The sequence below is a fragment of the Hominisplanchenecus sp. genome, from assembly GCF_046967715.1.
In the GTDB taxonomy this organism is placed as follows: Bacteria; Bacillota; Clostridia; order Lachnospirales; family Lachnospiraceae; genus Hominisplanchenecus; species Hominisplanchenecus faecis.
In genome coordinates this window covers 1-52,711 of record NZ_JBKVNQ010000011.1, presented here as the reverse complement: position 1 = coordinate 52,711, position 52,711 = coordinate 1, and the positions used below count along the sequence as shown (strand labels likewise).

Annotated in this window: 47 protein-coding genes, 1 tRNA gene and 1 pseudogene; 16 read left to right on the top strand and 33 right to left on the bottom strand. The window is 43.5% G+C overall.

Going from position 1 to position 52,711, the window contains the following annotated elements; translation table 11 throughout:
- The 18 genes from lysS to ACLTL4_RS02785 form a co-directional block, all read right to left on the bottom strand.
- A partial coding sequence (lysS, locus tag ACLTL4_RS02870; protein WP_412320207.1) for a lysine--tRNA ligase occupies positions 1-1,525 on the bottom strand: 1,525 nt, incomplete at its 3' end.
- Between the two features lie 12 nt (positions 1,526-1,537).
- The gene (gene greA, locus ACLTL4_RS02865; RefSeq protein ID WP_022118758.1) at positions 1,538-2,020 is read right to left on the bottom strand and encodes a transcription elongation factor GreA; all 483 of its coding nucleotides are present in this window, start codon (positions 2,018-2,020) and stop codon (positions 1,538-1,540) included.
- Positions 2,021-2,517: 497 nt separating this feature from the next.
- Positions 2,518-3,477, bottom strand: coding sequence for a tRNA dihydrouridine synthase DusB (gene dusB / locus ACLTL4_RS02860; RefSeq protein WP_412291177.1), 960 nt, complete (start codon positions 3,475-3,477; stop codon positions 2,518-2,520).
- Positions 3,467-3,817, bottom strand: coding sequence for a DUF6145 family protein (locus tag ACLTL4_RS02855; RefSeq protein ID WP_147632476.1), 351 nt, complete (start codon positions 3,815-3,817; stop codon positions 3,467-3,469). Before ACLTL4_RS02855 ends, dusB begins: the two co-directional genes overlap by 11 nt.
- A 97-nt stretch (positions 3,818-3,914) precedes the next feature.
- Positions 3,915-4,895: a biotin--[acetyl-CoA-carboxylase] ligase gene (locus ACLTL4_RS02850; RefSeq protein ID WP_173896348.1), complete on the bottom strand. Its 981-nt coding sequence runs from the start codon at positions 4,893-4,895 to the stop codon at positions 3,915-3,917.
- Between the two features lie 202 nt (positions 4,896-5,097).
- Positions 5,098-5,367 carry a hypothetical protein gene (locus ACLTL4_RS02845; RefSeq protein ID WP_412291176.1) on the bottom strand — a complete coding sequence of 90 codons (270 nt, stop codon included), beginning with the start codon at positions 5,365-5,367 and terminating at the stop codon, positions 5,098-5,100.
- A gap of 6 nt (positions 5,368-5,373) precedes the next feature.
- A complete protein-coding gene (argF, locus tag ACLTL4_RS02840; protein ID WP_173896349.1) occupies positions 5,374-6,363 on the bottom strand; it encodes an ornithine carbamoyltransferase in 990 nt (329 codons plus the stop codon).
- A 71-nt stretch (positions 6,364-6,434) separates the two neighbouring features.
- On the bottom strand, positions 6,435-7,382 hold the full coding sequence (locus ACLTL4_RS02835) for an SPFH domain-containing protein (protein ID WP_022118764.1): 948 nt from the start codon (positions 7,380-7,382) through the stop codon (positions 6,435-6,437).
- A 116-nt stretch (positions 7,383-7,498) separates the two neighbouring features.
- The gene (locus ACLTL4_RS02830; RefSeq protein WP_412320206.1) at positions 7,499-8,254 is read right to left on the bottom strand and encodes a DeoR/GlpR family DNA-binding transcription regulator; all 756 of its coding nucleotides are present in this window, start codon (positions 8,252-8,254) and stop codon (positions 7,499-7,501) included.
- Positions 8,255-8,420: 166 nt separating this feature from the next.
- The gene (locus ACLTL4_RS02825) at positions 8,421-10,331 is read right to left on the bottom strand and encodes a fructose-specific PTS transporter subunit EIIC (RefSeq protein WP_412320205.1); all 1,911 of its coding nucleotides are present in this window, start codon (positions 10,329-10,331) and stop codon (positions 8,421-8,423) included.
- Positions 10,332-10,453: 122 nt separating this feature from the next.
- A complete protein-coding gene (pfkB, locus tag ACLTL4_RS02820; RefSeq protein WP_412320204.1) occupies positions 10,454-11,356 on the bottom strand; it encodes a 1-phosphofructokinase in 903 nt (300 codons plus the stop codon).
- Positions 11,357-11,663: 307 nt separating this feature from the next.
- Positions 11,664-14,147 carry a LuxR C-terminal-related transcriptional regulator gene (locus ACLTL4_RS02815; RefSeq protein WP_243860778.1) on the bottom strand — a complete coding sequence of 828 codons (2,484 nt, stop codon included), beginning with the start codon at positions 14,145-14,147 and terminating at the stop codon, positions 11,664-11,666.
- A 352-nt stretch (positions 14,148-14,499) separates the two neighbouring features.
- Positions 14,500-16,074: a nitrite/sulfite reductase gene (locus ACLTL4_RS02810; protein WP_412320203.1), complete on the bottom strand. Its 1,575-nt coding sequence runs from the start codon at positions 16,072-16,074 to the stop codon at positions 14,500-14,502.
- A gap of 238 nt (positions 16,075-16,312) precedes the next feature.
- Positions 16,313-17,614, bottom strand: a complete 1,302-nt coding sequence (locus ACLTL4_RS02805; RefSeq protein ID WP_412320202.1) for a pyrimidine-nucleoside phosphorylase — start codon at positions 17,612-17,614, stop codon at positions 16,313-16,315.
- A gap of 113 nt (positions 17,615-17,727) precedes the next feature.
- A complete protein-coding gene (locus ACLTL4_RS02800) occupies positions 17,728-18,684 on the bottom strand; it encodes a GTPase (G3E family) (protein WP_022118020.1) in 957 nt (318 codons plus the stop codon).
- Between the two features lie 18 nt (positions 18,685-18,702).
- Positions 18,703-19,884 carry a GTP-binding protein gene (locus tag ACLTL4_RS02795; RefSeq protein ID WP_412320209.1) on the bottom strand — a complete coding sequence of 394 codons (1,182 nt, stop codon included), beginning with the start codon at positions 19,882-19,884 and terminating at the stop codon, positions 18,703-18,705.
- A gap of 104 nt (positions 19,885-19,988) precedes the next feature.
- Complete coding sequence (locus ACLTL4_RS02790) at positions 19,989-20,828, bottom strand: hypothetical protein (protein ID WP_412320201.1); 840 nt, start codon at positions 20,826-20,828, stop codon at positions 19,989-19,991.
- Positions 20,829-21,146: 318 nt separating this feature from the next.
- Positions 21,147-21,219: transfer RNA gene (locus tag ACLTL4_RS02785), tRNA-Lys, on the bottom strand.
- 179 nt (positions 21,220-21,398) lie between these two features.
- Here ACLTL4_RS02785 and ACLTL4_RS02780 point away from each other — a divergent pair.
- A complete protein-coding gene (locus ACLTL4_RS02780; protein WP_215658857.1) occupies positions 21,399-22,631 on the top strand; it encodes an AI-2E family transporter in 1,233 nt (410 codons plus the stop codon).
- Between the two features lie 117 nt (positions 22,632-22,748).
- On the opposite strand, the gene ACLTL4_RS02775 is transcribed toward ACLTL4_RS02780, so the two are convergent.
- Complete coding sequence (locus ACLTL4_RS02775; RefSeq protein WP_022118016.1) at positions 22,749-22,889, bottom strand: hypothetical protein; 141 nt, start codon at positions 22,887-22,889, stop codon at positions 22,749-22,751.
- A gap of 66 nt (positions 22,890-22,955) precedes the next feature.
- Positions 22,956-23,606 carry a tRNA (guanosine(46)-N7)-methyltransferase TrmB gene (gene trmB / locus ACLTL4_RS02770; RefSeq protein ID WP_147632464.1) on the bottom strand — a complete coding sequence of 217 codons (651 nt, stop codon included), beginning with the start codon at positions 23,604-23,606 and terminating at the stop codon, positions 22,956-22,958.
- A 534-nt stretch (positions 23,607-24,140) separates the two neighbouring features.
- On the opposite strand from trmB, the gene ACLTL4_RS02765 reads away from it, so the two are divergent.
- The 11 genes from ACLTL4_RS02765 to ACLTL4_RS02715 all read left to right on the top strand — a co-directional run bounded on the left by ACLTL4_RS02765 (position 24,141) and on the right by ACLTL4_RS02715 (position 36,338).
- A complete protein-coding gene (locus ACLTL4_RS02765) occupies positions 24,141-24,452 on the top strand; it encodes a hypothetical protein (RefSeq protein ID WP_022118316.1) in 312 nt (103 codons plus the stop codon).
- Positions 24,453-24,456: 4 nt separating this feature from the next.
- Positions 24,457-25,515 carry a V0D/AC39 family V-type ATPase subunit gene (locus ACLTL4_RS02760; protein WP_022118315.1) on the top strand — a complete coding sequence of 353 codons (1,059 nt, stop codon included), beginning with the start codon at positions 24,457-24,459 and terminating at the stop codon, positions 25,513-25,515.
- Entirely contained in the window at positions 25,512-27,458 is a 1,947-nt protein-coding gene (locus tag ACLTL4_RS02755; RefSeq protein ID WP_022118314.1) for a V-type ATP synthase subunit I, read from the top strand. Before ACLTL4_RS02760 ends, ACLTL4_RS02755 begins: the two co-directional genes overlap by 4 nt.
- A gap of 80 nt (positions 27,459-27,538) precedes the next feature.
- On the top strand, positions 27,539-27,982 hold the full coding sequence (locus tag ACLTL4_RS02750; protein ID WP_022118313.1) for an ATP synthase subunit C: 444 nt from the start codon (positions 27,539-27,541) through the stop codon (positions 27,980-27,982).
- 33 nt (positions 27,983-28,015) lie between these two features.
- The gene (locus tag ACLTL4_RS02745) at positions 28,016-28,324 is read left to right on the top strand and encodes a V-type ATP synthase subunit F (protein WP_022118312.1); all 309 of its coding nucleotides are present in this window, start codon (positions 28,016-28,018) and stop codon (positions 28,322-28,324) included.
- Between the two features lie 15 nt (positions 28,325-28,339).
- On the top strand, positions 28,340-28,927 hold the full coding sequence (locus tag ACLTL4_RS02740) for a V-type ATP synthase subunit E (RefSeq protein WP_173866843.1): 588 nt from the start codon (positions 28,340-28,342) through the stop codon (positions 28,925-28,927).
- On the top strand, positions 28,920-30,686 hold the full coding sequence (locus ACLTL4_RS02735; protein WP_022118310.1) for a V-type ATP synthase subunit A: 1,767 nt from the start codon (positions 28,920-28,922) through the stop codon (positions 30,684-30,686). The genes ACLTL4_RS02740 and ACLTL4_RS02735 overlap by 8 nt, the downstream gene beginning before the upstream one ends.
- 11 nt (positions 30,687-30,697) lie before the next feature.
- On the top strand, positions 30,698-32,071 hold the full coding sequence (locus tag ACLTL4_RS02730) for a V-type ATP synthase subunit B (protein ID WP_022118309.1): 1,374 nt from the start codon (positions 30,698-30,700) through the stop codon (positions 32,069-32,071).
- Positions 32,072-32,081: 10 nt separating this feature from the next.
- Positions 32,082-32,705 carry a V-type ATP synthase subunit D gene (locus tag ACLTL4_RS02725; protein ID WP_022118308.1) on the top strand — a complete coding sequence of 208 codons (624 nt, stop codon included), beginning with the start codon at positions 32,082-32,084 and terminating at the stop codon, positions 32,703-32,705.
- A gap of 285 nt (positions 32,706-32,990) precedes the next feature.
- Positions 32,991-34,868 (top strand): NlpC/P60 family protein, encoded by a 1,878-nt coding sequence (locus ACLTL4_RS02720; RefSeq protein WP_412320200.1) that lies wholly within the window; start codon positions 32,991-32,993, stop codon positions 34,866-34,868.
- Positions 34,869-35,462: 594 nt separating this feature from the next.
- Positions 35,463-36,338, top strand: coding sequence for a hypothetical protein (locus ACLTL4_RS02715; protein ID WP_330589921.1), 876 nt, complete (start codon positions 35,463-35,465; stop codon positions 36,336-36,338).
- Positions 36,339-36,928: 590 nt separating this feature from the next.
- Here ACLTL4_RS02715 and ACLTL4_RS02710 read toward each other — a convergent pair.
- The 4 genes from ACLTL4_RS02710 to trxB form a co-directional block, all read right to left on the bottom strand.
- Positions 36,929-38,602, bottom strand: a complete 1,674-nt coding sequence (locus tag ACLTL4_RS02710; RefSeq protein ID WP_412320199.1) for an Ig-like domain-containing protein — start codon at positions 38,600-38,602, stop codon at positions 36,929-36,931.
- 398 nt (positions 38,603-39,000) lie between these two features.
- Positions 39,001-39,222 carry a hypothetical protein gene (locus tag ACLTL4_RS02705; protein ID WP_022118244.1) on the bottom strand — a complete coding sequence of 74 codons (222 nt, stop codon included), beginning with the start codon at positions 39,220-39,222 and terminating at the stop codon, positions 39,001-39,003.
- Between the two features lie 676 nt (positions 39,223-39,898).
- A complete protein-coding gene (locus ACLTL4_RS02700; protein ID WP_412320198.1) occupies positions 39,899-41,569 on the bottom strand; it encodes an NlpC/P60 family protein in 1,671 nt (556 codons plus the stop codon).
- Positions 41,570-41,826: 257 nt separating this feature from the next.
- The gene (gene trxB / locus ACLTL4_RS02695; RefSeq protein ID WP_173896360.1) at positions 41,827-42,738 is read right to left on the bottom strand and encodes a thioredoxin-disulfide reductase; all 912 of its coding nucleotides are present in this window, start codon (positions 42,736-42,738) and stop codon (positions 41,827-41,829) included.
- 213 nt (positions 42,739-42,951) lie between these two features.
- On the opposite strand from trxB, the gene ACLTL4_RS02690 reads away from it, so the two are divergent.
- From ACLTL4_RS02690 to ACLTL4_RS02680, 3 genes are all read left to right on the top strand, one after another.
- Positions 42,952-43,335, top strand: a complete 384-nt coding sequence (locus tag ACLTL4_RS02690; RefSeq protein WP_022118247.1) for a transcriptional repressor — start codon at positions 42,952-42,954, stop codon at positions 43,333-43,335.
- A gap of 245 nt (positions 43,336-43,580) precedes the next feature.
- Positions 43,581-44,126 carry an NADH peroxidase gene (locus tag ACLTL4_RS02685; protein WP_022118248.1) on the top strand — a complete coding sequence of 182 codons (546 nt, stop codon included), beginning with the start codon at positions 43,581-43,583 and terminating at the stop codon, positions 44,124-44,126.
- 74 nt (positions 44,127-44,200) lie between these two features.
- Complete coding sequence (locus ACLTL4_RS02680; protein WP_147632457.1) at positions 44,201-44,377, top strand: (2Fe-2S)-binding protein; 177 nt, start codon at positions 44,201-44,203, stop codon at positions 44,375-44,377.
- 201 nt (positions 44,378-44,578) lie between these two features.
- On the opposite strand, the gene ACLTL4_RS02675 is transcribed toward ACLTL4_RS02680, so the two are convergent.
- On the bottom strand, positions 44,579-45,949 hold the full coding sequence (locus ACLTL4_RS02675) for an Ig-like domain-containing protein (protein WP_412320197.1): 1,371 nt from the start codon (positions 45,947-45,949) through the stop codon (positions 44,579-44,581).
- A 399-nt stretch (positions 45,950-46,348) separates the two neighbouring features.
- Between ACLTL4_RS02675 and ACLTL4_RS02670 the strand changes: the two genes are divergently transcribed.
- Positions 46,349-47,278: a hypothetical protein gene (locus ACLTL4_RS02670; protein WP_173896362.1), complete on the top strand. Its 930-nt coding sequence runs from the start codon at positions 46,349-46,351 to the stop codon at positions 47,276-47,278.
- Between the two features lie 311 nt (positions 47,279-47,589).
- Here the strand turns inward: ACLTL4_RS02670 and ACLTL4_RS02665 are convergent, their stop codons facing one another.
- The 8 genes and pseudogenes from ACLTL4_RS02665 to ACLTL4_RS02630 all read right to left on the bottom strand — a co-directional run bounded on the left by ACLTL4_RS02665 (position 47,590) and on the right by ACLTL4_RS02630 (position 52,557).
- Positions 47,590-48,213, bottom strand: a complete 624-nt coding sequence (locus ACLTL4_RS02665) for a hypothetical protein (protein ID WP_412320196.1) — start codon at positions 48,211-48,213, stop codon at positions 47,590-47,592.
- A 147-nt stretch (positions 48,214-48,360) separates the two neighbouring features.
- A complete protein-coding gene (locus tag ACLTL4_RS02660; RefSeq protein ID WP_243871992.1) occupies positions 48,361-48,513 on the bottom strand; it encodes a hypothetical protein in 153 nt (50 codons plus the stop codon).
- Positions 48,514-48,845: 332 nt separating this feature from the next.
- Entirely contained in the window at positions 48,846-49,073 is a 228-nt protein-coding gene (locus ACLTL4_RS02655; RefSeq protein ID WP_173866850.1) for a hypothetical protein, read from the bottom strand.
- Positions 49,074-49,145: 72 nt separating this feature from the next.
- Positions 49,146-49,979 carry a VanW family protein gene (locus ACLTL4_RS02650; protein ID WP_412320208.1) on the bottom strand — a complete coding sequence of 278 codons (834 nt, stop codon included), beginning with the start codon at positions 49,977-49,979 and terminating at the stop codon, positions 49,146-49,148.
- Positions 49,980-50,057: 78 nt separating this feature from the next.
- Positions 50,058-50,522 (bottom strand): annotated as a pseudogene (locus tag ACLTL4_RS02645) (YqeG family HAD IIIA-type phosphatase); the annotation flags it as partial.
- A complete protein-coding gene (locus tag ACLTL4_RS02640) occupies positions 50,519-51,226 on the bottom strand; it encodes a hypothetical protein (RefSeq protein ID WP_173896936.1) in 708 nt (235 codons plus the stop codon). The pseudogene ACLTL4_RS02645 and the gene ACLTL4_RS02640, both read right to left, overlap by 4 nt.
- Before the next feature lie 606 nt (positions 51,227-51,832).
- Complete coding sequence (locus ACLTL4_RS02635) at positions 51,833-51,982, bottom strand: hypothetical protein (protein WP_173896956.1); 150 nt, start codon at positions 51,980-51,982, stop codon at positions 51,833-51,835.
- On the bottom strand, positions 51,979-52,557 hold the full coding sequence (locus ACLTL4_RS02630; protein ID WP_173896957.1) for a hypothetical protein: 579 nt from the start codon (positions 52,555-52,557) through the stop codon (positions 51,979-51,981). Before ACLTL4_RS02630 ends, ACLTL4_RS02635 begins: the two co-directional genes overlap by 4 nt.
- Positions 52,558-52,711: the final 154 nt, after the last annotated feature.

Genomic DNA, 52,711 nt, shown 5'->3' with positions numbered 1-52,711 from the left:
CAGAAGCTGTATTATTTACATCATTTTTCTTATTTACACCATCTAAGGACTTCATCGTCGGGAACAGCAGAACGTCACGGATTGCAGCGGAATCGGTCAGCAGCATACACATACGGTCGATACCGAATCCGATACCTCCTGTAGGCGGCATACCGATCTCCAGTGCATTCAGGAAATCTTCGTCGGTGTGGTTTGCTTCTTCATCGCCCTGTGCGAACAGTTCTTCCTGAGCTGCGAAACGTGCTCTCTGGTCGATCGGGTCGTTCAGCTCGGAGTAAGCATTTGCCATTTCCCAGCCGTTCATGAAGAATTCAAAACGTTCTACATATTCCGGATTTTCCGGTTTTTTCTTGGTCAGCGGTGAAATCTCAACCGGATGATCCATAACGAACGTCGGCTGAATCAGATGTTCTTCTACAAATTCTTCAAAGAACAGGTTCAGGATATCGCCTTTTTTGTGACGTTCTTCATATTCGATGTGATGTTCTCTTGCGGCTGCACGGGCAGCTTCAAGGTCTTTGATTTCGTTCCAGTCTACACCGGAATATTTCTTAACAGCATCTACCATTGTGATACGTTCAAACGGTTTGCCCAGATCCATCTCGATACCGTTGTAGGAAATGGTGGTTGTGCCAAGAACAGTCTGTGCAACATAACGATACATATTCTCAGTCAGATCCATCATGCCGTGGTAATCGGTGTATGCCTGATAGAGCTCCATCAGTGTAAACTCTGGATTATGACGTGTATCCAGTCCCTCGTTACGGAATACACGGCCGATCTCGTAAACACGCTCCATGCCTCCGACGATCAGTCTCTTCAGATACAGTTCCAGGGAAATACGCAGCTTCAGGTCTTCGTTCAGTGCATTGAAATGTGTTTCGAACGGTCTTGCTGCTGCACCGCCGGCATTGGATACCAGCATCGGTGTTTCAACTTCCAGGAATCCCTGTCCGTTCAGATACTGACGTACTGCACTGATGATCCTGGAACGTTTGATAAAGGTTTCTTTTACGTCTGCGTTCATGATCAGATCGACATAACGCTGACGATAACGGATGTCGGTATTGGTCAGACCATGAAATTTTTCCGGAAGAATCTGAAGACTCTTGGAAAGCAGAGTTACCTTGGATGCATGAATGGAAATTTCGCCGGTCTTTGTTTTAAATACTTCACCTTCCAGACCTACGATATCTCCGATGTCCATTTTTTTGAAAGCTTTGTATTCTTCCTCACCGATGCTGTCTCTTGCCACATAAGACTGGATATTGCCCTGCAGATCCTGGATATTGCAGAAAGATGCTTTTCCCATTACTCGCTTGGACATCATACGTCCTGCGAGCACTACACTCTTTCCTTCCAGATCCTCAAACTGATCTTTGACTTCCTGGCTGTGATGTGTCACATCAAATTTTGTGATCTGAAACGGGTCTTTTCCGTCTGCCTGCAGTTCTGCAAGCTTATCGCGGCGGATTTTCAGCAGCTGATTTACGTCCTGTGTCTTTTGATTCTTCTGTTCTCCCACTGTTGTCACTCCTTAATTAGATCTGTGGATGCTCAGTACTTTATAATGGATTTCTCCTGCCTGAGTCTCTACAGTTACTTCATCGCCTACTTTATGTCCCAGCAGTGCATGACCTACCGGTGATTCATTTGAAATCTTTCCTTTCAGGCTGTTTGCCTCGGAAGATCCTACAATTTTGTATTCCATTTCTTCTTCATATTCTTCATCGTAAATCTTGACGCTGCATCCAACGCTGATCTTGTCCAGATCTACTTCATCTTCTACAACTACTTCCGCATTTTTCAGAATTTTTTCGATTTCTTCGATACGTGCTTCGATATCTCTCTGCTCATCTTTTGCTGCATCGTATTCTGCATTCTCTGAAAGGTCGCCCTGTTCTCTTGCTTCTTTGATCTTACCGGCAACTTCTTTACGTCTGTTTACCTTCAGATCATGCAGCTCATCTTCAAGAGCTTTTAAACCTGCATAAGTCAGTAAGTTCTTCTTTTCTTCCATCTTTACCTCCTGATGCCGCTCTTAGCAGCATAACTTTAAGTGCAGCGAAAGATTTTCCTGCACTTTTTAACAAATAATTTTGGGAATTCTATGATGCCAGGGTCAAAAGGTCAAAATGTCGTTCTTGCTTGCAAGATAAGACATTTGAACTTGGGACCCGCTAAACATGAGGAAGTAGCTATTTACGCAGTAAATATGCGGATTCCGAATGTTTATAGAATTGCGAGAGTTACTTTGTAACGGAGCAATTCGCAGGCATCTTGTTGGGGGCAAAAGACCTTTTGACCCCAATATCATAATATACATTCGTGAAACAAGATAGCCACTTTTTGCAGCTATCTTGTAATCAAAAATTATACCTTGCGTTTTGTGCCTTGTCAAGCAATCTGCCCTTGTTTTCTGCGTTTTTTACAACAGTTCAGCCTTACGGAAAATATTGTCGTCCGTTTAAGCTTCCGGGTTGAACTGTTTTCAAGACGAACTGCAAAGCGTTTATCTCACTCCCAGCTTTGCAGAAGTTCTTCCAGGGCTTCCATGGATTCGACTTCATTCACTCTTTTCCTCAGTTTTGCCGAATGCGGAAATCCTGCGGTGTACCATGCAACATGTTTTCGCATCTCACGGATTCCGGTATATTCTCCACGGTACTGCAGCTGCAGTTTTGCATGACGCAGCATCATTTTTTTGACTTCTGCGATCGTCGGAGGCTCAATGATCTTTCCGTTTTCCAGATATTCGCTCACCTGACGAAAAATCCATGGATTTCCGCGGGAGGCTCTTCCGATCATCACGCCATCACATCCGGTCTGTTCGATCATGTTCGCAGCATCTTTTGCACAGGTGATATCCCCGTTTCCGATCACCGGAATGGAAACGGCTTCTTTGACCTGGCGGATGATGTTCCAGTCTGCTTCTCCGGAATAATACTGTTCTCTCGTTCTTCCATGTACGGCAATCGCTGCTGCCCCGGATGCCTCAAGAATCTTTGCCATCTCTACGGCATTGACACTGGACTCCTGAAATCCTTTGCGGATCTTTACCGTCACCGGCTTTTTTACTGCCCTGGAAACCCTCTCCACGATCTCTCCCGCCAGTTTTGGATTCTTCATCAGTGCGGAACCTTCGCCGTTATTGACTACTTTCGGCACCGGACAGCCCATATTGATATCGAGAATATCAAACGGCCGCTCTTCAATCTCGGCGGCGGACTGTGCCATGATCTCCGGATCGGAACCGAAGATCTGCAGAGCGATCGGATTTTCTCCCTCTGCGATCTGCATCAAATCCAGCGTATTTTTATTATGAAAGGAAATCGCTTTCGCACTGACCATTTCCATACTCAGAAGCCCGACTCCCTGTTCTTTGCACAGCAGTCGGAACGGCAGGTCCGTAACGCCCGCCATCGGTGCCAGCACACACGGATTTGCAATCTCTACATTTCCTATCTTAAGCTTCATCGTAATCGAATTCCTCACCCAAAAATACTACGCGATAAAACATTTCCAGTGCTTCCATCAGTTCTCGTTTCTCATTCTGAAGTTTTTTGATCTCCAGTACGCTTCCGATCTCGTCATAGAAGAAATCGTTTTCTTTCGCTTCGGTCTTAAATTCCAGATGACCTTCCGGCGTAAATTCCAGCATCAGGATTCCGCCTACTTTCTGTGTATACAGTACACACATGATCTGCAGTTCCTGACGGATGTGCTCCGGCAGTTTGGAGAACTGCGGATTCAGATAATATTTTTCTTCGTAGGCACTCGCTCCGCACAGAACGACTGTCTCGTTTGCTTTTTTCATGACGTTGTTCCTTTCTTCTTTCTGTTTCATGCGATGTTTAAGAATGCCTCTGGCATTCTTACTGTTGATACCAACAAATTGCCCGCTGCAAAGTAATTCACACGTATCCATACACACCGCGTACGGACACTTCTCCGGCGTAGACATTTTCTGTCGTTCCATCTTCTTTTTCCACCAACAGTTCTCCGGCATCGTTAATGCCAAGTGCTCTTCCGCGGTATTCGCCGCACGGGTCAAGCACGCAGACTTCACTTCCTCTGTTCACCAGCATCTGATTGTATTCTTCCATCAGTCCGGACATATCGCTCGTCTCTTCAAATTTTTGATAATATTTTTCCAGCCATTCCAGAGACCGCTGTATGATCTGTGCACGATCCACTTCAGCCCCGGTGATCATTCGCAGGGAAATGGCCTTTTCTTTCAGTTCTTCCGGGAACTCTGTCATATTTGCGTTGATACCGCATCCGATAACCAGGTAATGGATCGCATTCATTTCAGCACTCATTTCTACCAGAATACCGCAGATTTTTTTTCCTTCCCAGACCACATCATTTGGCCACTTGATCTGGCAGTTCAGACTGTAAAGTTCGTTGACTGCCCTTGTTACTGCCATACCCATCACCAGAGTCAGCATACTTGCTTTTTCCGGTCGGAGATTCGGACGCATCAGAAGTGTCATGGCGATTGCTGTGCCTTTCGGCGTCTCCCAGACTCTTCCGCATCTTCCGCGTCCGGCAGTCTGTTTATCCGCAATCACCAGCGTTCCGTTCGGTGCTCCTTCTTCTGCCATTCTTTTGGCACAGATATTGGTGGAATCAAGTGTATCAAAATATCTCACTTCACAGCCCGCCCAGTCCGTGTGAAGTCTGCTTTTTACTTCTTCCGCAGAAATAATATCCGGACATCCTAAAAGGCGATACCCCTTATTGTGTACCGCCTCGATCTCATAGCCTTCTTCTTTAAGCTGATTGATTGCTTTCCATACTGCCGTTCTGGATACGCCGAACTCTTCACAGAGCTGCTGTCCGGAAACAAATTCTTCTGCACCACGCAGACGATTCAGTATTTTACTTTTCATGTTCTTTTACCTCTGTTTAAAACTGCTTTGTATTTCCACAGTTACACTGAAATGCCATACGAATTGTTCCGTACCTCGTACTCTCACAATTCTTTCTACGATCCGCTTCGGTCAGTGTTAAACATGTGCCACCGGCACATAACACTCCACTATTCGCATATCGTGAAGCTTACGCTCCACTTTTATGTCTACCCTGGCATTTTTACATAGCCATGATCTGCATAATAAAAGTTGCTATGAGAAGCAGTGCAAAAATCATAAAAATAATGCTCGGTATGGTCTTCTTTTTATAATAACAAAGCACCATAAGTACCACATTGACTATGCTTCCGCATCCGACAGCCAGTGCCATCAGCTGCATGGCAATACTATCCAGCAAAAAGGTCCCGACTGCGGATACGATCACGATCACAGCGGCGGAGGCTCCTAAGATCTCCAGCCGTTTGATCCATTTTTCTTCTTTTCTTGACATAAAATTTTATGCTCCAAGTGTTGCCGCCATAACTGCTTTTATGGTGTGCATTCTGTTTTCCGCCTCGTCAAATACAACGGACTGTTCAGACTCAAATACTTCATCGGTAACTTCCATTTCTTTGAGGTTGAAACGTTCGCCCATTTCTTTTCCGATCTTTGTCTCCCAGTCATGAAATGCCGGCAGGCAATGCAGGAAAATAGCTTTCTCTCCTGCGTTTTCCATCACTTCTTTTGTTACTTTATATGGAGTTAATTCGCGGATACGCTCTTCCCAGACTTCATCCGGCTCACCCATGGAAACCCATACATCGGTGTAGATAACGTCTGCATCTTTGGTTCCGACCTTGACATCTTCGGTCAGTGTGATGCTTCCGCCGCTCTCTTTTGCATAGTCCTGGCATTCCTCAACCAGTGCTGCGTTCGGAAAATATTTTTCCGGTGCACATGCTACGAAATGCATACCGAGTTTTGCACATGCGATCATCAGAGAATTACCCATGTTGTAACGTGCATCGCCCATGTATACCAGTTTCACGCCTTTCAGATGTCCGAGGTGTTCACGGATCGTCAGCATATCAGCAAGCATCTGTGTCGGGTGGTATTCGTTCGTCAGGCCGTTCCATACCGGAACCCCTGCATATTTTGCCAGTTCTTCCACAATTTCCTGTCCAAATCCACGATACTCGATACCTTCGAACATTCTGCCCAGTACGCGTGCGGTGTCGCGGATGCTCTCTTTTTTGCCGATCTGAGAACCTGAAGGATCCAGATAAGTCGTTCCCATGCCAAGGTCATGTGCTGCCACTTCAAATGCACAGCGTGTTCTCGTGCTGGTCTTTTCGAAGATCAGAGCCACATTTTTTCCTCTTAAGGTGTCAACCGGGATTCCTTTTTTCTTTTTTTCTTTCAGTTCTGCTGCCAGATCGACCAGATAAATGATTTCCTCTGCCGTGAAATCTTTTAAAGTCAGAAAATTGCGTCCTTTTAAATCCATTTTTTTATCCTCCATATTCGCTTTCAAACCATTTCATTTTTCATAAATTCAAAAATGGCCTATACTTTCTTTTAAACCGGATCTGCTGTTTCTTTTTTCTCGGTTTTTACAGTCTCTGCAAGTGCTGTCAATGTGCCGGCAACATTCTGCAGTTCCGATGGTATGATGATCTTGGTTGCTTTGCCGTCTGCCACTTTTGTCAGTGCTTCAAAGCTCTTCAGTGCCAGAACGGTTTCATCTGCTCCTGCATCTTTTAAGAAACGAAGACCGTCCGCATTTGCTTTCTGAACCTTCAGGATCGCTTCTGCCTGACCTTCGGCTTCGCGGATCATCTTTTCCTTCTGTGCTTCTGCTCGCAGGATTGCTGCGGTTTTTTCTGCCTCTGCATCCAGGATTGCAGATTCCTTTTTGCCTTCTGCCACAAGCACGGTAGATTTTTTCTCACCTTCTGCACGCAGGATCGCTTCTCTTCGCTCACGCTCTGCTTTCATCTGCTTCTCCATCGCATCCTGGATTGCAGCCGGCGGAATGATGTTTTTCAGCTCCACACGGTTTACTTTAATGCCCCATGGATCCGTGGCAATATCAAGCGACGCACGCATTTTCGTGTTGATCGTCTCTCTGGATGTCAGGGTCTGATCCAGCTCCAGATCACCGATGATATTTCGCAGTGTCGTTGCAGTCAGATTTTCGATTGCCATGATCGGATTCTCCACGCCGTATGCAAACAGCTTCGGATCTGTGATCTGGAAAAATACAACCGTATCGATCCGCATTGTTACGTTATCCTTTGTGATAACCGGCTGCGGTGCAAAATCTACCACCTGCTCTTTTAAAATGACCTTCTTTGCAACACGGTCAATAAACGGTGCTTTCACATGAAGTCCGACCGACCAGGTCGCACGATATCCGCCAAGACGTTCCACAACCATTGCGGTTGCCTGCGGCACAATCTTCACGCAGGAAAGCAAAAGTATCAACACGATCAAAAGAAGTACGATCAATATCAACCATCCCATGTTTTCTTCCTCCTTTATTTTCCATCTTTTATTTGATGCCTGCTGATTGCTCTGTTTCAAGGCACTCCCGGCATCCTTTTCACTTTTTACAGTTTTGCCGTTTTTGGTATTTCTATCTATTCATCTTCGGAAATTTCCACGATGTTCGGCATCTCCTGGAAATTGCCCTGCGGTGCAGAATCTGTCAGTACGACGGCATCTTCTAATTTTGCAAAGCTGATCGGGCTGACTTTGTAAAATTTCGTGTGATCACAGAGAACAAAGCACCGGTGGATGCGTTCGATTGCTCTTTTTTTGACCATCGCTTCGTCCTGATCCGGTGTCGAAAATCCGGAGCGTTCGGAAACGCCGTTGCTGCCCAGGAAACCAAGACTGAAATTAAATTTCTCGATCTGTCTGCATGCCTCTTCTCCAACCACTGCTTCCGTGGACTGTTTGAGTCTGCCGCCGATCAGAATGACTTCCATGCCTTTGCGTGCCAGTTTCTGTGCATGCGATGGTGCATTCGTCACAAAAACAGCCGTTGTCGCATCGGAAATATAATCGAGCATACATCCGGTTGTCGTTCCGGCATCGAGATACACGAAATCATCATCCTGTATCAGCGATGCCGCATAACGTGCAATCAGTCTTTTTTCTTCTAAATTCTTTTCTTCTCTTCGTGACACCTGCTCATCGCGTATGCTCATGTTGTCAGCTGCAACTGCCCCACCGAAAACCTTGATCAGCTTCCCCTGTGCATCCAACGTATTCAGATCTCGACGGATCGTAGATTCTGAAGTATTTAAATGATCTTTTAACTCCTGAAGTGTCACGCTGCCTCTGTTTTCCAGAAGTTTCAAGATCTCTTTCTGTCGTGTTTTAGTAAGCATATTATCCCACCCCTTTTCATGCTGCAAAAAAATCATATAGTTACATCCCTTGACGCCTTTTATTATAGCTCATAGCAGATAAGAAAGTAAAGCAAAACCGCAGTGCTTTACAACTTTAAAGTCACTGCGGTTTTTCTGAGGAAAAGTTTTATGATGAAGTTTTGGTTTACTCGGCTATTTTTTTCTTAAGCACACCGAGCATCAGTGCTCCGACTACGGTTCCTACTGCCAGTGCAGCCAGGTACATCAGCGGATTGCCGACTACAGGGAACACGAAGATTCCACCGTGCGGTGCCATCAGCGTACAGTCGAATGCCATGGAAAGTGCTCCTGCAAGTCCGGAACCTATCACGCATGCCGGGATGACATGCAGTGGATCGGATGCTGCAAACGGAATCGCACCTTCTGTGATAAATGCAAGTCCCATGATAAAGTTTGTCGGAGCGGATTCTCTTTCTGTTTTTGTAAATTTATCTTTAAACAGAAGAGATGCCAGAGCAATCGCACACGGAGGAACCATACCGCCGATCATAACTGCTGCCATGATTCCGTAATTTCCAGCCGCAATCGATGCCGTTCCAAATACATAGGCCGCTTTATTAAACGGACCACCCATATCGGCTGCCATCATGCCTGCCACGATGATGCCAAGAAGAATCTTGCTGGAACCGCCCATGTTGGTGAGGGTTGTGTTCAGTGCCGTGTTCAAAGCTCCGATTGGAGGCTCTACTACAAACGTCATAACGAGTCCCACGATCAGAATGCCGAATACCGGATAGAGAAGAACTGGGGCAATTTTTTTCAATGCTTCCGGAAGTTTTTCGGACAATTTCTTTAAGAGAAGGATAAGATAGCCTGCCAGGAAACCTGCAACTAATGCACCAAGGAAACCAGACTTACCGTTTGCCGCAATCGCACCACCCACAAATCCGACTGCCAGACCAGGTCTGTCTGCAATGCTCATAGCGATAAATCCTGCCAGAAGCGGAAGCATAAATCCAAATGCAAGGTCGCCAATGGATTTCAGTGTTGCCGCTGCCGGTGTGATCGAACCGAAACTCTGTCGTGCTTCTGCTGTCAATGATGTCATATCTACACAAAGTCCATCGATCAGGAATGCAAGAGCGATCAAAATACCTCCGCCTACGACGAATGGCAGCATGTGTGAAACACCATTCATCAACTGCATATAAATCTGATGGCCTTTGGAGCCTCCTGCTTTTTTCACGGAAACTTCTGCATTTTCCGATGTCTGATAAACCGGTACCTTACCTGACATAGCCTGCTCTACCAGCTTATCTGCCTTGCTGATACCGTCAGAAACCTGGACTTCGATCAGCTTTTTGCCATTGAATCGATCCATCGGAACCTTCGTATCTGCCGCAACGATGATGCAGTCTGCATTTTTGATCTCTTCCGCAGTCAGCACATTTTTCGCTCCGCCAGAACCTCTTGTCTCTACTTTAATGAAACATCCTTTCGCTTTTGCAGCCTTTTCCAGACCTTCCGCTGCCATGTAAGTATGTGCGATACCGGTTGGGCATGCTGTGACAGCCAGAATACGGAACTGATCTTCCGAGGTCGCTTCATCTGCTTTCAGTTTTTCATCCAGATCCGGTGCTTCCTGATCTGCTTCATCGACGATCTTCATAAATTCTTCCGGGCTTTTTGCATTCTGCAGTGCTCTGGAAAAATCCTCATCCATCAGAAGTACGGAAAGTTTGCTCAGTACGTCCAGATGTACGTTGTCTTTGGTATTCGGTGCTGCAATCAGAAAGATCAGATGTACCGGCTCTCCATCAAGAGAATCGTAATCTACACCGTCCTTTACAACCATCGCTGCCAGTCCCGGCTTATCTACAAATGCACCTTTTCCGTGAGGGATCGCAATCCCCTCTCCGACACCTGTCGTTCCTTCCTCTTCACGGCGGTATACTTCCTGGCGATAAGCTTCCAGGTCATTGATTTTTCCGCTCTTTGCCATCAGTTCGACCATCTGGTCGAGAGCTTCGTTCTTGGATTTTGGAGCACCGTCGATCCTGATGCTTCGCTTATCCAGCAGTTCTGTGATCCTCATAAGTTCTCCTTTCTTACATTTCTTTTTTGTGATAGATTTTCTACAAGAAGCTAATTCAAAAGTGCCATACGAATTGCTTCTCACTTCGACATCGTAGTTTCAGGCTTTTGACCCTGGCATCTTTACAATGTTTTATAAATCGCTTCTACTTCTTCTTTTGTGGCAAAATTCTCAGAAAATGCACTGGCACTTCCGGTGGAAACGCCCATTTTGAATGCATGTTCATAGCTGCCTTTCTGCATATAACCTGCAGTAAAACCAGCCACCATGGAATCTCCGGCTCCAACCGCATTGATCAGTTTACCTTTCGGTGCCGGGCTTTCATATACGCTGCCATCCTCAGCAAGAAGCACTGCACCTTTGCCTGCCATGGAAACCAGAACATTTCTTGCTCCCATCTCCTGTAACTTCTTCGCATATGGTGCTACCTGGTCACGCTCTCTGATCTCCACTCCAAAGATATCGCCCAGTTCATGATTGTTTGGTTTGATGAGGAACGGATGGTATTTCAGTACATTGACCAGAAGGTCTTTTGTCGCATCCACCACGATCATGACCTCTTTTTCTTCCAGACGTTCCATAATGTCACTGTAAATAGAATCCGGAAGACTTGTCGGGATGCTGCCTGCAAGAATCAGCACATCTCCCTTTTTCAGTGTATCCAGTTTCTTAAGCAATCTTTCAAGTTCTTCACTTCCGATCGAAGGTCCTGTGCCGTTGATCTCCGTTCCATCGATGGATTTGAGTTTGATGTTGATCCGGGAAAATCCATTCTCAAGCTGGATAAATTCGGATGTAATGCCCATCTTCTCGACTTTTCTGCGGATCTCCTCTCCGGTGAAACCGGCGATAAATCCAAGTGCCGTACTCTCAATGCCGAGATTTTTCAGAACGATAGAGACGTTGATCCCCTTTCCACCGGCAAACATCTGCTCTGAACAGGTGCGGTTTGTCATTCCCAGTTGAAAATCTTCCACACCTACGATATAATCCAGACAAGGATTAAATGTTACCGTATAAATCATATGCCTTACCTCTTTCTTTTGCACTTTTGTGTGCCTCTCTGTTTCATGATTGTATTATACAATCATATTCGTTCAATTTCAATCATACTAATTCACAAATTTTCCTTTCTGTTTTTGTATAGTTTTCACAAACGTTCATTTTCATTCATATTCGTTCAATTTTCATTCAAAATTTGCCATGATGTCAGGGTCAAATTTGTTGCTCGCCATTTATAGAAGTGGGAGTCTTCTCCGACTGAGATAAAAAAAACCACGCACCACCGACCGATTCAGTCAGCAAGTGCTGTGGTTTCTTTTCTTTGCATTTTCAGATCAGTCCTCGTTTGCCCGCTTCCATCACGGCTCCTGCCTTATTGGAAACACCGAGTCTTTTGTAGATCTGCTGTGTATGATATTTTACATTAGCGGTTGTCATATTCAGCTCTGCCGCAATTTTTTCTTTTGACATTCCATCTGCCTGCAGTTTCAGGATTCGAAGCATTGTATCACTCAATGTGACTTCTTCCACACCCACTTTTAAATACGCCGGATAGAATCGTGCCATTTTTTCTGTCTCGTCCTGAACCTTTGCCCAGAATTGTTTATTTTTCCTTGTCTGTGCCGGATTTTTCTCCACTTCCGACGGCTTCCAGGAGGTCGCCTGAAGCAGAGGCCGGATAGCCGCACCTTCTCTTGTGATGATCCGTACAAAATGATATTCTTCTGCTTTTGTCAGTGCCTCGCCAAGTGTTTCATCCCATTTTTTCTCACCCATGCGGTACTGCGTGATCGCAAGAAGCAGTTTCACTTCTATATCAATGTAGGTACGCTGCATCACTTTTGCATAATAGGCACATTTCAAAAGCAGATGATAAGCCTGCTCGTTTCTGCCATTCTGCAGATACACACGCACTTTCGTAATATAATGAAAACGATCATAAATAGAGAATATCAGTTCTTCATCCGGTGCCTGGGCAAGCCATTTTGCAATCGCTGCTTTGTCCGCATCATATAATGCACAGCGAACGAGAAAGGTATCGATATTCGGCAGAATTCTTTCTGCATTTTCCTGCTGTGCTTTACCCTTGAATCTGGTCAGAAGCTCCTCCGCTTCTTTTACTTTTCCGGTAATAATATGAAGCCAGGCAAGCATGCCGTCTCCGACAAAACACTGCTCGATCTTGCCTCCTGCCTCCGCCTGCATTCTTCCCTTATTTGCAAGCATCGCAACTTCATAATTATCTCCGCCCTTTTCAAAAAAGCTTTCTGCAAGTGCCAGATTTACAAGCCCCTTACCATATTTTCCAAGTACAAATTCCACAATCTTGCCAATGCTTCCTGCAAGCTCGCGGTCACGCTTGCTCCACTCACAGAAATCCTTGCCGCCGTTCATCTGAGATGCCTGATTGCTGGTAACGGAAAACTCCTGCATTTTCACTTCTTTATCCAAAAGAAGCAAATATGCATTTTTCAGGATTTCTACCATATGGTCACTGCCACGGTGCGGAAGTCCGATATCCAGATACAGGATCTTTCCTTTCGCTGAACGCCGTTCACTTCCGGTATGTTCTTTTGCATATTTTTGAAGCTCCCGGTACCAGCGTTCGCTCTCTTCGGTATTTAAAAGCAACGACTGCAGCATACTCATGCCACACATCAGTTCCGGGCTTTTGCATATTTTTTCTTCCGGCAGTTTAAGATAATACGGTTTCAGTTCATAATAATAAGCATTGTTTGGTGCTATCCGAACATTATCGATCAGCACCGAGGCGATTCTTTCCGTGTCATTCACCTGTTGATACATGGAAAGAGCCTTTAACGGCTGCTTACTGATCTGGTAATAAAGTCCTGCATTTTCGTAAAGCTTACGGATCTGCTCTTTTGTGTATTTTCGCCTCAGCCTCCGGATCATGCTGATCCGCATTTGATTTCTGAGTTTGTAGACCGTTTCACTTCCGTTTCGGACAATATCCATGAAATTACCGATCCACTGAATCCTTTCAAGAAGCGATTCTACATCATTGCGTCCGGTGATCATCTCCGCCATATATACGGTAAAATCTTCCACAATTGCAACTTCCATCAGAAATTCCTGTATTGATATTTCCCAGCGGTCATAGACATGATATTCCAGATAATCCCACATCTGGCTCAGTGCCTCTCCCACCATCGTCCGGTATTCTTCATCTGAAAACGGTTTCGTGACATCCTTTTCATCCTGCCCCATACGCATCTGCCAATAGACACTATTTGTGATGCTCCAGCCGATCGGCATACCAACGCAGTATGCTTTTTCTTTTGCCCGCTGTTCTTCACTGAAGATCATCCCGGTCATGGCAATATACTGATCTGCCTGATCTTCATCAAACAGCAGCTCCTGCTCACCGATCACATAGAAGACTTCACGATACCGCACAGCAGTCAGCCACGGCGGTACCGCACAGCGTCCGCTCAAAATCAGCCACACATCCTCACGCTCCACAAGTTCGATGATCGCTTCCCGGATCTCCTCAGTATCATTCTGCATCGCCATATCGTGCAGACTGTTGATCACCACGGTTTTCCGCTGCTTGGAAACCTTGATCTCACGCAGTTCCTCCACTGTTACCAAACCAGCGTTAAACAGCGTATATTTCCGGTTCTTCAGATATCGCATGACCAGTTCCGTTTTGCCGCAACCGCTGACCCCATAAATATACGCTGTTATATTCTCTTCATCTGCCGCTTTCAGCCGCCTGATTGCACGGCGGGGTTTTACATAGCAGATTTTCTCCCCTTGCATCATCTCTTCCCACATGCTGTTTTCTGCCAATGCAACACCCCGCTTTCTCTGTTGTTTTACTACGTTTTATGTTTATAAGTTCCTCTTCCCAAGAAAAAGTATAGCAATTTTTCCGTGTTTTGTACACTATCCAAACGGCTAGTTTTTTTCTGAAAAACAGGAAAAATTTACAGGATTGTGAGAGTTACTTTGTAATGGAGCAATTCGCAGGCATCCATTGAAGTCAAAAGTTTTTTATCTCAGTCGAGAAGACTCCCACTTCTGCAAGTGGTGAGTAATAACAAGTCTTTCTCAGTGGGAGTACAATCTCCGACTGAGATAAACGCTCCGCGAGAATGTGCAGTGATTCTGAGAAGAATATGTCAGCTTTCGCTGACCAGAATCACGCACCAAGTCTCACGTGCGTTCGACTTGAATTAATCAGATATTTTTCAGCAATCTCTTTTAATTTCTCCGGTGTCTTTTCATACCATGTGGCAAACACGGTGTTTTCCTGCTGAACGGTTTTTCCAACTTCCATGAGAAAGTTCGGGATATCGCTTTCTTTGATCATGCCCCAGGATTCGCCAAATGCCTCCTGACCCTGTCTGTCACAGCCGTTCACATGAAGCGTAAATACCGGCTCTGTCACACCGTCAATTCTCTTTACTCCGCCGTGGAAACCGATCTTTCCGATTTGATGTGTCCCACAGGATGAAGTACATCCGGAAATATGGATCTGCGGCAGTACACCGTCCGCAAAATCATATTCTTTTGCTGTCTCAACCAGTTTTCTTAAAAGTCCCTGGGAATCACGCACACCAACCTGGCAGATCGTTGCTCCGATACAGGATACGGAACTTTCGAATAAAGTTTCTGCTCCGTCATCCGTAGCTGCAAGCACTTTTTCTGCTTCTTTTGCCGTCAGGTTGATGATATAGACTGTCTCATCCGGTGAAATGCGGATTTCTGCATCCGATACATCTTTGATGCTTTCATAGATCTCGCCAAATTTTGACACTTTCGGCACACCGCCGATCGGATGATATTTTACTGCATACAGTCCCGGCTGTTTCTGTGCCACGATTCGTTTGTTTTCTGTCTGAAGTTCACCGTCAGCTGCTTTTTCTGTAGCGGAAACAGCAAGGTTGAGATCCAGTTTTTCATTTTTCTTTACTTCTTCGAGTTTCTCCAGAAATGCCTTCACATAGCCTTCGCTTCCCAGTTTTTCCTGCATATAACGTGTTCTGGCTTTTCCGCGGTTCTCATAGTTTCCGTATGCCAGGAAGGTATTGACCATCGCCTGCACATAATACAGGATCTGTGACGGCTCTACGTTTTCTGCCACTTTCACACCCATGCGTGGATTGTTGCCCAGTCCGCCCGCACTATATACGGTAAATGTTCCGTCCTCTGCTGCTACAAATCCAAGATCACGGAAGGTCGCATGTGTCACATTGGCCGGAGAATTGGAAAATCCGACTTTCAGTTTTCGCGGCATGGTCACTTTATCTGCGTTTTTCAGAAGATAATCAGACACAGCCTCTGCATACGGCAGTACGTCAAAATATTCTCCCATTTCTACGCCGGAAAGCGGAGAACACATCACATTTCGCGGGAAATCTCCGCCACCGCCTTTTGTGATGATACCGACATCCACTGCTTTTTCCATGATGTCACAGACACTGTCTTTGTCCAGATCATGCAGCTGCACTGCCTGGCAAGTCGTAAAATGTGCTTTGTCCACATGATACTGTTCTACCATCTGTGCGATAAATTTCAGTTTTTCTTTTGTCAGTCTTCCGCCCGGCATACGCAGACGCAGCATGCTTGCCTCGCCGCCTTTCTGGGCATAGCTTCCGTATCCTCCGGAAAATCCTTTGTATTCTTTCACGCTTACTTCTTTCGCATAAAATTTTTCTGTCATCTCCCTGAATTTGGGAAGAGATGCTTTCCATTCCTGAATCAGCTGTTCCATACTTGTTCTCCTCATATTATTTATTCTTTTGTTTTAAACAAATGATGTCATAAAGATACTCCTGAGCAGATTTTCACTCCTGCCACCGCTTAGTGCTCCGTGCAGTTGAAGCGGGGGAATGCTTCTCTGCGGTAAAGTTATACAAATTGCTTTTTGCAGAGTAAGACACTTAATTTTACATCATGCTTTCTTTATACCACAATTTCAGTATGTTTCATAGGTATTATTTGAAATTCTTTTAAATTTCTCCGAAAATCATCGGACGTTTCGGCGGTTGCGTCTCGGAAAACCGGTATGCACGCAGGAATCTCTCTTCTGCCTGCCCGGCTTTTTCCTGATCATTTGCATGCAGAACCGCCAGTGTCTCGCCTTTTTCGACATAATCTCCGACTTTCTTTTTCAGCTCCAGTCCTACCGAAAGGTCGATCACACTGTCTTTTGTCTCTCTTCCGCCTCCAAGAAGCAGGGAGCAGACTCCGATTTCATCACACTGGATATGAGAAATATAGCCGCTCTGCGGCGATGGTACTGCAATCTGCATAGAGGCCGCAGGCAGTTTCTCCGGATGAGAAACTTCTTCTCCTGTGCCGCCCTGTGCTTTGACAAATGCTTCCAGTTTTCTAAGTGCATCTCCATTCTGGATGGACTGCCGCAGCATTTTTTCTGCGGAAGCGACATCCTCTGCCTTTTTGCCGGCGATCAACATCCGGCTTCCGAGTGCCAGAACCAGCTCCGTGAAATCTTCCGGACCGCTGCCGTTCAAAGTTGCGATCGCTTCCTTTACTTCCAGAGCATTTCCGATTGCATAACCAAGCGGCTGATCCATATCGGTGATCAGTGCATGCATCTGACGCCCTGCATTTTTGCCGATCGTCACCATCTCTTCTGCCAGAGCAAACGCATCTTCTTCGCTTTTCATAAAAGCTCCGCTTCCGGTCTTGACATCCAGAACGATCGCATCGGCACCGGCAGCCAGTTTCTTGCTCATGATCGAGCTGGCGATCAGTGAAAGATTGTCCACGGTCGCCGTCACATCCCGCAGGGCATAGAGTTTTTTGTCAGCCGGAGCCAGATCTGCCGTCTGTCCCATGATCGAAATGCCGATCGTATTGACATTCTTTATAAATGTTTCCACCGGGATTGCCGTTGAAAATCCGGAAAAGCTCTCCAGCTTGTCGATCGTGCCGCCGGTATGCCCAAGGCCTCTGCCGCTCATTTTCGCTACCGGAATTCCGCAGGAAGCTACAAGCGGAACAAGTGCCAGCGATGTTTTGTCCCCTACACCTCCTGTCGAATGCTTGTCAACTTTAATCCCATGGATTGCCGAAAGATCCAGCCGCTCTCCGCTGTCCGCCATGGCAAGCGTCAGATTTAAGGTTTCCTCTTCATTCATCCCTCGAAAATAAATCGCCATCATCAGTGCAGACATCTGATAATCTGGAATTTCTCCATTTGTATAACTTCGGATCATCCAGTCAATTTCTTCTTTTGCTAATCTTTCCCCATCTCGCTTTTTCCTGATCAGATCATACATTCTCATAATAAAACCCCCAATCCGCGGAAAAAATCTGATATCCTGCACCTCTGCTGTCCGCCGGAAGCTGTATCAGACCAAACGCACAAAACGCCGGCTTTCGCCAGCGTTTTGCTTACTTAGTTAAAATATACCATTTCATCTGCCGGCGGTTCGCACGGTTCTACCTTGCTTGCATACAGCACAGGACCTTTTCCGCGATAAAACTTATCGTATTCAAATGCTACCCTTGCAGTGACCATAACCCACTGTCCATGTTTCAGCTGCGGAGCGATCGGACTCTTACAGATGTAGCCGATCATCTGCATATCATCTGCACAGCAGGTCATCGCTTTTCTTCCCGGCACAAAATAAGGTGCCTCTTTGTTTTTGCTCTTCATGGCACGAGCCTTGAACTTCACCGTTTTCCCAACGTATTTGTCCGGATGGTCATCCATATCCACATAGAAGATACCGTAATCCACATCTTCTATTTCGATAATCGGAGCATCCATATCGTACGGCGTGTTTTCCTCAAACAGGTCGATCAGTTCACCATCCTCATCCTCAAAGCTGATATCACAGGAAGGATTGACAACCTTGATGCCTCTTCGATAATTGGTCAGCGGATCACTTGATTTACAGCGATTGAAGATCACCATATCTGCATTCTGCACCATCTCTGAGAACAGAGACTGCATATTTGCACGGTAGATCTGATAGCTGCTGCCGTCTACGATCACGATCTCCTGAGAAATGCCCCATCCAAGCGGCAGTTTCATCGCACGCAGTTTGTTGACACCCCAGAGCGGATTGTACTCAAGCAGCACTCGCTCCGGATGATATTTGCGATGCAGAACACGGAGGTTCTCAAATGTAAAATCCTCCGGCTCTTCAATCTTCTCGACAACCGTGTTGTATTTCAGAAGTTCTTTCTCGTCGTACTCCTCCTCACCCTCTTCGCAGGTGATCAGAAGTGTTGTTCCTTCTATTTGAAAGTAATCCTGTTTCGCAGTAAAATCCAGAAAAGAAGTTTTGCCGCTCTCCAGGACACCGGTCACAAGATAAACCGGTGTTGAAATATTAAAATCACTCATCTTTTTTTACCTTGTTCCTTATTTCGCAAACCACAGCTGCTCTAATTTTGCTTCATCCAGTTTGGAACCGATCACGCAGATACGTCCTGTGTATTCTGCACTTCCCTCACGGATATCCACTTCTTCCGGAACCATGTCAAAATAAGTCCAGACACCGTCTTCGCTCTCCAGCATACCTTTTGCACGCAGGATCATTCCGTAAGAATCGTCTTCTGACAGAGTTTTCAGAATCTTTTCAATCTCTTCACGGCTGTATTTACGGACGGTTTCCTTACCCCAGCTTGTAAATACCTCATCTGCGTGATGATGGTGATGATGATGTCCCTCGTGGTCATGGTCATGGCAGCCACAGGTGCAGCCCTCTCCATGGTCATGGTGATGCTCATGATCGTGATGATGCTCATGCTCTTCGTGATCGTGATCATGGCAGCCGCAGGTGCAGCCCTCTCCATGGTCATGGTGATGCTCATGATCGTCGTGGTCATGATCCTCATGATCGTGATGATGCTCATGCTCTTCATGGTCATGGTCGTGATGATGTTCATGATCACAGCAATGGTCATGCTCTTCTTCTACATGAGAAAGGTCGATCTTCATTCCTTCGATCGTGTCCAGGATCTTCTGTCCACCCAGATCTTCCACCGGTGTTGTGATGATCGTAGCATCCGGATTCAGTTCACGGATCAGTTCGATGGCAGCTTCGATTTTTTCCGGTGTTGCCTTCTTTGTATCGGTACGGCTCAGGATGATCGTGCCGGCTGCTTCTACCTGATTCTTGAAGAATTCACCAAAGTTCTTCAGATACATTTTGCATTTCAGAACATCGACAACCGTAACGGCACTGTTCAGTTTCACTTCTCCGTCTGCTTCCAGATGCAGATTTTCAACTGCATGGATAACGTCAGAAAGTTTGCCGACACCTGACGGCTCGATCACGATGCGGTCCGGGTGATATTTCTCTACCACTTCTTTTAAAGCGGTTCCGAAATCTCCTACCAGAGAGCAGCAGATACAGCCGGAATTCATTTCCTTGATCTCGATTCCTGCATCTTTCAAAAATCCACCGTCAATACCGATCTCGCCGAATTCATTCTCAATCAATACCACCTGCTGTCCTTTAAATGCATCCTGTAACAGTTTTTTGATCAGGGTCGTTTTACCTGCACCCAAAAAACCGGAAATAATATCAATCTTTACCATAATAACTTCTACATCTCCTTTATCCATTTCGTCCATCCAGCGGACGACATTCTGCCCCGATTATACAACCTGATTTTGATTCTGTAAAGCAGACACCAGATTTGTCAGGCATTCAGAATGGCATTTATTTTCTCATCTTTTTCTTCTTTTGTGATAATGCCCATCTCGAACTGCTGCTCGATTTTTTTGATCTCTTCAAAATTTTCTACTTTTTTCCTGGCAATATTCAGCTTCTGCTCATATTCTTCCTTAGAAATAATTTCCATGGCAAGTGCTTTGTCGAGAACGCCTTTTTCCTGTTCAAAAGACTCTTCCGCTTTTGTCTTTTCACGAAGAAGTGTATTCTGTTTTGCTCTCTTCTCTACTTCCGCCAGCTGATTTTCCAGCTCCTTTTTCTTTGCCTGATCCTGTTTGATGATCGTCAGGAAATCAGAAACATCAAACACCGGCTCTTCGTCCTCATCAGATTCTTCTGTAACTTTATCTTCTGCCGGCTCTTCGGATACTTCTTTTTCTTCGTCGATAGTTTCTGCTGTATCTTCTGCTTTCACTTCATCGATGGTTTCATCAGCTGCTTCTTCTTTTGCTTCATCGACCGTTTCAGCTACATCTTCTGCCTTTACTTCGTCAATTGCTTCAGTTGCTGCTTCTGCCTTCACTTCATCGATCACTTCTGAAGATTCTGTTGCTTCGGCTGCTTCATTTTCTGCTGTTTCCGGTTCTGCATCATCCATATCTGCTACAAATTCTGCATATTTCTTTCCGATCTGCAGATACTGTGCATCCATTTCTTTCTCTAATTCACGGATCTGTCTTTTCAGACCGGTGATCTCCATTGTATCCTGTACACTTGTCTCAACAACTGTTTTTACATTGTTTGCTGATGCGGCAATGTTTTCTCCCACATCCTGTACCTTTTTTAAAGCTTTGTCAAAAAATCCCATGATATCAACCCCTGTCTTATTGTGTGTAAATGCACATCGATTCTGCTAAGTAAATATCATCCAAACCGACCAGAATCGCATGCCAAGTCTCACATACGTTCGACTTGATTTTAGAGTTCTATGTCTAATATAACACACCCGAATCATTCTAACAAGTCCAAAGGCGTACACCGGAGAAAAAAGCACAGCCAATTTTTGATTCCTGAACTCAACACAAATTACGGTCAACAAGTGGGACTTCTCTTTTGTGCAAACTGCACGAAAAAAAGCACCGTCCCCGATGCTCTCTACTTGTCATCCAAAACAGTGCTTTTATAGTGCGCGATCAGGGGTTCGAACCCTGGACACCCTGATTAAGAGTCAGGTGCTCTGCCAGCTGAGCTAATCGCGCATATCTTGTGTTGCGTTACCTCGAACGCAAGACATATTATAATATATGGTTTTACAAATTGCAAGCTTTTTTTTAAGTTTTTTTATAGTTTTTTTAAGAAAGAACACTTGAACTAATTTTCCGTGCCTTTTATAATTAGAAGTAACTCGTTTTTTAAACATTTTATAAGGGGGATGCCCATGAATCTGGAGAAACAAAACAAATCGGATGATGACATCAAGAAAAATAAATTTACGGCCAATAACCGTTATTTTACAATCTGTATTTATACGATGTTTGTCATCTTTTTCGGTGCGATCATCATCAATCTGATCACATCCTGGAACACGACACTGAAAAATATTGAAAAAGGTCTGGCTGTTCTGATGCCGTTTATCATCGGTGCTCTGATTGCCTACATACTGAACCCGGCAGTTGCCCGCTTTTACAAGCTGTTCCGTGATAAATGTAAGATTAAAAGTGATGCTCTTTGTAAGATCCTGGCGATCATCACTGCTTATGTTCTTGTGATCGGCATCATTGTGATCGTACTTTTCGGTGTTATCCCGCAGATTATCACCAGTTTGACGGATCTGGTCAATTTTATTCCGACTGCGGCACAGCAGCTTTATCATTTCTTTGATACTTTAGAAGAGCGTTTCCCTTCGCTGGATACGGAAGTGCTGAGAAATACGATCAACAATGCGATCCCGAACTTTATCAACTATGCGAAGGATTTTGCCGCAAATATGATACCGGCACTGTATTCGATCTCCATGTCCATCCTTAAATGGGTGCTGAACCTCTTTATTGCGATCATGGTTTCCATTTATATGCTGGCTGACAAACGACCTCTGATCAATTCCTGTAAAGCTGTTGTCTATGCATTTGTCCCGGTAAAATATATCCAGCTGATCCTGGATGTTTCTGCAGAAGCCAATCGTCTGTTCAGCAGTTTTATCGTCGGAAAGGCGATCGACTCTACGATCATCGGAGTGCTCTGTTTTGTACTGATGCTGATCCTGAGACTTCCTTATGCCGTGCTGATCAGCGTAATCGTCGGAATCACAAACATGATCCCTTATTTTGGTCCATTCATCGGTGCCATTCCAAGTGCGATCATCCTGCTTTTTATCAGTCCGCTCAAAGCCGTGATCTTTGTTGTCATGGTATTTGTATTACAGCAGTTTGACGGTCTGATCCTCGGACCGAAAATCCTCGGAGATTCTACCGGTCTGAAGCCGCTGTGGATCATCTTCGCCATCACGGTCGGCGGCAGTATTGCCGGGGTCCTTGGTATGTTCCTCGGTGTTCCGGCAGTCGCATTTATACGCTATCTGATCCAGCGTCTTATCAACCATCAGCTTCAAAAGCGTGACGAATCACTTCCGGAACATCTGCAGCCGTTTGAGTTTGATAGTACAAAGCACTGATGTAAAGTAAAATCTGCTGGCTGCCTGCGGAAAATCGAAAACGTTCCGCATCAAAAAATAGTCCGAAACAACATAAGGCGTTTACACCGGAAATTCTCCGCTGTAAACGCCTTCTTTTTATTTTTTCTTTTTTTCATCCCCGATCAGGTGCTTTACTTCCTGAAAAGATTTCTGCATGGTCACCAGTTTCTTGTTCAGCTTTTTCTTTTCATAGACTGCCATGCCAATGCGATCACGAACATTCTGTCTTCGTGCCATTTTTCCTCCACCGAACGAAACGGATAGTCCGGTTTCTATTTTGTTTCTATATAATATGACATCTGTTTACCGGCTGATGATCATTTTATAGATTGGATTTCCCATACTTGAGAATTTTTCTTCGTACTCGGTCATCACGTTGCCTTCATTCATGTTTTCATCATGATGCAGGTCAAAGGTGCAGCCGTCCAGGTTCCAGCCGGCGATCTCCCTTTGTTCCAGTGCAAAATCAAACAGTCCGCGGTTATCGGTCTTGAATTCTACTTTGCCATCCGGCACAAGGATCTGGTCATAGCGTGCCAGAAATTCTTTTGACGGCAGTCTGCGTCTTGCATGGCGATCCTTCGGCCATGGATCTGAGAAATTCAGGTAGATCTTTGCCACTTCGTCTTTTGCAAAGATTTCCGGAAGTTCACTGGCATCGATACACAGATAAAGCAGATTCGGCAGGGCTTCTTCTGTCGGAAGCTGCTCTCTTTTCTGTACGGCACGCAGAAGAACGCTCGTATAACGCTCGATTCCGATGTAGTTGATCTGTGGATTTCTCTTTGCCATCTCAGTGATAAACTGCCCTTTTCCCATCCCAACTTCGATATGGATCGGATTTTCATTTCCAAATACTGTATTCCATTTTCCTTTTTTATCTGCCGGTTCCTTGATTACCCAGTCACAGTTTCTGATCACTTCATCCGCTCCCGGTATATTTCTTAAACGCATTTATTTTCCTCCAATTTTATGTTTGTGCAAGCACATCGTGCTTTCAGGCTTTTGGCCCTGGCATTTATGACATTGAGATTTGTCAGTAACTGATGCCATACGGATTGTTCCGTACTGCGTACTCTCACAAGCAAGCTTGCATCGTCTTTTTGACCTTTTAGCCCTGGCATCATATAAATTTTATATACTAGGTATCGCTGACTTTCTTCTGAGTTATACCCATGTATTCTATCATATCCATTCTAATTGTGCAAAACAACCATAAAATTTTTTTATTTTTTTGAGAATTTTGCATATGGAAATCAAGTGGAAATCGTGTATAATGTAAGCTGTCAGACGGAGTGAAAAAAGGACTACCTATTTATAATGGGTATCTGTGAACATGATTTTACGGTTGTCTGGCAATAATCATATAAAGGCAGAAGTGTCAGGGCAATAAACTTCTGCAGTTTTTTGTGGGCTGGGCTGTGCTTTTGCATATGTTCAGCTTGAATTTCAAAGCTGCAACTATACTATACTAAAGGAGGGATGCACATGGATCTCGTCATCAAGCGTCTGTCTTCAATCGAAGAGGCCTCAGCCGGTATCATTGAGGCTGCCGAGAACGAAAAGAAGGCACTGGAACAGCAGATGCGTGAACGTATTCAGGCATTTGATGAAGAGGCTGAGAAAGCTACGCAGGAGAAGCTTGATCAGATTCGTTCCAGCTTAAATGAAGAAATGCAAAAAAGTCTTGCCGATCTGCAGAAAGCAACTGAAGATTCGATTCAGGCAATCGAAAATGATTACAATCAGAATCATGAAAAGCTTGCTGCCGGATTGATCGCAAAAATGATCGAGGAGTAAAATTATGGGAAATCTGTTAGCCTACAGCGGTACAGCGACCAAGATTCGCGGTATGCGAAGGAAGCTTCTGACCGCTAAAGATTTTCAGCATCTCGCCTCTTTGACATCCGTTTCCGATGCCATCGGATTTCTGAAAACAAAGTCCGCCTATGCTGGTATTTTCGCAAATTCCAACGAAAATTCCCTGCACCGCGGAGAGATCGAGAAAATGCTCACAAACGCAATCTACACGGATTTCCAGAGTATCTACCGTTTCGCAACCATACATCAGCGTAAAATCCTGGATCTGTACTTCCGCAGATACGAGATCGGACTTCTGAAAACCTGTATGCGAATGGTATTTGACCACAGAGATGTTGAATTGAATTTCGATATTTTCAAAGATTTCTTTGAAAAACACTCGGACATCAATTTGACCGCTCTTTCCAACTGTAAAACTCTGGATGAGTTTGTAAGCCTTCTGAAAGGAAGCATCTACTATCGTCCTTTATCTCTTCTCTCCGGTCTGTCCGAACCTACTTTGTGGGATTACGAGATGGCACTTGACCTGTGCTATTTCAAATGGTTCTGGGACAGCCGCAAAAAGGTTCTGACTCGTGACGAAGAAAGAATCTTTATGGACGATTACGGTGTCAAAATGGATTTGCTGAACATACGTTGGATTTATCGTTCCAAGCATTTTTACAACATGAGCAATGCGGACGTCTATGCACATCTGATCGGTATCCAATACCGTCTTCAGACCTCTCAGATCAAAGAGATGGTCGAAGCTGCAACTACAGATGAACTGACCGCAGCCATCAGAAATACTTACTACGGACGACATTTCCCGGAGGAAGCAAAACTTTCACTGGACGATGCCTATTATCAGATCCGTTATCGTGTTCAGCGTAAGAACGCAAAGGAGGATCCATTCTCCATTGCAGTTATCATTTCATATCTCTATGAGAAAGAACATGAGGTTGACGACCTCACAACCACGCTTGAGTGCATCCGATACGGTCTTCCGACCAGTGAGACGCAAAAATATATTTCAAATCTGAAAAGGGGGTGTAATCGTTGATTGAGAAAATGAAATTTCTGAGCGTTACCGGCCCGAAAGAAGACATCGACCGTGTGGTGAATGACTATTTATCCAAATACGAAATTCATCTGGAAAATGCTCTTTCCGAGCTTAAGACTGTCAAGTCTCTTCGTCCTTATATTGAGATCAATCCTTATAAAGACAAGCTCACAAAAGCAGAAGAATTCGCTTCCATGCTCGGTACGGATAAAAATCAGGAAAACCCAACCGGCACTATTTCGATTGAAGAAGCTTCTGAGACTCTCGCAACTCTGGAAAGCAAATTTTCTGATATTTATACAAGAACCAATGCTCTGGAAGCAAAGAAGGAAGATCTGAAAGCTTCTTATGAACGTTTAAGACCGTTCCTTGGATTCGATTTTGATATTCACAGCGTACTGCAGTTTAAGTTTATCAAATATCGTTTCGGTAAGATCACACGCGATTACTACAAAAAACTGGAGCACTATGTCTACGAAAATCTGGACACCGTGTTCTATCGCTGCAGCGAAGATGAGCAGTATGTATGGGGTGTTTACTTTGTGCCGGCGGGCAGAGCCGGACAGATCGATGCCGTATTTTCTTCCCTGCACTTTGAACGCATCCACCTTCCGGATGAATACGAAGGTATTCCACAGGAAGTCGGTACAAAACTTCAGTCTGATATCCATGATCTTGATGTCCAGCTTCAGGAGTGCCGTGAAGAAAGTGCGAAACTGCTCAACGAGTACAAAAACAAAGTCCTGCTTTGCAGAGACAAATTCCGTTCACTCACTTCAAACTTTGATGTGCGTAAACTTGCAGCCTGCACAAAAGAAGGTAAACAGGTCTTCTACATTCTGTGTGGCTGGATGACGGAAAGCGATGCCGCTCGTTTTGAAAAAGACGTAGCCGATGACAAGAATCTGTTCTGTCTGATCGAAAGCAATGAAGATCAGGATAAAGACAGCACACTGACACCGCCTACCAAATTGAAAAACCCTGGTATCTTCCGTCCGTTTGAATTATTCGTTCGTATGTACGGTCTTCCGTCTTACAATGAGATCGACCCGACCATCTTCGTAGCACTGACCTATTCCTTTATTTTCGGTGCCATGTTCGGTGATGTCGGTCAGGGACTCTGCCTGGTGATCGGCGGTGCCCTGCTCTACCATTTCAAAAAAATGGAACTCGCAGCATGCTTAAGCAGTGCCGGAGTCTTCTCTACGATCTTCGGTTTCCTGTTCGGCAGTTTCTTCGGTTTTGAGGATGTCATACCTGCACTCTGGATGCATCCGAAGGATGCAATGACAACGCTTCCGTTTATCGGTACTATGAACACCGCTTTCGTTGTTGCCATCGCATTTGGTATGTTCCTGATCCTGACAACGATGGTTCTGCATATTATCAATGCAGTCCGCAGAAAAGATGCTGAGAACATCTTTTTTGATACAAACGGTATCGCCGGTTTTGTATTCTACGGTGCGATCGTTGCAGTCGTTTTCTTATTTATGACAGGTCATGCCATCCCGGCAGCCGGTGTTCTGGTGGTTATGTTCCTCATTCCGCTGATCCTGATCGGCTTCAAAGAGCCGCTCGGTAAACTGGTCGAGAAAAAAGCAGATGCTATGCCAAAAGAAAAAGGCATGTTCCTTGTAACTGCATTTTTCGAACTGTTTGATGTATTACTGAGCTACTTCTCCAACACGCTGTCTTTCGTGCGTATCGGTGCTTTCGCCGTCAGCCACGCAGCTATGATGGAAGTAGTCCTGATGCTTGCCGGAGCCGAATCCGGAAACATCAACTGGATCGTTATCGTACTTGGTAACGTTTTTGTATGTGCAATGGAGGGTCTGATCGTTGGTATCCAGGTACTTCGTCTGGAATACTACGAAATGTTCAGCCGTTTCTATAAAGGCGAAGGACATCCATTCACACCATTTGTTAAAAAATCCGTTGATTAACATTTAAAAGCAAAATAACGGAAATAAAATATTTTATATTTGTGAGTTCATAATCACACACGATTAAGGAGGAAATTACTATGTCAACTATTACAAAATTCATTTTTATCGCAGCACTGCTTCTGAGCATCGTCGTACCAACCGCAGCATTTCTGATCGGTGAAAAGAACCGTGGACGCTTCAAAACCACACTTGGCATCAACTGCTTCCTCTTCTTTGGAACCATGGCTCTTGCCGTTATCATGATCTTCACAGGCGACGGTTCTGTAGCACTGGCAGCTGATACTGCTTCTGCATCTGCAAGCGGTCTGGCAGCTGGTATGGGTTATCTGGCAGCTGCACTGGTAACCGGTCTTTCCTGCATCGGTGGTGGTATCGCCGTTGCAAACGCAGCAAGTTCTGCTCTGGGTGCTATCAGTGAAGACGGAAGCATCTTTGGTAAATCCATGATCTTCGTAGCCATGGCCGAAGGTATTGCTCTGTACGGTCTGATCATCTCCTTCATGATCCTTGGTAAACTTTAATTTCCTGTTCGCATATCAGGAGGCAATTAATTTATGAAAATGTTCTTAATCAGTGATAACGTCGATACTCTGACCGGCATGCGTCTGGCAGGCGTAGAAGGCTGTATCGTGCACGAACGTGCGGAACTTCGTAAAGCACTGGAAGATGCAATTGCCAATAAAGAAAACGGTATTATTCTCCTGACCGAAAAATTCGGTCGGGAGTTTCCGGATATTATTGATGATGTCCGCTTAAACCGCCGTCTTCCACTTCTTATCGAAATCCCTGACCGCCACGGTACCGGCCGCAAACCGGACTTTATCACTTCCTATGTAAGCGAAGCAATCGGAATAAAATTATAAAGAAGGTGAGATATTTTGACTACGGAAGAAAAGCTTAAATATTTTGAAGAATCTTCTCTGGAAGAGGCCAGAAAACAGGCTTCTGCCATGATTGAAGAATATAAAGTAAATCTGGACAAGGTAGAAAAAGAACACAAAGCAACCACTCTTCGCCAGTCTGATTTACAGTTAAAAACAGAAAGCGACAATCTGAAGAGAAACAACAATATGGCTCTTTCCAAAGAGCAGCTTCAGATCAAGCGTAAGATCACACAGAAACAGAATGAACTGAAAGAAAAGCTTTTTGTCGAAGTAAAACAGCTGCTTGAAGATTACATGACTACTTCAGCATATCAGCAGCTGCTGATCAAACAGATCAAAAACATTCAGAAAGAGGCCGGTTCCGGAAAACTGATCCTTTACATTGACCCTGCAGACTCCGACAAACGTTCCAGTCTCCAGGTCGCAACCGGAGCTCCTGTTACCGTTTCTGAATATTCCTTTATGGGCGGCACAAGAGCCGTTCTTCAGGATCGCAACATCCTGATCGACAATTCTTTCGCTTCCAAACTGGAAAAGTTAAAAGCAGACTTCTCATTTAACGGAGGTGCTACAAATGCATAAAACAGGTACTATTTACGGCATTAACGGTCCTGTTATTTACCTGAAAGGCAACACAGGATTTCAGATGGCTGAAATGGTCTACGTCGGAAAAGAACGTCTGGTAGGCGAAGTTATCCGTCTGACAAACGATATCACGACCATTCAGGTCTTCGAGGAAACCACAGGACTTCGTCCTGGTGACCCGGTAGAAGCTACCGGCGATGCTATTTCCGTAACACTTGGCCCTGGTATCCTCAACAATATTTTTGACGGTATCGAGCGTCCGTTAAGTGAGATCGCAAAATCCTCCGGTAAATACATCAGCCGTGGTGTCAGCGTTGATTCTTTGGATACGGAGAAAAAATGGCAGACACATATCACCGTAAAACCGGGTGAATTTGTTTCTGGCGGCACGATCATCGCAGAAGTTCAGGAAACACAGGCAATCGTCCACAAATCCATGGTTCCTCCGAACATTTCCGGTACTGTGCTGGAAGTTGCAATGGATGGAGAATACACGATCAACGAACCGATCGTAACCGTTCAGCTTGCAAACGGAAAAGAAGAAAAACTGACACTGGCCCAGAAATGGCCGATCCGTGTTCCGCGTCCGACTGCTGCAAGATTCGCAGCAAGCAAACCGCTGATCACCGGACAGCGTATCCTCGATACTCTGTTCCCGATCGCCAAAGGTGGTACTGCTGCTATCCCTGGCGGTTTCGGTACCGGAAAAACCATGACACAGCATCAGATCGCCAAATGGTCCAACGCCGACATCATCATCTACATCGGCTGTGGTGAGCGTGGTAACGAGATGACACAGGTTCTGGAAGAGTTCTCTGAACTGGTTGACCCAAGAAGCGGCAAACCTCTGATGGACCGTACTACTCTGATCGCCAATACTTCCAACATGCCGGTAGCTGCCCGTGAGGCTTCTATCTATACCGGTATCACACTGGCTGAGTATTACCGCGATATGGGTTACGACGTTGCGATCATGGCAGACTCCACTTCCCGTTGGGCTGAGGCACTTCGAGAGCTGTCCGGACGTCTGGAAGAAATGCCTGCAGAGGAAGGTTTCCCTGCTTACCTGGCATCCCGCCTTTCCGCTTTCTACGAGCGTGCCGGCATGATGCAGACCTTAAACGGCTCCGAAGGAAGTGTTTCCATCATCGGTGCGGTTTCCCCTCAGGGCGGTGACTTCTCCGAACCGGTCACACAGAATACCAAACGTTTCGTACGCTGCTTCTGGGGACTGGATAAATCCCTGGCATATGCAAGACATTTCCCGGCTATCCACTGGCTGACCAGTTACAGTGAATATGTAAATGACCTGGCACCATGGTACCGTGACAATGCCGACAAGAATTTCGTAGACGAACGAAATCAGCTGATGGCGATCCTGAACCAGGAAAGCAACCTGATGGAGATCGTAAAACTGATTGGTAGTGATGTACTTCCGGATGACCAGAAACTGACACTGGAGATCGCCAGAGTCATCCGTCTGGGATTCCTTCAGCAGAATGCATTCCACAAAGACGATACCTGTGTTCCGATCCGCAAACAGTTCCTGATGATGGATCTGATCCTGTATCTGAACACAAAGGCAAAAGCCCTGGTTACCATGGGTATGCCGATGTCCATTTTGAAAGAAAGCAACATTTTTGACCGCATCATTTCCGTGAAATACGATGTTCCAAATGACCGTCTGGATATGTTCGATGACTACCGCAAAGAAGTCGATCGTTTCTATGACGAAGTACTTGAAAAGAACGCTTAGGAGGAAAAGAAATGTCAATAGAATATTTAGGCCTGAACGAGATCAACGGCCCTCTGGTCGTTCTGGAAGGCGTGCAGAATGCCTCCTTTGAAGAAATCGTAGAGATCGTTGTGGATAACAACGAAAAGAAACTCGGTCGTATCGTAGAGCTCTACGAAGACAAAGCCGTTATCCAGGTATTTGAGGGAAATGAAGGTATGTCCCTTAAAAATACCCACACAAAGCTGACCGGACATCCGATGGAGCTTGCCGTATCACTGGACATCCTCGGCCGTACCTTCAATGGTATCGGACAGCCGATCGATGGTCTGGGTGATATCTATCCGGAAGCACACATCAATGTAAACGGTCTGCCGCTGAACCCGGTTACCCGTGAATATCCGCGTAACTACATTCGTACCGGTATTTCCGCAATCGATGGTCTGACCACTCTGATTCGCGGACAGAAGCTTCCGATCTTCTCCGGAAACGGTCTGCCACATGACCGTCTGGCAGCTCAGATCGTAAAACAGGCTTCTCTGGGTGATAATTCCGATGAAAAATTTGCGATCGTTTTCGCAGCTATGGGTGTTAAATATGACGTAGCAGAATTCTTCCGCAAGACTTTCGAAGAAAGCGGTGTTTCTGACCACGTAGTTATGTACCTGAACCTGGCAAACGACCCGGTTGTAGAGCGTCTGATCACACCGAAAGTTGCCCTCACCGCAGCAGAGTATCTGGCATTTGAAAAAGGCATGCACATCCTGGTTATCTTAACCGATATGACATCCTTTGCAGAGGCCATGCGTGAGGTTTCTTCCTCAAAAGGTGAGATTCCTTCCCGTAAAGGTTATCCTGGATACCTCTACAGTGAACTGGCTACAATCTACGAACGTGCCGGTATCGTAGAAGGCGTCGAAGGTTCTGTAACACAGATCCCGATCTTGACTATGCCGAATGATGATATTACACACCCGATCCCTGACCTGACCGGTTACATCACCGAAGGTCAGATCGTACTGGATCGTCAGCTGCACGGACAGGCAATCTACCCGCCGATCAACGTACTGCCTTCTCTGTCCCGTCTGATGAAGGACGGTATCGGTGCAGGTTACACAAGAGAAGATCATCAGGATGTTGCAAACCAGTTATTCTCCTGCTACGCAAAAGTTGGAGATGCAAGAGCCCTGGCATCCGTTATCGGTGAGGACGAACTTTCTCCTCTGGATAAAACCTATCTGAAATTCGGACAGGCATTCGAGCATACCTTTGTCGGACAGGGCGAGGACGAGAACCGTTCTATCGTTGAGACTCTTGATCTTGGCTGGAAACTTCTGCGTATGCTGCCAAGAGAAGAACTTGACCGTATCGATACGAAGATCCTGGATAAATATTATAACGAATAGAGGTGAGCCTATGGATCCGAATACCTTCCCTACGAAGGGCAATTTAATTCTGGCAAAAAACTCCCTCGCACTTGCCAAACAGGGCTATGTGCTGATGGACAAAAAAAGAAATATTCTGATCAGGGAACTTATGGGACTCATCCAGCAGGCCGAATCCATTCAGAAAGAAATTGATTCTACCTTCCGCATGGCTTATGCCGCACTGCAGATGGCAAACATCAAACTGGGTATCAGCCTTGTGGAAGAAATCTCCTACTCCGTACCGGTTGAGGATTCGATCCGCATCCGCACAAGAAGTATCATGGGTACGGAGATCCCCCTGGTAGAAGCTGATACCAGACCTGCTTTCCCGACTTACGCTTACTACAGTACAAACATTGCACTGGACCAGGCAAAAGCCTCATTTGAAAAAGTAAAGCAGCTTTCCATCAAGCTTTCCATGATCGAAAATTCAGCTTACCGGCTGGCAAACAATATCAAAAAAACCCAGAAGCGTGCCAACGCTCTGAAAAATATTACCATCCCACGTTATACCGTTCTTACAAAAGACATTCAGAATGCACTGGAAGAAAAAGAGCGTGAAGAATTCACCCGACTGAAGGTCATCAAAAGAATGCAGAGCAAGAAGGCTTAACAAGTGGATTTCCCGAACCTGGCGGACAATTTTTTGTCCCCTGGGTTCTGTCTTTTTTCTCCCACAGTTCTCTCATATTTCAAACGTAAAATCTTTATTCAGGCAGAACACACTTAAGACCCGGAATGTGATCCCGGTCAGGTCTGCTGACATTTACCTGTCAGAATATGTGTTTTCTCTTGACTTTCTAAGCTAAATCTTGTAAAATTCTTATGTAATAATTTTGTAATATATTTAACATGATTTCAAAATCTTGATCTTCATGATTTTTAAAAGGAGCAATTTATGAAAAAGCAGATTATCGTTACCATGCTTTTAGCAGCAGCACTTGGCACAGTCAGTCCTTCTATGAAAGCGGAAGCAAAGTGGAGGGCAGATGCAAACGGCCGCTGGTATACCATCAAGGCTGCACCGGGCTACGCTGTTGGCTGGAAGCAGATCGGTAAGTATACTTACTATTTTGAAAAAAACAAATACGCCGTAACCGGCTGGAAATTGATCAATAAAAAATGGTACTATTTTGATATAAAAGGCAGGCTGCTCGCCAATCGCTGGGTAGATGGATATTATCTTTCTGCTGACGGCTCCATGGCTGCAAGCACTGTGATTACCTCCGGGGATCAAAGTTACACGATTGATGCAAACGGAAACATTGTCCGGGATCCTTCTTCTGCAGACGATTCTAACATCCTGATTCCCGGCGTGACGGAAAACAAAAATACCTGGGTAGAGAATGATGGTAAGTATTATTACTACAACTACAAAGGTAAACTTGCAAAAGGCTGGCTGCGTATCCGTGACAAAACTTATTATCTTAATACCGAAACTGGAGAACGTTACAGTGGCTGGCTCAAATACAACGGCAAATATTATTACTTTGATGCTGAAACCGGCCTGATGCTGAAAGGCTGGAACAAGATCGGCAACTATACATACTTCTTTAAAACAGACGGTTCTGCACCGAGAAAGTGGAAAAAGATCAAAGGCAAATATTATTACTTCGGTAAAAAAGGCCGTATGTACACCAACAGGATCATCAGCAAAAAGTATTATGTAAATGCCGCCGGTGAACGTACTTATGGTTTCGCTCAGATTGGTGCCGACACTTACTATTTCCATCCGACAACCGGAAAGATTATGACCGGCTGGGTACTGATTGGCAGCAAATATTATTACTTTGATGCAAACGGTAAAATGGTCACCGATACCTGGATCGGCAAACGCTACCTGAAATCAAACGGTCAGATGGCAAAGAGCTGCTGGGTAGGTGCTTACTATATAAACAAAAAGGGAAACCGTACCAGAAAGACACGTTCTACCGGAATCTGGACACAGAAAGGCAAAACCTACTTCCTGGATTCCAATTACCAGAAAGCAAAAAACCAGTGGGTCGTTTCTGCAAGCGGCAGATATTATTATACAGATGAGAACGGCATTGTCCTCACCAACCAGTGGGTAGGCAATTATTATGTAGGAGAAACTGGTGCAAGAGTCACCAGCCAGAAACTGCAGATTGATGATAAGACTTACTATTTTACTTCCGACGGAAGCAAAGCAACCGGTATTGTTACCCTGAACGGCAAAACCTATTTATTTGACCGTAACGGAGTCATGGTTACAGGATGGTATAATAACAGCGTCGCAACGTTCTATTTTCTTCCGACGACCGGTGAAATGGTCAAGAGCCAGATCATGATCATTGACAACGTATTCTACTCTTTCGATGCAAATGGATATATGACTGACCAGAATGCTTCCGATTCCGATCTGACATTCGGTTCCAAAATTGCAGCTTATGCGACTCAGTTTATCGGAAATCCATATGTTTACGGCGGAACCAGCCTGACAAACGGTGCAGACTGCTCCGGTTTTACGCAGTCCGTCATGAGCCATTTTGGCATCAAGATCCCTCGTACCGCCGACCAGCAGGCAATCGGCTACGATGGCACAACAACCAAATATGCTACCGCAAAAATCATTTCCATCAACAATATCCAGCCCGGAGATCTGGTATTTTATTACCAGCCAATCTCACACGTTGGGCTTTACATCGGAAACGGGCTGATTGTACACGCCTCTACAGAGGCAGCTTACCCGGTGGGCGGTATTAAGACCTCACCATTTAACTTTGCTACGATCCGTGCGATTGTACGCTACTGGTAAGCAAATGCAGAGAGGTTTTAGAATGTGCAAATGAACGAATTCCTCGAAGGCACGCTCTCGCTACCTCACATTGGCAGCGGTACATAACCGACCAAAATACGGTCGCTAAGTACCGGCCATGTTCGAGTACCTTCTTAGGAATTGTTCATTTTGCACATTGCCAAAAGTTCCTGGCTTGCCAGGAGTCGCTTAAGCGGAACAGTCCTTCAGGCCAGGGTACAAAACACAGAACAGAAAAAGACAGAGATAGAGTAACGGAAACTTGCTGCCGTCACTATGCCTCTGTCTTTTGTTGTCTGGCACAATTTACACTTCTATCGTATAATTTTAGTTTCTTATTGTTTATGTTGATTTTAATTGTTTTTTAAAAATATATTGAAATAATGAGAGTTATATGATAATATACTTTCAAAGCATATTTCTTAACGTTCTTGGCATCCTGCCATCTATATTTTCTAATCACATTTCAGAAATTCATGCTTTTCAATCAAACAAATCAATTTAAAAAGCAGGAGTTTCAAACTGTTAAAAAGAAAGCATAGACCGTATGGCTGGCACATTTTTGTACGCTCCTGCAAAAAGGAGGTACTGCCTGTGGCTAAAAAAGAACAACCAACTGCAAACCGTAATTACAAGGATACGGTATTCCGTATGCTGTTTTCTGACCGCAAAAATTTATTATCTCTTTATAATGCAGTCAGCGGTTCTCATTATGATGATCCGGAAAAACTGGAAATCATCACACTGGAAAATGCCATTTATATGGGAATGAAAAATGATCTGGCTTTCATCATCGGTACAGACTTGTTTCTGTATGAACATCAGTCTACTTATAGTCCAAATATGCCATTGCGAGATTTATTCTATATTTCCAGTGAATATCAGAAATTGGTCGATCATAAATCGCTTTACTCTTCATGCCTGCTGAAAGTCCCGGCACCACAGTTTATCGTATTTTATAATGGAACTGAAAAAAAGAAAGATCATTGGGTAAACCATTTGTCGGAAGCTTTTGAAAATCTGTCCGGTGAACCAAAACTGGAGCTGGAAGTTCTGACCTTAAACATCAATGAAGGGCATAATGAAGAGCTGATGGAACAATGCCAGACTTTAAGAGAATATGCACAGTATGTAAATTGTGTCCGTAAATATGCGGAGGAATTGGAATTGAATGAAGCAGTCAAGCTGGCTGTTGATGAATGTATCCGTAATAACATTCTCTCCGAATTTCTTCGTGCAAATAAATCGGAGGTGATCTCGATGAGTATATTTGAATACGATAAAGAAGAGGAAGAACGAAAACTCAGAAAAGCTGAATATGAAGCTGGTGTAGCTGATGGACTTAATACTGCAAAAAAAGATGCCGCTATTGCTTTTGCAGAACTTCATGTGCCGATTGAGCAAATTGCCCTCGCATTGAAAGTAGATGTGGAAGCAGTAAAAAAATGGCTTCGTGAAACAGGTAAATAAAAATTGACCGTTGGTTTCCCGGCAGGTGTAAAGAACTGAAATGCCGCACATTTTAAAATAGTGTTTGCAAAAGAATAGTATTGCATGTGCAAATGAACGAATTCCCCGAAGGGCACGTAAAAGTGCCTTCTTGGGAATTGTTCATTTTGCACATTGCCGTACGTTTTTGAACAGCCATAGTTTTTAAAAACACTTCATATCATATTTTACACGCTGGCAGGAAACAGCCTTCCACACCGCCAGTGTACGCAAACAGGTTTTAGAACCAAAGCCTTCCGCATCAACTTTCTTGTGTACAAAACAAAAAAGACAGAGGCACAGTGACGGAAATTTACTACCGTTACAGTGTCTCTGTTTTTTCGTGTTTTGTAATTTGGCCTGAAAGGACTGTTCCGCTTAAACGCCCCCCCGGCAAGCCAGGAGCTTTTGGCAATGTGCAAAATGAACAATTCCCAAGAAGGTACTCGAACATGGCCGGTACTTAGCGACCGTATTTTGGTCGGTTATGTACCGCTGCCAATGTGAGGTAGCGAGAGCGTGCCTTCGGGGAATTCGTTCATTTGCACATTTACATAAACCTCCACAACTTTTTATTTTACTTTTACTGTTACGATCGCTTTCTTCTTTCCGGCTTTGACCGTAATCTTCGCTGTTCCGGCTTTCTTGGCTTTCACCACTCCTTTTGCATTTACAGTAGCTACTTTTTTATTGCTGCTGGTAAATGTTACTTTATCGGAAGCGGTGATCGGCTGAAGCTCTGCTTTGATTTTATAGCTCTTCTTTTTCTTTAAAGTAATCTTCTTTTTGTCCACTGTAATTTTCTTTACGGCAACTTTCTTTTTCTGTACTTTTACGTTGAATGAAGTACTGTAACCGCTGGCAAGTGTTACCGTAATTTTTGCTGTTCCGATCTTCTTTCCTTTGATCGTACCATTCTTAGAAACGGTTGCTGTTTTTGTATCACTGCTCTTATAAGAAACAATCCTGTCAGTCGAAGGCATTCTTATGGTTTTTATTTTGTAAGAGCTTTTCACTTTCAATGGAACCGTCACATCCGACTTCACATTCAATTCCACGTATGGTGTCTGTGCAACTTCCAGTGGAACATACGTATCTGCTTTTGCAAAACATGCACCAAAAACACTGGATTTTCCATAGTGATCAGCAGTTAAAATATACTGCTTTCCTTTTTCCAGCTTGCAGTTCAGTGTACCGATCGCCATTCCTTTCGACTGATATCCGCTGACTGTTTTTTCGTATACACGGAACCAGCAGGATTTCTGCCAGTAGTCTGCACCATATCCGGTGACGCTCACATAGTAAGCACCGCTTTTATCCGGTGTAAACCAATAATACGCAGTTTCTCCGTCCGTGTACTTTAAAGAAGGATAGGATTTTTTCATATCCAGTTTGTTGGAGCTGTTCAGTGACAGGTCACGTATCGTGATCGGATAACCAGTTCCTGTCAATTTCTCCTTCTCTCCATTATCACTGTTCATGGATAACGTTTTCAGAGACACTCTGACCTGGTAATTTCCCTTTGCACCAGCCATACCCGGATTGTTTACAACATTTGATATATCATTCCCGTTTGCATCCAGAAACATAACATTAAATGCATATTTATAATCATCTGTAAGAGAAAAAGCAGTACCATTATCCCAATCAAACGAATAAGTCTTTGTGCCATTTTCATATTCGACTGTCAGTTTCGCCCCATCCGGGGAAATGGTTTCAAAATCTGCATTGTAGAAAACATCTCTGGCATTTGCTTTCTGCAGGGTAACGTTTTTAATATCTGGAGCTTTGCGGAAGGTGATCGTACCCGTTCCCTGCACCTGTCCATCTACAGAATCCTGCAGTTCCAGACAGAATGTATAAGATTCTGTATTGTTCAGCTTTTCTGCAAAATACAGTGCATCGGAAGAGTAATCATCCAGTACGTGAATGTTCATATTTTCCGGGAAATTAAGATCAACATAATAATATCCTGTTTCTTCCGGTGTAAACGTGAAATAATATTTCTGTCCGACCTGTGAGAAACTTCTGGTGTATGTCTGGTTCAGTACCAGTGGCACTTCCAGTTCATCACTCTGTTCCTGTACAGAAGCATCTGTGCTGTTTGCTGTATTTACATCGTCTGTTACATTTGCAGTTTCTGTCAGTTTTTCCGTATCTGCCAGTTCTGCTGCCTGTGCTGTTACACCCATTGTGCCGGCGGCAATCACTGCTGCCAGCAATATTCCATAATATTTTTTCTTCATCTGAACCTCCTGATTCTTTTACTTCTTATTTTCATTTATTACTTTTGACAATCATCAGTATACTACATCTTAGAAACTCCCTGTAATATCTTTGGTTCTATCTCCTTTCTCAGGTCTTCCGTCTTTTTTCCTGTTCCGGTTGCTGTAAAAAATCCCCCCTGAGATATTCCAGCAGCATCAGGTACAACACAACTGCTGTCAGGATTTTCCAAAAGGGGATTCTATATCTGCAAATCAAATTACATCATTTTACTTTTACCTTGCATTTTGCTGTTATTTTTCCGGATTTTACAGTGATCACCGCTGTTCCCTTTCCGTCGTAGGCTGTATGATAACACACCATTCTGAAAAATTATGTTCTTTTTTTGGAATGGACTCCTCTTTCTTCAGACCGCACTTCACGCAGGTAACTCGCTGAATTCCTGCGTCTTAAAGTCAGATGCATTCCATTCATCCTCTGTTCCGATGTAACGTACTGCGAGCAGAGAAGTGAGATCTGTAACAAGCTTCGTTCCAACTGTTGTCACTGTTTTCGGGAACGTAATATACTGCAAAGAACCACATGCCGCAAATGCTACGGCTGCTGCAAGCATCGCCGCAAAAAGTTTTTTTCGTCTCATAATATTTTCATTCTATTTCTTATAAGATCCTCCCATATAGCAAAATTATAACGTAACAATATCCTGTTTTCAATCATATATCAGCGACATTCTTGTACTTAGGAGGATTATGCCATGAGCAAATTATAATTTTCTGATAATTCACTCATTTTTTATAAGTATACAAATATGCGATTTTTCACTTTTTTGACGTTTGGAAACATCACTTATCATTTCTTCACAAAACGTGCGTTTGTTTTTTGGAATTTATAAACACTGCCTTTGTGCACAAAAAATGTGGATAATGTTGATAACTCAGTGTATAACTCTATTTTTCAGCAAATTCGACATTTTTCACTGTGGATAACTCGTGCGTGAATCCACAGGAATTTATCCACACTCTGTTTATATCTCAAATCTTTTGTGCATTTTGCCAAACGGCTTTTTTTATTGTTTTTCTATTTAATTAGAATTGTCTTAATCAGCGTGTAAATATTTAAAATTATCTAATTATTTCATCTTAATTCCAGAAGACTTCCGCTTCCGCAAACAATGTGCAGCAAATCTATCTTATCATCCTTCAACCTTCAATTAAGATAAACACTCCGCAGAAACGCAGTATTTTTCCTTATAACGTAAGAAGGGAGCGTTCTTGCGAACACTCCCGTTTTAGTTCTCTGTTCAATTAATCTTATTCTTAAAAGTAACTTCTTGCTGCACAAGCGGTTCTGTAATCTACGCTTGATACGATGATACCAGTCTGTTCGTTACTTGCGTGAACAACCTGACCATTGCCGATGTACATGGATACGTGTCCGATACCGCTTCCGTTATCATAGAACAACAGATCGCCCGGCTGTAAATTGCTCATATCTACTGCAGTACCGCCGCCTGACTGAGATGCAGCTGTACGTGAAATGCTGATTCCGAAGTTTGCCAGGACAGACTGTGTAAATCCAGAGCAGTCTGTTCCGTTTGTCAGGCTTGTACCACCATATACATATGGATTACCAACAAACTGAAGTGCATAGTTTACAACGCTCTGTCTGAGAGAATCAGAACTGCTTGCATTTGACTGTGGAACATCTCCGGTATAGTCAGAACCCGATGGTGCAGAGCTGTCTGTCGTTGTACTTCCGGTGGTATCACCTGTTGTATAATCCGGTGTTGTCGTTGTATCGCCTGTGCCGTAATCCGGAGTAACGGTAACATCACCTGTGCTGTAATCTGGTGTTGTTGTCGCATCACCTGTCGTGTAGTCCGGTGTTGTTGTCGTATCACCTGTTGTGTAATCCGGTGTTGTCGTTGTATCCGTTGTTGTGGACGGTGCCTGTGTTTCCTGCTGTGTCTGATCACCTGTCCAATTCTGATTCTGCTGCTGAGATGCCTGTGCCTGCTGCTGTGCTGCATACGCTGCTTCTGCTTCTGCCTGCTGGCGTGCTGCTTCCGCTTCTGCTGCTGCCTGTGCCTCTGCAGCTGCCTGATACTGTTCAGCCATATATGCTGCATACTGTGCTTCATCTGCAGAACTTACTGCGGTAGAAGCGATTTCCTGTACGTTATAATCTAATTCCTGCTCAGATGCAAGCTGTTTTGCTTCTGCCGCTGCTACGATTGCTTCCTGTGCTGCATATGCTGCTTCGTTTGCATCCGCATTGTTCATCGCATTGATTGCTGCTTCTTTCATCTGATCTGCACGATCCAGAGCACTCTGTACTGCCTCTTCTCTTGCTGTACTCGTTTCGATGGATTCTGCCTCTACAAATTTTGTTTCACAGTCTACATAGTCGCTGGAAACATATCCAACTACGTCATTATCAACTGCTACTTTTACCCAGCCGTCTTCCTGATCAATAACCTGAAGCTGCTGTGAGTCTCCAACCAGTGCGATAACATCGGAATCGGTGCTTGCTTTCTTACGAACCATCAGAGTCTCTGTATTTACCGTAGCTACATCATCTCCGACTTCTGCTGCCAGCTCTTCTGCCTGTGCACCTGTTACAAAATAATCTTTGTTTACATATCCTGTAACATCTCCGGATTTGATCAGGTACCAGTCACCTGTCTGACCAATGATCTCTGCTGCTGAATTGTTATATAACTTTCCAACGATCTGACCTGTCTCTGTGCTTGCTTCATCACGAATATTTACATATTCATCAACCTGAGCAATTACCAGACTGTCATAACCGGTTGCAATCACTTTTTTTGTTTCGGAATTTTCCTTCTTTTCCTGACTTGCAATGATCTCAGCTCCGATTCCTGCTAATGGCATCTCCCCTGCTGCAAAAGCGGTAAGACCGGTGCTTGCGAAAATAACGCTTCCTGCAAGACAACATGCAGTGACTTTTACTACTCCTCTTTTCATTACTTATATCTACCTCCATGTATTGAAAACACTGTGTAATTTTCATTTATTACAAAACTGTTACATTTTTTACACGCTAATCATAACAAACCGGAGGTGTTTTGTCAACAGTAATTAATATCTTTTATAAGGATTTCATATATTTTTCAAATATTTTTTCACAGATATGAAGCCGTATTTGACTTTAAAAGAGGCTCTGCAAATTACTTTATACTTCTGCAATTCACGTATATTCCGCTTTGTTCCGGATATTAGCATTAAATACCGTGCTGAACGGACTCTACTGCATTTGCACCATCTGCTGCGGCTGTAATAATCTGACGTAACATTTTTGTACGCACATCACCGGCTGCAAAGATTCCCGTAACATTTGTGACACAATTTTCATCTGCCACGATATAACCTGCCTCATCTTTTTTAATTTCATCCGGAACCATGTTCGTATTTGGTTTCATACCGACAGCTACAAACACACCATCCACAGGAAGATGTTTCTTCGCACCTGTTTTCTTATTTTCAATAAACAGTGCCTCTACCTGATCTTCACCGCAGATTTCATTGACAACGGTATCCCAGATAATCTCCACATTCGGCAGAGCCATTAATTTCTTTTGCAGGCTCTTTGCCGCACGCAGCTCATCTCTTCTGTGAATCAGATAAACTTTCTTGCATCCTCTTGCAAGAAACAGGGCATCTCCGACTGCCACATCTCCGCCTCCTACTACGGCAACCGTTCTTCCCTTGAAAAATGCACCATCACAGGTCGCACAATAAGAAACACCCATGCCAGCCAGCTCTCTTTCACCCGGAACGCCCAGTTTTCTGTGGCTTGCCCCCGTACTGATGATAATATTTTTTGCATAAAAATCACCTTCATTTGTACGCACCGTTTTCTGTGTTTCTTCTATTATAATGTCTTTTACTTCTGCAATCTGAAATTTCGCCTCCAGTGCATCCGCATGAGAACGGAATTTCATGCCAAGCTCATATCCATTCATTCCCGGCAGTCCCGGATAATTATCCACCTCTGCCGTGTTCACTACCTGTCCTCCACTGATATATTCCTTTTCCAGAACCAGAGTATCCAGTCCCGCTCTCTGGGCATAGATCGCAGCACTTAAACCTGCAGGGCCCGAACCAATGATGATCAGATCATATGTTTTTTCCATTGTATTTCCTCCTGATATCCATTATTTTCCTGTTGCTTACCGTATATTCCTGAAATGCTATCCGATATTAGTATAGTCAATCTTTTTGTAAAATAAAAGCATTGACAAACGGTTTTTTTTAGATTATTATAATAATAATTATTACTAATATTATGATATCAGGATTAACTTGAAATTTTTAAGCTTGGCATCATTTATCTAAAGGAGAACATTATGGCAGTTTTAAAGTACAGTAAACAGCGAGAAGCCATCCGGGATTTTCTTGCTCACTCGGAAGAACATCCGACTGCTGATATGGTTTACATGAATTTGCGGGAGAGCTTTCCAAATATCAGTCTCGGTACGGTTTACCGCAATCTGTCCCTGCTCTCTGAGACCGGACAGATCCTCAAGTTAAATATGCGAGATAGTGCTGATCGTTTCGATGGCAGGATCACACCACACGATCACTTTGTGTGTGAAAGATGCCATTGTGTAGAAGATATCTTCCTGGATGATAACGAGGAGATCACCATCGCAGCACAAAAAAAATTTGATGGCAAAATCAGAAGTCACACGACTACTTTTTACGGAATCTGCAAAAAATGTTTAGCATAATATAGATATCTGCTAAAACAGGAAAATTCTATTGTTAAACACACTACAGTAAAAACCCCGCAAAACTTAATGAAAAAAACTATTAAAAAAGTCTTGACGGAAAGCAAAAGATGTGCTATCTTAATATCAGTAACAATTACTATTATTAATAGCAAGGATTCAACCTGTGAATGTTCAGAGCGTAAAAGTTTTGGATATCCCAGGATTAGCTTATTAAAAATCAAAGTGAAAAGGAGATCAAAAAAATGGCAAAATTTGTATGTACAGTATGTGGTTATGTTTATGAAGGCGAAGCAGCTCCGGAAGTCTGTCCAGTATGTAAAGCACCGGCTTCTAAATTCAAAGAGATGGATACAACAATGGCATGGGCTGCAGAGCACGAAGTAGGTATCGCTTCTGATGTTCCGGAAGACATCAAAGCTGACCTGAGAGCAAACTTCGAGGGTGAATGTTCTGAAGTAGGTATGTACCTGGCTATGGCAAGAGTTGCTCACAGAGAAGGTTATCCGGAAATCGGTCTTTACTGGGAAAAAGCAGCTTATGAAGAAGCTGAGCACGCTGCTAAATTTGCAGAACTGCTTGGTGAAGTTGTAACAGACAGCACAAAGAAAAACCTGGAAATGCGTGTAGAAGCAGAAAACGGTGCTACCGCAGGTAAAACAGATCTGGCAAAACGTGCAAAAGCTCTGAACCTGGATGCAATCCATGACACCGTTCATGAAATGGCAAGAGACGAAGCAAGACATGGAAAAGCATTCGCAGGTCTGCTTAAGAGATACTTCGGAGAATAATATTCAAGTCGAACGCACGCAGAAGTTGGAGTTTTCTCCGACCAGAATAAATTCATTTCCACGGAGGTGCCAGTATGGATTTAAATGAAACCATCTGTTTCTGTGCTGATGTGACAGCCGGAGATATCAAAAAAGCGTATGACGAAGGTCATACTACCGTTGATGCAATCGGTGAAGCAACCGAAGCCGGAACCCACTGCGGCGGCTGCCAGGATCGTATCGCTGAATTGCTGGAAGAATTTGCAAAATAATTCCAGACAGGTCAAAGCACTTGCTGCTCAATAAAAGCATTTGATCGGTATGGAAATATAAAATAAAAAATGCCCTGAACCAAAGGAGATATCTGTAGGATCATCTCCGGAAGTTCAGGGCATTTTTGTTTCTGCTTTTGGGACTTGTCAGATTTTTTGTGAACGTTTTAAAAAATCCATTATGCTATTTCCACCAGGGTTTTACAGAAGCAATCTTGCTGTCAAAACTTTGTATGTAGCCGTTTTTGCCATGGCATCCGTTGCCATATTATAAATCGTATCTGTATCTGTATTTGTCAGATCGTCCAATCCATCAAATACACTCAAAAGTTCCTGCGTGCGCTCCTGCAAAGTACCAGCCGGATTGCCATCTGCGTCTATCAGATTTGCATCCTCCTTCACAATCGCATAATCATAGGCATTCTGCATATGACTTTTTGCCATCTTAAGGGCTGTTATTGCCATTGCCGTATAATTCTGGCTCATGCCTGACTGTTTCTTGGCTTTGGATGCATAATCAAATGCTTTTTTTGCCCATTCAGCCGCCTTATCCGCATAACTGTTCATTTTCTTAAGATCAGAATCGTCCCATTTTAAAGGATCTTTTGTGGAGGAATTATCGCCATCCTGTGTTCCGCCATTATCATTTCCGCTGTTGTTATGATCTCCTGACACATCCGGATACTCCATAAATACGATTTTAGCTGTTCCCTCCGGAACTAACAACTCATCACTAAATGATTTTCCCACTGCCAGTGCACTTGCATACAGCTGTGATTTATCCAGGATATTTCCGTTCTTATCATAAAAGAAAACGTATTCGCCCCAGTTTGTTTTTCCTGTCTTTCCGTATTTTACCATTTTGAATTCTACATGCATATAGTAACTGCCTGTCCAACCGGATGGCTGATAAAAACTGTAGTTTGTGATTTTCATACGGTTTGATTCGTAACCCTGTTCACCGATGGTTTCCGGAATGACTACTTCTACATCGTCCCATTCAGCAGGGACAGTAACATTAATTTTTACTTTTTCTTTGCTGTAAGTATTTGTAAGCGTTATATAAGTGGAACCGGACTGTTTCGCTGTAATTGTCAGAGGAATCGACATTCCTTTCCATTTGCCCCATTTACAGGAAACAACCTTTGGATCCTTAATTTTAAATCGTATATTATTTACATTTTTCTGAATTTTAATATTGACCTTCTTTGACTTACCCGGCAAAATCTTGATTGCACCTTTGCTTACCGATACGTTATTTCGAACAGTAACTTTGCATGTCCACTTTTTGTTTCCTGCTGCCGCAGTGATCACTGCACTTCCCGCTTTTTTCCCTTTTACAACTCCCTTAGAAGAAACAGCTGCGATCTGCTTTTTCGAAGAAGTCCATTTCACTTTCTTCCCGGCATTGTTTACTTTCAGCTTTCCTGTGTGCCCTACATAGATGGTAATCTTCTTTTTATTCAGCTTCGGTCCCGCCGCTTTGACATTCACAGAACCCACTGTGAACATCAGTGCCAGAAAAAGAATAAAACCGCCTAAAAAAGCCCTGAATTTCTTTACACTTTTCATTTGCATCTCCCTTTCCATCATATAATTTTCCGGTGCTTTTTTCTATTATAGTATATACCAACATGAACAGCAAACGGATTTTTCCGATTCTTTATTTTTATAATATTTCCATCTAATTTCAGACATTTATATTTATATTTCTTATTGTTTATGTTGTATTTATTTTCTTTTTGCTTTTCTATTGAAACATTGAGGGTTTTATGGTAGTATACCTTCAAAGCATATTTTTCTTAAAGTTCCTAGCATCATGCCATCTATATTATCTTATTCACATTTCAGAAATTCATGCTTTTCATTCAAACAAATCAATTAAAAAGCAGGAGTTTCCAATTGTGACAGATAGGTAATGCAGTATGGCTGTCCCACATTCGTACACTCCTGTAAGAGGAGGTTCTGCCTATGGCACACAAAAAGCAGCTGACAACCCATCGTAACTATAAGGATACCGTATTCCGCATGCTGTTTTCTGACCGGAAGAATTTACTGTCCCTTTATAACGCAGTCAGTGGGGCTCATTATGAAGATCCGGAAATGCTGGAAATTGTCACCCTGGAAAATGCTATTTACATGGGAATGAAAAATGATCTGGCTTTTATCATTGATACAGACCTGTTTCTCTATGAACACCAGTCAACTTATAATCCAAATATGCCATTACGTGATCTATTTTATATTTCCAGCGAATATCAGAAACTGGTAGATAAGAAATCTCTTTACTCTTCCGTATTACAGAAAATACCGGCACCACAATTTATCGTATTCTACAATGGCACAGAAAAGGAAAAAGACAGCTGGGTAAACCATTTGTCAGAAGCTTTCCAAAATCTATCCGGTAATCCAAAACTGGAACTGGAAGTGCTGACCATAAACATTAATGAGGGACATAATCCCGAACTCATGGGACAATGCCAGACTCTAAAAGAATATGCACAGTACGTAAATTGTGTTCGAAGATATGCGAAGAAATTCGAATTAGCAGATGCCGTAGAGCAAGCTGTGGATGAATGTATTCATAAGAATATTCTTTCGGAATTTCTTCGTAAAAATAAAGCGGAGGTAATTGCGATGAGTATTTTTGAATATGACAAAGAAGAGGAAGAACGGAAATTGCGGAAAGCTGAGTATGAGGCGGGTGTTGCGGCTGGTATGAAAGACGGCATGAAAGCTGGTATAAAAGCTGGCGTTGCAGATGGCATTTCAAAAGGTAAAATACTTGCTAAAAAAGAAGATACTATTGCCCTTAGCAAACTCGGATTACCTGTCGAACAAATCGCCTCAGCACTGCAAATAGACATAGAAATTGCCAGGCAATGGATTCGTGATGAATAGTAAATAAAAATTTGCGGAGGTTTCCTGGCAGGTGTAAGGAATGGAAATGCCGCACATTTTAAAATAGTGTTTGCAAAAAAATAGTATGATATGGGTGTCAAAACATAATAATTATCGCCCATAGAAATCTATGTTCCTTGAAAATTTCATATAAAACAACAAATATCCGCTGTTAGCTCTGTTTTGGGTAAGAAAATGCACCACTATTTCTGCTCTGTCAGCTGATTTTGGGAATAGATCTGTTGTTACAAGGTCAATGTTTTTTTCTGCCGCAGCATCTGTATTGTCCCTGCCGCTATAGGCCCCATCTGTTATAAGTACTGTTGGTTTCTCTGTTTTTCCATGGCGTTAACGGTTTCCTTCAGGAACTGGCTGTCACTATGTGTGTTTTTTTCATACTGGTAATCTGTTACGATGGAACCATTATCTCCGACAGTTTCTACAACATTCGCTGTATAACCGCGGTTTTGTTTCCCTGCTTTTTCACGGTAAGTTGCGTCCGAATCAGATGGATTCTGCAGGATCTGGGAACCCATAGCTCCATCTTCTTTGGTTTTCAGCCGTCTTGCACCGGATTCTTCCACAACCGTCTGTTCTTTTAAAACACGTACCAGTAACTGATAGGCAGAACTTTCATCACAAGCCCCTTCACATTCGACAAGAAGTTTGTCTGCGTCAGCAAGGATCTGTTTAATCCTGTCTGATGCATCTTCACTTTTGCTATGATAAATAACCCGGTTATAATCATTAGGGTCATAATAGTGTTCCATACCTCCCAGAAGGTCGTCCATCCCGGTACGGTGGAGAAAAGATACAAGGTCAGCAACACAGGTATAAAGGAGCTCCATCCGTCCAAGCTTCCGGATATTAGAAGCAACCATAAGGGAATCCATGAATTCCTCATCTGTCAGTCCCATAAGCTTTTCAAGCACCATGCCGCCAACAATCACATTTACAGGAGTATTTGAGCGGGAAGCTTTATCACTATAAAGGACAGAAAAATTTTCTTCGTTGATCAGGGGGAATATTTTTTCAGCAAACGGTTTTGCCCAGGATTTTTCTATTAACCAATTGTTAGTTTCTTATTTTTCTTCTTTTTTTATCCGTTTTTTCGCACGGTGGGCGTCGCGTTTCTGCCGGATTTCATCGGCTTCTTCTGATGTTATGTTGGTAAGCATCTTGATCACATAGTACATATTATCTTCTGTTCGCCGGATTCTGATTTTCCCTGACACATAGCCGTGTTCCTGGCAAAGAGACACACTATAATATACCTTGGAATTATTCATAAACCATCGGATCTTCCGCTTGGCAGGATTATGGCACAAAGGACACCTTGTACTGGTTACTTCTCTGTCCTTCATGGCTTTTTCCCGGGAGTAAAATTCCCTTGACACATATTTATCATAGGTTGGATAGGACACATATATCTCTTCACGCCGGCTTTTAGGATTCTGATATACATCCAGAGAAGAATTGGGAAAATATATTCATCTTCTATTTTTTGCAAAATACATGCAGTATAATACGCATCTCCCAGTGCCCGATGGAACTCCATTTTTCTTTTCTACGCCCATTTTATCTGCTGCAAATTCCAGAGCTCTTCGTTCGCCGTTTTCCTCATAGCGGATGGCAAATAATATTCTTCGCCACACCATTCTATAAATTCTGTCACTGCTTGAGGAAAAACAGTTCCATTCTGCAGATCCTTGTAATTCATATGAATCACTTCATGGATACTGCCATGAATCCAGTTGTACACCTGCGGCTTGATCAGACGCTGAAAGCTATCCACAATTTCTTTTCATTCAATTTCACTGCGCCGATTTCTATGATTTCGAAAGGCAGACGGCTGTTGAACCAGCTTTTACCGTATTAATTCCTGCGGAATCTGGTCATAATCATACATTACTTCTGAATGATTATCCCGAATGAGCTGTTTGTCTGTTATTTCACCGGTGGCTCTGTCGATCACATTCCGGTAAATTTGTGAAATTCTGAAAAATTTCTCTTTTTCTTTATGGAAATGGTGGTTCTCTTCAATAATTTCATAATAGTGAGGAAATTCCCTCTCGCTTCTCAGCTCTCCGCATAATTTCCCGTTTTCACACCATAACAGAAGCTGTACATTCTGATCTGTATTATTTTTGAACCTGTAGTCTATATAATTATAGCTGACAGATGTCCCGGAACTGAATGGAACACGCTTACCATGATCCGGTGCAAGCGCATCTGAATGGCTGTGAAATTCTGTTACGGTAAGAGGGCTGTGAAGCACAAGAAGATGAATGGTATTTCCAAGATTGCAAAGTCCGCCTCCAAGCCCGGGCATAAGCTTATCTCCTATAATAATACGACCATCCCGGTAACCCTTCCTCTTTGATATTTTCCCTACAGTCCTCCAGAACGAAAAAGTCTCTCCGGGATGAATGATCATCCCATTTATCCTGGAGGATGCAAGGCGAATGTTTCTTGCCTTGTTTTTCTGAAGCACGGGATCTATTCCTTTTCCTTTTTTTATGAGGCCGGAGTTGTAGCTGAACACCAGATTTGGCAGCTTCTCTTTTTGTTTTACAGTACTAAATTTCTCTTTGCCTGCAAAATCCTGTATATGTCTTTTACATATCTCTTTTGACTTTGAAATTTCATACGTAAGCGGACAGATCTCACAAAAAAGCTTTTTTTCTTTCTTTTTCTTCATATTTTTGGCCGTTCCTTCTGTATAAATATCACCAATTCTCCTGTAACAGCTTTTATCACGTTTCCAGCATTCCAGGATTGCATATTCAACGTATCTCCGTTTTCCGATCCACTTTTCATCATCCTGCCTGATAAACCTGACAAGAATACTGGCAAGACCACTTCTGTTTGCTCCCAGAATATCTGTAAATACCTGATCCCCTATAACCACTGCCTCTTCTTTTTTTATATTCAGCATCTCCACTGCTTTCAGATAATTTTGAGGATTTGGTTTATCCGCATCGCAGATGTAAGGTGTATCTATATTTTTAATAAATCGTTCCACTCTTCCTCTGTCATTATTTGACAACAGCAATGTTTTCAGACCAAGTCCCTGAATTTTACGAAACAGGTCATCAATTTCCGGTGTGGAATCGTCACCATGGTGTACCAATGTATTGTCTATGTCAAAAATAATTCCCCGAAAACCTTTCTGATATAGCTTTTGGTAGTCAATCATAAATACACTTTCGGCATATTCATATGGATAATATTTTTTTATCATGTTATCTTCTCACTTTTTATGTACTGACAAACTTTATTGATCTGTTCTCCGAAATTACCGTCAAACTTGTTTTCAAAAAAAGCACTGCCTATTGTAAATGCCCACGGGACTGCTTTCCTGATCTCATTCAGTCTCTGATAACCATTGATGCTTCCTGCTATGCAGACCGGCGCATCCACAGCTCTTACAAACTCTTCATTCAGCCTGGCTGCATCTCCTGTATATCTGTATCCCAGAAGATCAATTCCATAGACACCTTTCGCAAGATATTCTCTGGCCTGAAGGATCATCTCTTCGCAGGTTCCCTCCAGAACGGATGGGCGATCATGGATTTCTCCTACAAATGGCATATATTTGATTCCATTTTCCCTGCAAAATTCATTCACAGCATCTGAATAAACAGTCCCCATCAAAAGATCACAGCCACATTCTGCTGCCATTTTTGCACCTGACATACACTCCGCCTGTGTATATGCAACCACTTCCAGAACTGTTTTTTTGCCACAGCTTTTCATATATGCATAAAGGTCTTTCATCTTGGAAAGGGGGAGCGGCTCTTCCTTAAATCCCCAGTATTCTGCATCAGAATCCTTATATGCATCAAAAATCTCATATGCGTTTTGAACAGTCTGATCCTCATGGGTAAGCATCACGATCAATGACGGGGTATGATACCTGTTTGTTAGATTTTTCTCCTTTTCCATACTTAACTCCTTCGTAACCTTTTAACTCTGGTAGCATATATTATACCTTACATTTATTTTTCACACAAGAAAAGCCTGTCGGCAAATGGCCGACAGGCAATAATGAATGGCAAAAGACCTTTCGACACTCATATCATAGTATTGCATGTGCAAATGAACGAATTCCCCGAAGGGCACGTAAAAGTGCCTTCTTGGGAATTGTTCATTTTGCACATTGCTGTACGTTTTTGAACGGCCATAGTTTTTAAAAACACTTCATATCATATTTTACACGCTGGCAGGAAACAGCCTTTTGCATCAACTTTCTTGTGTACAAAACAAAAAAGACAGAGGCACAGTGACGGAAATTTACTACCGTTACAGTATCTCTGTTTTTTCGTGTTTTGTAATTTGGCCTGAAAGGACTGTTCCGCTTAAGCACCCCCCGGCAAGCCAGGAGCTTTTAGCAATGTGCAAAATGAACAATTCCAGAGAAGGTACTCGAACATGGCCGGTACTTAGCGACCGTATTTTGGTCGGTTATGTACCGCTGCCAATGTGAGGTAGCGAGAGCGTGCCTTCGGGGAATTTGTTCATTTGCACATTCTAAAACCTCCGCCACAACTTTTAATTCGCCGCATCAAACCAGTAATCTACCACTCCATTTCGGAAGCTTACCATGGATCCGTCATCCCAGTTCCAATAAGTAAATCCATAAGAACTGCTGCTGGTGCTGCTTGGAGCACCCCATGTATAGCGTACCTGCTTCTGTGTCATGCCTTCCGTAACTCTGTTGCTGTACCACACTTCATCATTGTAATCGCAACTATCTTTTCCAATCTTCTTTCCTTTATATACAGAGCAAGTTTTATTTTCTCTCCATATTCTGCCGGCTTAATATTAAGTTTGACTGTTTTTTTATTATTTTTAATTTTTTTCTTGTACTTTTTTGTTCCTATCGTAGCCTGAAGAACTGTTCCTTTCGACGGACGTTTTAATTTTACAGTAATACTGGTCTGGCGATTGAAAACCGTTCCATGTTTGATATCATAATTACGTGAATAATCAGTCCCGCTCTTCCATTTTTTGTAAACTTTTTTTGTTCCATCACAGTCAATGCAGGAATATACGAGAATTCCCTTTTTATTAAATGTTGCATATCTTGCTATTTTATCATAAAAAGAAAAATATTTATGGCGTGCTCTCAGTTCTCTGGTTGCATTGCAGTCTTCACATTTCTGCTCATATGTATGATATTTTTTATTCTCATAATAATATGTATAATACTCACCATAGTCCTCATCTTCCCAGGAGTGTGCTTCCTTTTCTGTTTTTACTGCACCACAATCCATACATTCATACTGAACGGTATGATAATTTGCATCATATTGATCTTGTGAACTACTCGGCAACTGAGTTACCAGAGCATCTGAAATCTGGCGGGATACCGCCTTTTTTCAGGGTGCGTCCATGACACCAATACTGCTTGCCTTTCGGCTATGCAGC

What these genes read in the sequence shown, in the direction of transcription:
- greA (WP_022118758.1), bottom strand. Translation starts at nt 2,020, where the DNA reads ATGGAAGAAAAGAAGAACTTACTGACTTATGCAGGTTTAAAAGCTCTT.
- dusB (WP_412291177.1), bottom strand. Translation starts at nt 3,477, where the DNA reads ATGAAGCTTAAGATAGGAAATGTAGAGATTGCAAATCCGTGTGTGCTG.
- ACLTL4_RS02855 (WP_147632476.1), bottom strand. Translation starts at nt 3,817, where the DNA reads ATGAAAAAAGCAAACGAGACAGTCGTTCTGTGCGGAGCGAGTGCCTAC.
- ACLTL4_RS02850 (WP_173896348.1), bottom strand. Translation starts at nt 4,895, where the DNA reads ATGAAAAGTAAAATACTGAATCGTCTGCGTGGTGCAGAAGAATTTGTT.
- ACLTL4_RS02845 (WP_412291176.1), bottom strand. Translation starts at nt 5,367, where the DNA reads ATGTCAAGAAAAGAAGAAAAATGGATCAAACGGCTGGAGATCTTAGGA.
- argF (WP_173896349.1), bottom strand. Translation starts at nt 6,363, where the DNA reads ATGGATTTAAAAGGACGCAATTTTCTGACTTTAAAAGATTTCACGGCA.
- ACLTL4_RS02835 (WP_022118764.1), bottom strand. Translation starts at nt 7,382, where the DNA reads ATGGGATGGTTGATATTGATCGTACTTCTTTTGATCGTGTTGATACTT.
- ACLTL4_RS02830 (WP_412320206.1), bottom strand. Translation starts at nt 8,254, where the DNA reads ATGCTTACTAAAACACGACAGAAAGAGATCTTGAAACTTCTGGAAAAC.
- ACLTL4_RS02825 (WP_412320205.1), bottom strand. Translation starts at nt 10,331, where the DNA reads ATGAGGATCACAGAACTGCTGGATAAGCGAAGCATCAGGATCGACGGT.
- pfkB (WP_412320204.1), bottom strand. Translation starts at nt 11,356, where the DNA reads ATGATTTATACGGTAACATTTAATCCTTGTCTGGATTATATCGTAGGT.
- ACLTL4_RS02810 (WP_412320203.1), bottom strand. Translation starts at nt 16,074, where the DNA reads ATGGAACAGCTGATTCAGGAATGGAAAGCATCTCTTCCCAAATTCAGG.
- ACLTL4_RS02805 (WP_412320202.1), bottom strand. Translation starts at nt 17,614, where the DNA reads ATGAGAATGTATGATCTGATCAGGAAAAAGCGAGATGGGGAAAGATTA.
- ACLTL4_RS02800 (WP_022118020.1), bottom strand. Translation starts at nt 18,684, where the DNA reads ATGAGTGATTTTAATATTTCAACACCGGTTTATCTTGTGACCGGTGTC.
- ACLTL4_RS02795 (WP_412320209.1), bottom strand. Translation starts at nt 19,884, where the DNA reads ATGGTAAAGATTGATATTATTTCCGGTTTTTTGGGTGCAGGTAAAACG.
- ACLTL4_RS02790 (WP_412320201.1), bottom strand. Translation starts at nt 20,828, where the DNA reads ATGGGATTTTTTGACAAAGCTTTAAAAAAGGTACAGGATGTGGGAGAA.
- ACLTL4_RS02780 (WP_215658857.1), top strand. Translation starts at nt 21,399, where the DNA reads ATGAATCTGGAGAAACAAAACAAATCGGATGATGACATCAAGAAAAAT.
- ACLTL4_RS02775 (WP_022118016.1), bottom strand. Translation starts at nt 22,889, where the DNA reads ATGGCACGAAGACAGAATGTTCGTGATCGCATTGGCATGGCAGTCTAT.
- trmB (WP_147632464.1), bottom strand. Translation starts at nt 23,606, where the DNA reads ATGCGTTTAAGAAATATACCGGGAGCGGATGAAGTGATCAGAAACTGT.
- ACLTL4_RS02765 (WP_022118316.1), top strand. Translation starts at nt 24,141, where the DNA reads ATGGATCTCGTCATCAAGCGTCTGTCTTCAATCGAAGAGGCCTCAGCC.
- ACLTL4_RS02760 (WP_022118315.1), top strand. Translation starts at nt 24,457, where the DNA reads ATGGGAAATCTGTTAGCCTACAGCGGTACAGCGACCAAGATTCGCGGT.
- ACLTL4_RS02750 (WP_022118313.1), top strand. Translation starts at nt 27,539, where the DNA reads ATGTCAACTATTACAAAATTCATTTTTATCGCAGCACTGCTTCTGAGC.
- ACLTL4_RS02745 (WP_022118312.1), top strand. Translation starts at nt 28,016, where the DNA reads ATGAAAATGTTCTTAATCAGTGATAACGTCGATACTCTGACCGGCATG.
- ACLTL4_RS02735 (WP_022118310.1), top strand. Translation starts at nt 28,920, where the DNA reads ATGCATAAAACAGGTACTATTTACGGCATTAACGGTCCTGTTATTTAC.
- ACLTL4_RS02730 (WP_022118309.1), top strand. Translation starts at nt 30,698, where the DNA reads ATGTCAATAGAATATTTAGGCCTGAACGAGATCAACGGCCCTCTGGTC.
- ACLTL4_RS02725 (WP_022118308.1), top strand. Translation starts at nt 32,082, where the DNA reads ATGGATCCGAATACCTTCCCTACGAAGGGCAATTTAATTCTGGCAAAA.
- ACLTL4_RS02720 (WP_412320200.1), top strand. Translation starts at nt 32,991, where the DNA reads ATGAAAAAGCAGATTATCGTTACCATGCTTTTAGCAGCAGCACTTGGC.
- ACLTL4_RS02710 (WP_412320199.1), bottom strand. Translation starts at nt 38,602, where the DNA reads ATGAAGAAAAAATATTATGGAATATTGCTGGCAGCAGTGATTGCCGCC.
- ACLTL4_RS02705 (WP_022118244.1), bottom strand. Translation starts at nt 39,222, where the DNA reads ATGAGACGAAAAAAACTTTTTGCGGCGATGCTTGCAGCAGCCGTAGCA.
- ACLTL4_RS02700 (WP_412320198.1), bottom strand. Translation starts at nt 41,569, where the DNA reads ATGAAAAGAGGAGTAGTAAAAGTCACTGCATGTTGTCTTGCAGGAAGC.
- trxB (WP_173896360.1), bottom strand. Translation starts at nt 42,738, where the DNA reads ATGGAAAAAACATATGATCTGATCATCATTGGTTCGGGCCCTGCAGGT.
- ACLTL4_RS02690 (WP_022118247.1), top strand. Translation starts at nt 42,952, where the DNA reads ATGGCAGTTTTAAAGTACAGTAAACAGCGAGAAGCCATCCGGGATTTT.
- ACLTL4_RS02685 (WP_022118248.1), top strand. Translation starts at nt 43,581, where the DNA reads ATGGCAAAATTTGTATGTACAGTATGTGGTTATGTTTATGAAGGCGAA.
- ACLTL4_RS02680 (WP_147632457.1), top strand. Translation starts at nt 44,201, where the DNA reads ATGGATTTAAATGAAACCATCTGTTTCTGTGCTGATGTGACAGCCGGA.
- ACLTL4_RS02675 (WP_412320197.1), bottom strand. Translation starts at nt 45,949, where the DNA reads ATGAAAAGTGTAAAGAAATTCAGGGCTTTTTTAGGCGGTTTTATTCTT.
- ACLTL4_RS02670 (WP_173896362.1), top strand. Translation starts at nt 46,349, where the DNA reads ATGGCACACAAAAAGCAGCTGACAACCCATCGTAACTATAAGGATACC.
- ACLTL4_RS02665 (WP_412320196.1), bottom strand. Translation starts at nt 48,213, where the DNA reads ATGGTGCTTGAAAAGCTTATGGGACTGACAGATGAGGAATTCATGGAT.
- ACLTL4_RS02650 (WP_412320208.1), bottom strand. Translation starts at nt 49,979, where the DNA reads ATGAAGAAAAAGAAAGAAAAAAAGCTTTTTTGTGAGATCTGTCCGCTT.
- ACLTL4_RS02640 (WP_173896936.1), bottom strand. Translation starts at nt 51,226, where the DNA reads ATGGAAAAGGAGAAAAATCTAACAAACAGGTATCATACCCCGTCATTG.
- ACLTL4_RS02635 (WP_173896956.1), bottom strand. Translation starts at nt 51,982, where the DNA reads ATGACACAGAAGCAGGTACGCTATACATGGGGTGCTCCAAGCAGCACC.
- ACLTL4_RS02630 (WP_173896957.1), bottom strand. Translation starts at nt 52,557, where the DNA reads ATGGATTGTGGTGCAGTAAAAACAGAAAAGGAAGCACACTCCTGGGAA.